50 protein-coding genes and 2 pseudogenes (1 of these 52 running past the window's edge) are annotated in these 57410 nt (G+C 58.1%); 18 read left to right on the top strand and 34 right to left on the bottom strand.

What is annotated here, in order from left to right:
* Window positions 1-233 carry the 3' end of an SDR family oxidoreductase gene (locus NW805_RS02310; protein WP_011433499.1) on the top strand. The gene continues 496 nt to the left of window position 1, outside the view, so only the last 233 of its 729 coding nucleotides appear in the window; its start codon lies beyond the left edge, outside the window; the stop codon is at window positions 231-233.
* A gap of 97 nt (window positions 234-330) precedes the next feature.
* Here NW805_RS02310 and NW805_RS02305 read toward each other — a convergent pair whose 3' ends face one another.
* From NW805_RS02305 to NW805_RS02295, 3 genes are read right to left on the bottom strand one after another with little or no spacing between them, the layout of a single operon-like run.
* On the bottom strand, window positions 331-615 hold the full coding sequence (locus NW805_RS02305; protein ID WP_414421520.1) for a hypothetical protein: 285 nt from the start codon (window positions 613-615) through the stop codon (window positions 331-333).
* A 24-nt stretch (window positions 616-639) separates the two neighbouring features.
* Window positions 640-930 carry a hypothetical protein gene (locus tag NW805_RS02300; RefSeq protein WP_148202743.1) on the bottom strand — a complete coding sequence of 97 codons (291 nt, stop codon included), beginning with the start codon at window positions 928-930 and terminating at the stop codon, window positions 640-642.
* Entirely contained in the window at window positions 884-1375 is a 492-nt protein-coding gene (locus tag NW805_RS02295) for a hypothetical protein (RefSeq protein ID WP_414352129.1), read from the bottom strand. Before NW805_RS02295 ends, NW805_RS02300 begins: the two co-directional genes overlap by 47 nt.
* Window positions 1376-1696: 321 nt before the next feature.
* On the opposite strand from NW805_RS02295, the gene NW805_RS02290 reads away from it, so the two are divergent.
* The 4 genes from NW805_RS02290 to NW805_RS02275 all read left to right on the top strand — a co-directional run bounded on the left by NW805_RS02290 (window position 1697) and on the right by NW805_RS02275 (window position 4775).
* Window positions 1697-2833, top strand: a complete 1137-nt coding sequence (locus NW805_RS02290) for a citrate synthase (RefSeq protein WP_414330694.1) — start codon at window positions 1697-1699, stop codon at window positions 2831-2833.
* A gap of 67 nt (window positions 2834-2900) precedes the next feature.
* Window positions 2901-3737, top strand: a complete 837-nt coding sequence (locus tag NW805_RS02285) for a permease (RefSeq protein ID WP_414421519.1) — start codon at window positions 2901-2903, stop codon at window positions 3735-3737.
* Complete coding sequence (locus tag NW805_RS02280) at window positions 3722-3985, top strand: permease (protein ID WP_414421518.1); 264 nt, start codon at window positions 3722-3724, stop codon at window positions 3983-3985. The genes NW805_RS02285 and NW805_RS02280 overlap by 16 nt, the downstream gene beginning before the upstream one ends.
* 355 nt (window positions 3986-4340) lie before the next feature.
* Window positions 4341-4775, top strand: a complete 435-nt coding sequence (locus NW805_RS02275) for a DUF29 domain-containing protein (RefSeq protein WP_011433505.1) — start codon at window positions 4341-4343, stop codon at window positions 4773-4775.
* A gap of 158 nt (window positions 4776-4933) precedes the next feature.
* Here NW805_RS02275 and NW805_RS02270 read toward each other — a convergent pair whose 3' ends face one another.
* The 7 genes from NW805_RS02270 to purB form a co-directional block, all read right to left on the bottom strand.
* Window positions 4934-6301: an FAD-binding oxidoreductase gene (locus tag NW805_RS02270; protein WP_414355895.1), complete on the bottom strand. Its 1368-nt coding sequence runs from the start codon at window positions 6299-6301 to the stop codon at window positions 4934-4936.
* 112 nt (window positions 6302-6413) lie between these two features.
* On the bottom strand, window positions 6414-7211 hold the full coding sequence (gene pstB, locus NW805_RS02265) for a phosphate ABC transporter ATP-binding protein PstB (RefSeq protein WP_414381779.1): 798 nt from the start codon (window positions 7209-7211) through the stop codon (window positions 6414-6416).
* A 70-nt stretch (window positions 7212-7281) separates the two neighbouring features.
* The gene (pstA, locus tag NW805_RS02260) at window positions 7282-8175 is read right to left on the bottom strand and encodes a phosphate ABC transporter permease PstA (RefSeq protein WP_414421517.1); all 894 of its coding nucleotides are present in this window, start codon (window positions 8173-8175) and stop codon (window positions 7282-7284) included.
* Between the two features lie 38 nt (window positions 8176-8213).
* The gene (gene pstC, locus NW805_RS02255; RefSeq protein WP_414421516.1) at window positions 8214-9197 is read right to left on the bottom strand and encodes a phosphate ABC transporter permease subunit PstC; all 984 of its coding nucleotides are present in this window, start codon (window positions 9195-9197) and stop codon (window positions 8214-8216) included.
* A gap of 149 nt (window positions 9198-9346) precedes the next feature.
* On the bottom strand, window positions 9347-10414 hold the full coding sequence (gene pstS, locus NW805_RS02250) for a phosphate ABC transporter substrate-binding protein PstS (RefSeq protein WP_414421515.1): 1068 nt from the start codon (window positions 10412-10414) through the stop codon (window positions 9347-9349).
* Window positions 10415-10938: 524 nt separating this feature from the next.
* Window positions 10939-11919: an aspartate carbamoyltransferase catalytic subunit gene (locus tag NW805_RS02245; protein ID WP_414421697.1), complete on the bottom strand. Its 981-nt coding sequence runs from the start codon at window positions 11917-11919 to the stop codon at window positions 10939-10941.
* A gap of 10 nt (window positions 11920-11929) precedes the next feature.
* Window positions 11930-13225 (bottom strand): adenylosuccinate lyase, encoded by a 1296-nt coding sequence (purB, locus tag NW805_RS02240; protein WP_414421514.1) that lies wholly within the window; start codon window positions 13223-13225, stop codon window positions 11930-11932.
* A gap of 133 nt (window positions 13226-13358) precedes the next feature.
* Between purB and NW805_RS02235 the strand changes: the two genes are divergently transcribed.
* Window positions 13359-13940: a Uma2 family endonuclease gene (locus NW805_RS02235; protein WP_011430559.1), complete on the top strand. Its 582-nt coding sequence runs from the start codon at window positions 13359-13361 to the stop codon at window positions 13938-13940.
* Window positions 13941-14231: 291 nt separating this feature from the next.
* Window positions 14232-14681: a tetratricopeptide repeat protein gene (locus NW805_RS02230; RefSeq protein ID WP_414421513.1), complete on the top strand. Its 450-nt coding sequence runs from the start codon at window positions 14232-14234 to the stop codon at window positions 14679-14681.
* On the opposite strand, the gene lipB is transcribed toward NW805_RS02230, so the two are convergent.
* Together lipB and trxA are read right to left on the bottom strand one after the other, a co-directional pair.
* On the bottom strand, window positions 14678-15439 hold the full coding sequence (gene lipB, locus NW805_RS02225) for a lipoyl(octanoyl) transferase LipB (RefSeq protein ID WP_414421696.1): 762 nt from the start codon (window positions 15437-15439) through the stop codon (window positions 14678-14680). The genes NW805_RS02230 and lipB overlap by 4 nt on opposite strands.
* Window positions 15440-15515: 76 nt before the next feature.
* Window positions 15516-15848, bottom strand: a complete 333-nt coding sequence (gene trxA, locus NW805_RS02220) for a thioredoxin (RefSeq protein ID WP_414403038.1) — start codon at window positions 15846-15848, stop codon at window positions 15516-15518.
* Between the two features lie 253 nt (window positions 15849-16101).
* On the opposite strand from trxA, the gene NW805_RS02215 reads away from it, so the two are divergent.
* Entirely contained in the window at window positions 16102-17343 is a 1242-nt protein-coding gene (locus NW805_RS02215; protein WP_414421512.1) for a hypothetical protein, read from the top strand.
* Here the strand turns inward: NW805_RS02215 and NW805_RS02210 are convergent.
* The 3 genes and pseudogenes from NW805_RS02210 to NW805_RS02200 all read right to left on the bottom strand — a co-directional run bounded on the left by NW805_RS02210 (window position 17321) and on the right by NW805_RS02200 (window position 20396).
* Window positions 17321-19135 carry a SulP family inorganic anion transporter gene (locus NW805_RS02210; RefSeq protein ID WP_414421511.1) on the bottom strand — a complete coding sequence of 605 codons (1815 nt, stop codon included), beginning with the start codon at window positions 19133-19135 and terminating at the stop codon, window positions 17321-17323. The two genes, NW805_RS02215 and NW805_RS02210, sit on opposite strands and share 23 nt — an antisense overlap.
* Window positions 19132-19676 (bottom strand): annotated as a pseudogene (locus NW805_RS02205) (rhodanese-like domain-containing protein). The gene NW805_RS02210 and the pseudogene NW805_RS02205 overlap by 4 nt, the downstream one beginning before the upstream one ends.
* Window positions 19654-20396, bottom strand: a protein-coding gene (locus NW805_RS02200; RefSeq protein ID WP_414421273.1) for an IS5-like element ISSoc13 family transposase whose coding sequence is annotated in 2 segments (ribosomal slippage) — window positions 19654-20078 and window positions 20078-20396 — 744 coding nt in all. Because the reading frame shifts where the segments join, the coding sequence is not laid out codon by codon here. Before NW805_RS02200 ends, NW805_RS02205 begins: the two are co-directional and overlap by 23 nt.
* A gap of 269 nt (window positions 20397-20665) precedes the next feature.
* Between NW805_RS02200 and NW805_RS02195 the strand changes: the two genes are divergently transcribed.
* Entirely contained in the window at window positions 20666-21874 is a 1209-nt protein-coding gene (locus NW805_RS02195) for an RNA-guided endonuclease InsQ/TnpB family protein (protein ID WP_414421510.1), read from the top strand.
* A gap of 114 nt (window positions 21875-21988) precedes the next feature.
* Here the strand turns inward: NW805_RS02195 and NW805_RS02190 are convergent, their stop codons facing one another.
* Complete coding sequence (locus NW805_RS02190) at window positions 21989-22456, bottom strand: DUF29 domain-containing protein (RefSeq protein ID WP_414421509.1); 468 nt, start codon at window positions 22454-22456, stop codon at window positions 21989-21991.
* Window positions 22457-22587: 131 nt separating this feature from the next.
* A complete protein-coding gene (locus NW805_RS02185; protein WP_011433521.1) occupies window positions 22588-23304 on the bottom strand; it encodes an MBL fold metallo-hydrolase in 717 nt (238 codons plus the stop codon).
* Between NW805_RS02185 and NW805_RS02180 the strand changes: the two genes are divergently transcribed.
* The gene (locus tag NW805_RS02180) at window positions 23267-23626 is read left to right on the top strand and encodes an ArsR/SmtB family transcription factor (protein ID WP_414421508.1); all 360 of its coding nucleotides are present in this window, start codon (window positions 23267-23269) and stop codon (window positions 23624-23626) included. The genes NW805_RS02185 and NW805_RS02180 overlap by 38 nt on opposite strands.
* Before the next feature lie 48 nt (window positions 23627-23674).
* Here NW805_RS02180 and NW805_RS02175 read toward each other — a convergent pair whose 3' ends face one another.
* Entirely contained in the window at window positions 23675-24622 is a 948-nt protein-coding gene (locus NW805_RS02175) for a UDP-glucuronic acid decarboxylase family protein (protein WP_414421507.1), read from the bottom strand.
* 24 nt (window positions 24623-24646) lie between these two features.
* Window positions 24647-26053, bottom strand: a complete 1407-nt coding sequence (locus tag NW805_RS02170; RefSeq protein ID WP_414421506.1) for a UDP-glucose dehydrogenase family protein — start codon at window positions 26051-26053, stop codon at window positions 24647-24649.
* 135 nt (window positions 26054-26188) lie between these two features.
* On the opposite strand from NW805_RS02170, the gene NW805_RS02165 reads away from it, so the two are divergent.
* Window positions 26189-27094, top strand: a complete 906-nt coding sequence (locus tag NW805_RS02165) for a cation diffusion facilitator family transporter (protein WP_414421505.1) — start codon at window positions 26189-26191, stop codon at window positions 27092-27094.
* A 253-nt stretch (window positions 27095-27347) separates the two neighbouring features.
* Here NW805_RS02165 and NW805_RS02160 read toward each other — a convergent pair whose 3' ends face one another.
* Entirely contained in the window at window positions 27348-28601 is a 1254-nt protein-coding gene (locus NW805_RS02160) for a metallophosphoesterase family protein (protein WP_414421504.1), read from the bottom strand.
* 114 nt (window positions 28602-28715) lie between these two features.
* Here NW805_RS02160 and upp point away from each other — a divergent pair, with 114 nt between their 5' ends.
* Window positions 28716-29351: a uracil phosphoribosyltransferase gene (gene upp / locus NW805_RS02155; protein WP_414329961.1), complete on the top strand. Its 636-nt coding sequence runs from the start codon at window positions 28716-28718 to the stop codon at window positions 29349-29351.
* 41 nt (window positions 29352-29392) lie between these two features.
* Here the strand turns inward: upp and NW805_RS02150 are convergent, their stop codons facing one another.
* From NW805_RS02150 to NW805_RS02125, 6 genes are all read right to left on the bottom strand, one after another.
* Complete coding sequence (locus NW805_RS02150; protein WP_414421503.1) at window positions 29393-34864, bottom strand: response regulator; 5472 nt, start codon at window positions 34862-34864, stop codon at window positions 29393-29395.
* Between the two features lie 192 nt (window positions 34865-35056).
* A complete protein-coding gene (locus tag NW805_RS02145) occupies window positions 35057-37552 on the bottom strand; it encodes a methyl-accepting chemotaxis protein (protein ID WP_414421502.1) in 2496 nt (831 codons plus the stop codon).
* Between the two features lie 291 nt (window positions 37553-37843).
* A complete protein-coding gene (locus NW805_RS02140; RefSeq protein ID WP_414421695.1) occupies window positions 37844-38362 on the bottom strand; it encodes a CheW domain-containing protein in 519 nt (172 codons plus the stop codon).
* A gap of 115 nt (window positions 38363-38477) precedes the next feature.
* Window positions 38478-38843, bottom strand: a complete 366-nt coding sequence (locus NW805_RS02135; RefSeq protein ID WP_414421501.1) for a response regulator transcription factor — start codon at window positions 38841-38843, stop codon at window positions 38478-38480.
* Window positions 38840-39217 (bottom strand): response regulator, encoded by a 378-nt coding sequence (locus NW805_RS02130; RefSeq protein WP_414328794.1) that lies wholly within the window; start codon window positions 39215-39217, stop codon window positions 38840-38842. The genes NW805_RS02135 and NW805_RS02130 overlap by 4 nt, the downstream gene beginning before the upstream one ends.
* Window positions 39218-39405: 188 nt before the next feature.
* The gene (locus tag NW805_RS02125; protein ID WP_414421500.1) at window positions 39406-40548 is read right to left on the bottom strand and encodes a response regulator; all 1143 of its coding nucleotides are present in this window, start codon (window positions 40546-40548) and stop codon (window positions 39406-39408) included.
* 233 nt (window positions 40549-40781) lie between these two features.
* On the opposite strand from NW805_RS02125, the gene NW805_RS02120 reads away from it, so the two are divergent.
* Entirely contained in the window at window positions 40782-41066 is a 285-nt protein-coding gene (locus tag NW805_RS02120) for a YggT family protein (protein ID WP_011433534.1), read from the top strand.
* Window positions 41067-41088: 22 nt separating this feature from the next.
* Here the strand turns inward: NW805_RS02120 and NW805_RS02115 are convergent, their stop codons facing one another.
* The 3 genes from NW805_RS02115 to NW805_RS02105 all read right to left on the bottom strand — a co-directional run bounded on the left by NW805_RS02115 (window position 41089) and on the right by NW805_RS02105 (window position 44785).
* A complete protein-coding gene (locus NW805_RS02115; RefSeq protein WP_414342633.1) occupies window positions 41089-42207 on the bottom strand; it encodes an electron transfer flavoprotein subunit alpha/FixB family protein in 1119 nt (372 codons plus the stop codon).
* Window positions 42208-42398: 191 nt separating this feature from the next.
* Window positions 42399-43223 (bottom strand): electron transfer flavoprotein subunit beta/FixA family protein, encoded by an 825-nt coding sequence (locus NW805_RS02110; RefSeq protein WP_011433536.1) that lies wholly within the window; start codon window positions 43221-43223, stop codon window positions 42399-42401.
* Between the two features lie 479 nt (window positions 43224-43702).
* Complete coding sequence (locus NW805_RS02105; RefSeq protein WP_414421499.1) at window positions 43703-44785, bottom strand: ABC transporter substrate-binding protein; 1083 nt, start codon at window positions 44783-44785, stop codon at window positions 43703-43705.
* A 320-nt stretch (window positions 44786-45105) separates the two neighbouring features.
* Between NW805_RS02105 and argS the strand changes: the two genes are divergently transcribed.
* Window positions 45106-46902 carry an arginine--tRNA ligase gene (gene argS / locus NW805_RS02100; RefSeq protein WP_011433538.1) on the top strand — a complete coding sequence of 599 codons (1797 nt, stop codon included), beginning with the start codon at window positions 45106-45108 and terminating at the stop codon, window positions 46900-46902.
* A gap of 283 nt (window positions 46903-47185) precedes the next feature.
* Here argS and NW805_RS02095 read toward each other — a convergent pair whose 3' ends face one another.
* Together NW805_RS02095 and NW805_RS02090 are read right to left on the bottom strand one after the other, a co-directional pair.
* Entirely contained in the window at window positions 47186-47551 is a 366-nt protein-coding gene (locus NW805_RS02095; protein WP_011433539.1) for a hypothetical protein, read from the bottom strand.
* Between the two features lie 37 nt (window positions 47552-47588).
* The gene (locus NW805_RS02090; protein ID WP_414381722.1) at window positions 47589-49265 is read right to left on the bottom strand and encodes a hypothetical protein; all 1677 of its coding nucleotides are present in this window, start codon (window positions 49263-49265) and stop codon (window positions 47589-47591) included.
* 306 nt (window positions 49266-49571) lie between these two features.
* Here NW805_RS02090 and NW805_RS02085 point away from each other — a divergent pair, with 306 nt between their 5' ends.
* Window positions 49572-50588, top strand: coding sequence for a LysR substrate-binding domain-containing protein (locus NW805_RS02085; protein WP_414421694.1), 1017 nt, complete (start codon window positions 49572-49574; stop codon window positions 50586-50588).
* Here the strand turns inward: NW805_RS02085 and NW805_RS02080 are convergent.
* Window positions 50482-52866 (bottom strand): hypothetical protein, encoded by a 2385-nt coding sequence (locus NW805_RS02080; RefSeq protein WP_414421498.1) that lies wholly within the window; start codon window positions 52864-52866, stop codon window positions 50482-50484. The two genes, NW805_RS02085 and NW805_RS02080, sit on opposite strands and share 107 nt — an antisense overlap.
* Before the next feature lie 129 nt (window positions 52867-52995).
* Between NW805_RS02080 and NW805_RS02075 the strand changes: the two genes are divergently transcribed.
* The 3 genes from NW805_RS02075 to NW805_RS02065 all read left to right on the top strand — a co-directional run bounded on the left by NW805_RS02075 (window position 52996) and on the right by NW805_RS02065 (window position 56263).
* Window positions 52996-54573, top strand: a complete 1578-nt coding sequence (locus NW805_RS02075; RefSeq protein WP_414421497.1) for a cryptochrome/photolyase family protein — start codon at window positions 52996-52998, stop codon at window positions 54571-54573.
* 75 nt (window positions 54574-54648) lie between these two features.
* Window positions 54649-55191, top strand: a complete 543-nt coding sequence (gene nrdR / locus NW805_RS02070) for a transcriptional regulator NrdR (protein WP_414421496.1) — start codon at window positions 54649-54651, stop codon at window positions 55189-55191.
* Window positions 55192-55444: 253 nt separating this feature from the next.
* A complete protein-coding gene (locus NW805_RS02065) occupies window positions 55445-56263 on the top strand; it encodes a hypothetical protein (RefSeq protein ID WP_414421495.1) in 819 nt (272 codons plus the stop codon).
* A 210-nt stretch (window positions 56264-56473) separates the two neighbouring features.
* Here NW805_RS02065 and NW805_RS02060 read toward each other — a convergent pair whose 3' ends face one another.
* A complete protein-coding gene (locus NW805_RS02060) occupies window positions 56474-56695 on the bottom strand; it encodes an amidohydrolase family protein (protein WP_041436618.1) in 222 nt (73 codons plus the stop codon).
* Window positions 56696-56716: 21 nt separating this feature from the next.
* Window positions 56717-57222: pseudogene (locus NW805_RS02055) on the bottom strand (amidohydrolase family protein); the annotation flags it as partial.
* Window positions 57223-57410 lie beyond the last annotated feature (188 nt).

Genomic DNA, 57410 nt, shown 5'->3' with positions numbered 1-57410 from the left:
GGTTTAGCAAGTGCATGGCCGATGAGCTGAAGCGCTTTGGGGTCAGATTTACGCTGTTTTACTTCGGGGGCATCGACTCACCCTTCTGGGATCCCATCAGCCTGAAGGTGCAACGAGACAAGATGCTCAGCCCTGCCACGGCTGCGGAAGCCATCTGCTTTGCCCTTACAGCGCCCGCTGGTGCTGTACCGAGCGAGATAGTGTTGCAGCCGGAAAGCCACCAATTCCTTTGACCAAGTGTTTTGCCGTCCTTTTGCTGGGGTTGAGGCGGCAGCAGCTTGTCTTTTGGTGAAACAAGCGCTCGAGTTTCTCTCTTGGGCTCCCCCCGTCTCAATCTTGCTCTCTGCAGCCCAAAGCGCCAGCAGGGATCCTCATTTCTTGGCGGCAACGTTGGATCAGATCTCCCGACACCCCCACCAACCGTCCTAGCCATTCGTCCGGCACAGAAGCAAGCAACGCCGGCCCAAACTGCTGATGAAGATGCTGCCAGAGAAGGGTAGCCCGCCGCCGGCTGGGGTAAGCCTCTGTCAACTTTTGCAGGATCTCGGTGCTGCGAGCGCGACGACGATAGCCCCACTGACGCTCCAAAAAAGTGGCAGGGGCCTGCAGATACACTTGGCCAAAAGGACTCCGTCCCGCTTACGCGATCGGCAAAACTGCTCGGCAATCGCGATCGATGGCCAGGCCAACGGCTGCACCAAACTCCAGCAGCTCGACAATATGAGCTTTCTCCAGCAACAGCCCATGGGATCCCATTCCCTTAACCAGCCAAACCTGACCGCTGCGTACCTGCTCCAGAAGGGTAGAGGGATCCCGAAGCCTAGCCCAGAGTGGCGGTTCAACCTGCTTTCCAGGGCACGTCTGACCCGTACAGCCCAGTGAGTCAGAGCCGTTGATGGGTGTGGGGGTGCTGTTTGATGTTGTCGGCATCCTTCACCTCCACAACCGCGTTGAGGATCCGTCGGGGCTCAACGCTGTGATTGAGCCTGAACACCCCCCGCTCTGGAGTGCAGGTTTGGTGCAGGGGGATATGGCGAAACTGGGGCTTGCTGCGATAGGTGCGGGCCGCTGCCTGCACCCGTTCCACGAAGTCTTCTCCCAACAACACCCCTGGCGGGAAAACATCGGCAGGCAAAGTTGGGATCCCGTTGTTCACGATCTCGGCGTAGGTTGTGGCGTAGAGGAGAACATAGGAAGTGCTGCGGCGTTCTTGGGCTAGGCAGTCCAAATCGGCAGCAGGCACCGGCTCGGCCACCAAAACCTCTACCAGGCGACCTTCCTGATCCTGCTGGAAACAAGTGGCCACTCCCAGTACCACGTACTCCAGTCCTTGCACTGGGCTAGAGCCAAGGTGGGTTTGAGCAGTATCCGACATCGGTGCCGATCTCCAAGCGGGGGAGCAAATTTTTGAGGCTCCGGCAAGCGCCAAGATCCCTCAAGCCGGGCGCAGTTCTCACCATAGCAACAATTTTTGCGTCGGGCAGCGGGAGCTGTTGCAAGATAGAAGGCAGATCCCAGCCCAGCTCTCTGTAAAGGATGGCAAGGGCGGCACTTGGCTGCAGGGATCCAAAATTTGCTTTACTGTAGCGAAGCGGGGTCAGTGCTGCCCAAGAGGAACAAGGGGTTGGGTTCCAGGCACCTTTGGCAACCCTTGATTCATCATTATCTAGGAAATACTTGCTCTAAGGATCCGACCATGGCGGATGGCGAATACAGACCAGGCTTGGAAGGCGTTCCGGCCACACGCTCCAACATTAGTTTTGTGGATGGCCAGGCGGGGATCCTGGAATATCGGGGCATCCCCATCGAGGAATTAACCGCCCACAGTACCTTTCTGGAGACAGCCTACTTGCTGATCTTTGGCAAGCTGCCGACCCAATCGGAGCTGGACAACTTTGATCAGGCAATCCGCAGTCATCGACGGGTGAAATACCGCATCCGCGACATGATCAAGTCGTTTCCGGAGTCGGGCCACCCGATGGATGCTCTGCAAACCTGTGTGGCGGGCTTGGGGCTGTTTTACCCGCTGCGGGAGATGGATCCCGACTATGTATTCGGCACCGTCACCCGCTTGCTCTCCAAGCTGCCGACCATGGTGGCCATGTTCCACCAGATGCGACAGGGCAACGATCCCATTCCCCCGGACGATAGTCTGGATCACGCTTCCAACTTTCTGTACATGCTCTCGGGCAAGAAGCCGGATCCCTGGTTGGCCCGCATTTTTGACATCTGCCTGATCCTGCACGCCGAGCACACAGTCAATGCCTCCACGTTTGCCCTTCTGGTGAGCGCTTCCACGCTGGCTAACCCTTACAGCAGCCTGGCCACGGCGGTGGGTACCCTTTCGGGGCTGTTGCACGGGGGGGCCAACCAACAGGTGATGATGCTGCTGCGGCAAATTGGCTCGGTGGAAAATGTGCGCTCGTTTATCGAGGAGAAACTGGCCAAAAAACAGCGCATCATGGGCATGGGGCACCGAGTCTACAAGGTGAAGGATCCGCGGGCCACTATCCTGCAGCGGCTGGCCGAAGAGCTATTTGAGCGCTACGGCCACGACAAGTACTACGACATTGCCCTGGAGGTGGAGCGGGTGTGTGAGGAGTTGCTAGGGCCGAAGGGGATCTACCCGAATGTGGACTTCTACTCAGGGTTGGTCTACGCCAAGCTGGGGATCCCAGAAGATTTGTTTACACCGGTGTTTGCCATTGCCCGAGCGGCGGGTTGGCTGGCCCATTGGCGGGAGCAGTTGTCCGATAATCGGCTTTTCCGACCCACCCAGGTGTACACAGGTGAACGCCAGCAACGCTACATCCCTATAGAAGAGCGGGGTTGAGAGCCGTTTGACAGGGCGCTGGGCCGGGATCCAAACTCAGTAAGGCCCAAATTGTGCGTGAGGCGGTGTGTTGAGCCTTTTAGACTCTCCCCTTTGGCGAGACGGGTTCACCCTGTTTCTGAGCCTTGTGGTGCAGGCCATGCCATTTCTGCTGCTGGGGGTGTTTCTATCGGGGCTGCTGGCGGTGTTTGTCGAGGGATCCCAGTTGGCCCGTTTCCTGCCCAAAGGCAAAATCGGCAGCGCGGTGGCCGGTGGCGCTTTAGGATTCTTTTTCCCGGTGTGCGAGTGCGGCAACCTGCCGGTGGCCCGTCAACTGGTGATCAAAGGGATCCCACCCCACGTGGCGGTGGCCTTTCTGTTGGCGGCGCCGGTGTTTAACCCGGTGGTGATCTTTTCCACTTGGATTGCCTTTCGCTCCATGCCGGAGCTGGTGATCTACCGAGTTCTCTTTTCCTTTGGCATTGCGGTGGTCATCGGCTTGATCTTCAGCCTGCAAAAGGATTTCCAGCCTCTGTTGCAGCCGTCAGTCTGGCGGGAGCTGCAGCGCAATTGCTCCCAAGAAGCTGATCCGAAGAACATCTCCCGCTCGCCGTTGTTGCAGGGGGGCACCTTCTGGATTGGATCCCAGAGCCCTGCTCAAGGGGCCTCTGGCGGATCCCTGGCCACTTTACAAACGGCTGAAGATGTGTATCGCTCTGCTCTGGCCGCTGCGCCTTCTCCCTCCAGGGGACAAAAAGGAGTTCTCCTGCTGCAGACCTGGGCCAGGGAGATCTGCGAATTGGGATCCGTGCTCATCTTGGGCTCGGCGATGGCCGCCCTGATTCAAACGGTGATCCCGCGTTCGTTTGTGCTGGATTATGGCCAAGATGCATTGCTCTCAATGATGCATTGCTCTCAATCCTGATCATGATGGCCCTGGCCGGGATCATCTCCATCTGCTCGACGGTGGATGCCTTTTTCGCCCTCTCCTTTGCCGCCACCTTCACGCCGGGATCCCTGTTGGCTTTTATGGTGTTTGGGCCGATAGTAGACTTGAAAGCCATAGGCTTGATGCTCACTCTGTTCAAGCCCCGCGCCATTTTCTACTTCGTGATCTTGGTCTTTCAGCTTACTCTGGTGGGAGCTTTAGCCATCAACTACTATGGCAGTTAAAGCGTTTGTTTGAACCTTTCTCCACAGGGACACCCTCTCCATCCACTCTCCGTCAAATATTCGTCAAATATAGTTGCTTCAGTTTAGGGTAAGACGCCTGGGCTCCTGATCGCGCCAGCGGGACGGGGTCCTTGAAAAGCCTTCCGGCTCGGTGCACTTTAAGTGTGGGTGCAGTGTCCTGCTTTAAATCGAAATGACTATAGAAAGAGTTGCCTGGATAAGGTTTGTCACCAGAGGACTCTGCTCCCAGACGGTTGAGAACTCAGGTGTTACAGGTTTTATTGTAGTAAACTCAAGAAGGACGTAGTCTGGATTTCATAATTATCGCGACCCTATTTTTCAGCAGGACAAAGCTATGAGCAATCTATACTCGACAGACTTTAACTTGTGGATTGACCGAACAACCCGGCTATTGCGGGAAAGGCGCTGGCATGAAATTGACCTAACACACTTAATTGAAGAGGTTGAGAATTTGGGTAAGAGCGAACGACGAGGGATTACCAGTCAATTAACTCGCCTTCTGCTGCATCTACTCAAGTGGCAATATCAACCTCAGCGCCGTTCAGATAGCTGGCTAGATTCCATCACAGATGCGCGAACCCAAATCGGATTGGCCATAGAAGATAGCCCTAGCCTAAAAGGTTATCTGGTAGAGCAACTTGAAGAGAGTTATCAACGGGCGCGCCGCCAAGCAGCCAGGCAAACGGGGATAGAAATCTCGACATTTCCAGATGTCTGTCCCTACTCTCCAGAGTTGGTGCTTGCAGAGGACTGGCTGCCGGAAGTTTGACAGTCCACACCACAAAGCATTTAACGGTGGACAGCATTCCCACAGTACTGACTGTAGAGCTTTGGACTGGTGTTGTCCTGCCCAGACAATCCATCAGGGATTAAACATGGGCAATACAGATAGACCAAGGCCAATTGCTGTGCTACTGTTGCTATTCCTCAAGCAGAGGCGCGCTCCTGCCAGGTGCGCATCTTGCCCGGATTGAGCAGGCCATAGGGATCCACTTCTTCTTTAAAACGAATCTGGCGCGGATCCATCACTTTGCGCCCGCCGTCTTCGATGATGAAAGTGTGGGGGTTGGCAATAAATACTCCCTGCTCTTCGTGGTAGCGCATGATCTCGTTTAGACGCTCTTCGGTGGTAAAGCGGACAATTTGCAGGCCGACAGGGGTAGCTTGCCCGTTGATGCGAATCCACTCCAGGTGCATCAGCACTTCGTCGCCAAAATACTCGTACATGTGCTGCACCAGCTTCAGCTCCCGATCGGCGGGAAAAGCCGATTGTAAATAAGTCAGGCTGGGATCCACGCTGCGGCAGTGCAAGGTGGTGTGATTCCAAGAAAATTCCCCCAGCGAGATCCCCTTGCTGGCCTCCTGGGCCGTTTTGTTGTAAACCACTTGGCCCCCATGTTCCCGGACAAGCTCCAACAGCGGCTCCAGGCTGCATTCGGCCACCATCAACAGGGCCACAGCGGATCCTTCTGGCAAATGACCCCGCAGCGGTGCAAAGTAGCTGGGGATCGGCCAAGCGTGCAGGCTGACCAATTTCTTGAGGATCCCATCGGCATCTCCCAGGGCTTGGCCAAAATGGGCACAGGGCATAAAGCCCACTTCAGGGGGAAAGGCCACCACCAGCTCCGCCCAAGGATAAGCAGGCGCCAGCGGGATCTCCACCTCGGTGATGATCCCATTGAGGCCCCAGGCATGGCTTACTTTGAATACCTCATCTCCCCGCAGCTCCAGCACCCGGGGCTCTTCCTCCAGGGTGACCACCCGCAGCCCCAAGATGTTGCCCCGATCCCGCAGTTGGCCGTAAGTCACAGAACCAATGCCACCACTGCCGCCAGCAATGAACCCCCCGATGGTGGCCGTGCGATAGGTGGAAGGAGCCATGCGGATCTCCCAGCCCATCTCCCGGGTGTGTTTGTCGATGGCCATCAACTTGGCCCCCGCCTGCACCCGCGCCAAGCCCGGCTTTGCCCAAAGCACCTGGTTGAGCTTGCCCATGTCCAGGATCACACCCCCGGCCAGCGGGATACATTGGCCGTAATTACCGGTACCGGCACCGCGCACCGTAACCGGGATCCGCAGCCTGGCACAGGCCGCTGCCACCCGCATCACCTCGGCCTCATCGGCGGGGCGCACCACCAAATCTCCCCGCTTGTCGCTCAGTTGTCGGCTCAGCACGGGGCTGTAGTGGTAAAAATCCAACGACAACTTGGCCACCTGAGCCGGATCAGTGATGATCTCAATACCCTCTAAGTCAGAACGCAAAGCCTGCAGCTTGTCAGGAGCGGCAACGATCATAGGTATCCGTATTTGGGTGCAACGGTTCTTCAGACTCCATCATCGGCAGAAATTGCCTGCAAAAGGGTTTGCCGAGAACAGTATGGGAAGGATCCCTGTCCGGCCAGGTCGATTAGCCGAAGCGGCCCTCCACATAATCTCTTGTGGCTTGCTTGGTGGGGCTGTTGAAGATGACTTCAGTTCTGTCAAATTCCATCAGCTCGCCCACACGGTTGGATCCCACCAGCTCCACGCTGAAGAAAGCCGTCATATCCGAGACGCGGCCGGCCTGCTGCATGTTGTGGGTGACAATGATGATGGTGTAGTCCTGTACCAGCTCCTTCATCAGCTCCTCAATGCGGCGGGTGGAAATGGGATCCAGTGCCGAACAGGGCTCATCCATCAAAATCACATCCGGCTGTACCGCCAGAGCGCGGGCAATACACAAGCGCTGCTGCTGCCCTCCCGACAGCGACTGACCATTTTCTTTCAACTTGTCTTTGACTTCATCCCAGAGGGCAGCCCGCCTCAGCGAGGTTTCCACCACCTCGTCCAAGTCCACCTTCATCCCCAGCACCCGCGGGCCGTAGGCCACGTTGTCGTAAATGCTTTTGGGGAAGGGATTGGGCTTTTGGAAGACCATGCCGATACGCCGCCTCACCGCCACCGGATCGACTTCTTTGGCGTAGAGATCCTTGCCGTGGTAGGTGAGCTTGCCCTCTACACGAGCACCGGGGATCAAATCGTTGGTGCGGTTAAAACAGCGCAGAATCGTGCTTTTGCCACAGCCAGAAGGGCCGATAAACGCAGTAATTTGCCGGGCTGGGATGTCCAGAGTAACATTTTTTACCGCCAGATTGGAGCCATAGTAGACATTCAGGTTCTCGGTCCTGAAAACGTAAGAGGTCTGGTTAAGAGATTGAGTTTGCATAGCAGCACTCACAAAAAGAGCTAGAGTTCGACGAAGAGTTCGATTCAAGACTTTGTTGAGAATCCTCAGGCTATTTCCTGGTCTTGTACACCAAAAAGCGAGCGATCAAGCTGGCCGCCAAAACGATGGCTAGCAAAACCAAAGCCCCTGCCCAAGCCAGCTCCTGCTGCACCCTGAAGGGAATAATGGAGAAAAAGTAGACCATCACCGGCAAGGTGGCCACCGGGCCAAAGAGATTACTGGACCAGAAATTGTTGTTGAAGGCGGTAAAGAGCAGAGGTGCAGCCTCGCCTGCCGCTCGGGCCAAAGCCAGGATTAGCCCGGTTACGATGGCCGGTGCCGCTGCCGGCAAAACAACGCGCATTGTGGTCTGAAAGCGAGTTGAGCCCAGGCCAATGGAAGCCAAGCGCATGTCGGGCGAAACCAGCAGCAACGCCTCCTCGGTGGAGCGGATCACAATCGGCAGCATCAGCACGCCCAAAGCCACACCTCCCGAGAAAGCCGAAAAGCCGGATCCCCTCACCACCACAGCATAGGCAAACAAGCCGCAGAGAATGGCCGGCACACCCGTGAGCACATTGCAGGAAAACTTAACCAGATAAGCCAAGCGGGTGCCGCGACCAAATTCGGACAAGTACACTGCCGCCAAGATGCCGAAGGGAAAGCTCAAAGCCGCCCCCGTAGCCAGCACCATTAAACTGCCGACAATTCCGTGACCAAAGCCCCCTTCCGTCAGGCCAGGGGCAGGGTAGCGGGTCTGGGTGAGGACATCCCAATTTATCCGCTGGATGCCTTCCTTGCCCACATCCCACAGCACCCAAGAGAGGGAAGCTACGATTACCGCTACAAAGATGGCGCTCAGCAGGGTTAGGACAATGCCTGTGTAATTGCGGACAGGGGCAATGGCGGCACGGGTAATGTCGATATCAACCTTCTCAGGGGCAAGCTGTGCTGAGTCGGACATGATAACAGTGCTCCTTCATCTTCTTTCTGCTTCCCAAGTTACTGCTCCAGGTTTTGAAACTTGCGGATGATGATCTCGGCAACAATGTTGACCAATAACGTCAGCACCATCAGCACCACGCCGGCATACATGAGAGCCGAAACCTGCAAGCGTCCTGCCTCCCCAAACTGAGAAGCAATCAAGGCGGTAATGGTGGATCCCGGCTGCATTAGAGAGATGTTGATGCGGTTGGCGTTGCCAGAAAGCATGGCCGCCACCATGGTCTCTCCCAAAGCCCGTCCCAGCGCCAGCATGATCGAGCTGACAATGCCCGACAGGCCGGCAGGGATCATCACCGTTAAGATGGTCTCCCAGCGGGTTGCCCCCAGAGCCAAAGCGCCCTCTCTCAGGCTGCGTGGCAGAGATTCAAAGGTACTGCGGGTAATGGAGATGATGATGGGAGAGATCATGATCCCCAGCACCATAGCCACTATCAACAAGCTGGGCCCCCGCGGAGCCGGGCCACTCAAGAAAGGGATCCAGCCCAGCGTCTGGTTGATGGCTCGAAAGATGGGCCGCACTGCTGGAATCAGCACAAAGATCCCCCAGAGCCCCAGCACCACACTGGGAATGGCCACGATCAGCTCAATGGCAAAACCAATCGGCGCCGTTACCCACTTGGGAGCAAAGCCTTCCGTCAGGAAGATGGCTGTGCCAATGCCCAGAGGAATGGCAAAAATCAAAGCCACCAGAGAGGTCACCAGACTGCCATAAATCTGCGGCAGCACCCCGTAGATGTTTTCCACCGGGTTCCAGCGGGCAGTAACCAGGAAGCCCAAGCCAAACTGCTGGATCGCCGGCAGAGCAGCTTCGGTGGTTTGAAGAATCAACCAGATGAGAATAATGCCGGCAAACCCTGCCAAGGCCAGCGTCAGGCGGACAAAACCCACATCAACAGCCCGGGACGGGCTTGCCTTTTTCTCAATGTCAACATCGATATCTGGGTTTGGCGGTGAACCATAGCCCGTAGCCGCTGAAGTCATAGCCCCTCTCCCATGATCATCTTCGGTTCAAAATCTTTCCTAAAAATCCCACCGTGCAAGGTAAGCCCAGCAGCCGACCGAGAAAGCATTTAACTGCCCACTCCGCCGGCCACCGGCTACCCTCTAGTAGAGTTCAGGCTGCAACCCAGTCATCGCACCGCATTGGGGTTAACGGTGATGGCATCCAGCTCGGCAAAGATCCGTTGGATAGCCGCCTCAGGCATGGGGATGTAGTCCAGCTCGCGGGTAATGGCCTGACCTTCCGGCCCCTGGGTCCACTTCAGAGCCTCCACCAGCTTGGTCAGCTTCTGCTGATCGGGATACTCGCGGTACAGCATCACCCAGAACAAGCCCACGATTGGGTAGTCATTTGGCCCTTCAGGGTCGGGCACCAACAGCGCAAAGTCATCAGGAATGGGAGCATCAAGCGCCGAGGTAGCTGCCTCGGTGGAGAACTCAACAATGTTGCCCGCTTTGTTTTCCAGGCGAGCAGTGGCCATATTTTCCAGCTTGGCATAGGACTGGTTCACATAGCCAATTGCCCCTTCTTCTTGCTTGATGGTGGCGGCTACCCCCTCATTCCCTTGGGCTCCAATGCCAACAGGCCACTCGACAGAAGTACCAGCACCGGCTGTCCAATTAGGGCAGACAGTTCTGATGTGGTTGGTGAACACAAAGGTAGTCCCAGAACCATCAGAGCGGTGTACCCAGGTGATGTCCAGGGGTGGCAGCTTGTTTGCTATACCTGGGTTATCGGCCTTGATGCGATTGTCGTCCCAGCGAGTGATCTCGCCGGTCACGATGCCGCAGTAGGTTTCCCGCTTCAGGATGAGCTCTCCGTCTTTAATACCGGGCAGGTTATAGGCAAACTCGATGGCACCCCCTCCCAGAGGCAACTGTAGGGGCTCATAGCGGTATTTAGCTCGGAAGCTTTCCAGGCGAGCACCGGAGAAAGGCGCCTCGGAAACGCCGAAGTCCACAGTGCCATTGATCACCTGCTCTAGGCCAGCACCACTACCGACAGACTGATAGCTGATTTGCACAGTGGGGTCTACGGTGCGGTTGTAGGCGTCGAACCAACGTTGCAGCAAAGGAGCCGGAAAGGTCGCGCCCGCCCCGGAGATTTGCACGGTTTGGGCTTGAGCCGAGGTCGCTGTTAGAAATCCTACTGTTAGAGCGGTGAGGGAGAAAAGAGAAGCAGAAAGCAGGGTTCGCATAGGTAATATCTGTTGCAAATCAACATTTTCAACCCTATAACCTCAAAGTTAACAGAGGAATATCTAAAGGTTAACTTTGGGTTAAGTTAAGAGAAAAAAATCGATATTTTTTGAGTATACTGACTCGTTTCCAAACCTCGATTTTCCATCTGGTGATCTTGGCCAGTTTGGATTTCAGCAAAATCAGGATCCTGGAGCCCAGAATCCGCGAAAAGGCTTATGCTGCTGAACTTCTATCTCGTTTGACAACTCATTTGACAACCAATCCAACAAACATAACTTGAATAAGAGCTGAGCTGGGACGGCTACGAAAAAAACTCGAGTCAGATTCGAGATGTGTAAAATTTAAGACAAATAGATTGCTCCTGTCTTGGCAAGCTTGGACATGATTTCAGCAGGTGGGGAAAAGCCCCGCCCAGAGATTCTTTCGGCTTTTGGCAGAGAGAATTGGTTAGAAGATAGACTCCAACCTTCTAGACGTGAGGCGGCTCTACGTGTTCCCTGAGCAGAAAAAGATCTGGGCTCTAGGCTGGGATCCGCCCGCCCCCCATGAGGTACAGCAGGGCCATACGCACCGCCACGCCGTGGGTGACCTGCTGCTCAATCAGGTTCAAGCCGGGATCCTCCATCACCTCGGAGCTGAGTTCCACACCGCGATTGACCGGGCCGGGGTGCAGAAGCTTGACATCCGGGTGGCACAGGCGCAGTCGTTGCCGCGTGAGGCCGAAGAAATGGTGGTACTCCTGCAAGCTGGGGAGAAGGAACTCGCTCATGCGCTCCTGCTGCAGGCGCAAGGTGATGACAAAACGCGCCCCTTCTAGGGCAGGCTCTAGCTGCCAATGGACAGGGAGCGTATGGCCGGGCACAAACTGGGCAAAATCTTTGGGCAATAGGGTGGGAGGGCCGGCTAAGTGAACCTCAGCTCCGGCGGCCACCAGGGCGTAGATATCGGAGCGGGCCACTCGCGAGTGGAGAATATCGCCGACAATGGCGATTTTGATCCCTTGCAGCAACTCCAGACGGGGACGCCGGGGATCCAGATGGCTGCAGAGGGTAAACAAATCCAGCAAACCTTGGGTGGGATGTTCGTGCAGTCCATCCCCGGCATTGAGAACGCCCACAGGGGATCCGCGGCGGTCGATCTCGGCGGCTAATTGTTGGGGCACTCCTGCCTGGGCATGGCGAACGATTAAGAGATCGGATCCCATGGCCAGAAAGGTGCGGGCCGTATCCAAGAGCGTCTCCCCTTTGCTCAAGGAAGAGGTGCCTGGGGAAAAGTTGAGCACATCGGCCGAAAGGCGCTTGGCCGCCAGCTCAAAACTGGTACGGGTGCGGGTGGAAGGCTCGAAGAACAGCGTCACCACCACCTTCCCCTGCAAGGTGGGCACCTTGGGCAACCGCCGCGTCAACACCTCCTGGAAACTGGCGCTGGTCTGCAAAACCATCTGGTATTCTTCGGGAGTAAAATCCGCCAAGCCTAAGACGTGCTGCCGCTGCCAAACCATAGGGGATCCCTCAAATGCCCAAGCGGGCAAAGATCTCGTCTAGGTGAGTTAGGTGGCGCTGGGGATCAAAGCAGTCCTGCAGTTCTGCCTCGCTCAGGTGAGCCATCACTCGGGGATCCGCCAGCAGATTGGCGCGGAAATCCCCGCCGGGCTGGTTCCAGGCGCGGTGAGCATTTTCCTGCACCAGGCGGTAGGCTTCCTCGCGGCTAAGGCCCTTCTCCACCAAAGCCAGCAGCACCTGCTGGCTGAAGATGACGCCGCCGTAGAGGTTGAGATTGCGCTCCATGTTGCGAGCGTGAACCTGCAGCTGGCCCACCAGCTCCGCCATGTTGACCAACAGATAGTGGCAGAGGATGGAGGCATCCGGCAGGATAACCCGCTCCACCGAGCTGTGGGAGATGTCCCGCTCATGCCAAAGGGGAATGTTTTCTAGGGCCGAGACGGCATACCCGCGCAGGAGACGGGCCAGCCCCGTCAGTTGTTCCGCCTTGATGGGGTTGCGCTTGTGGGGCATAGCAGAGGATCCCTTTTGGCCGGGGGCAAAGTACTCCTCAGCCTCCAGTACCTCTGTTCGCTGCAGGTGGCGGATTTCAGTAGCAAAGCGCTCTAGGGAAGAGCCAATCAAAGCCAAGGTTTGCACGTATTCAGCGTGGCGATCCCGCGAGATTACCTGTGTCGAGGCTGTATCGGGCTTCAGGCCCAGGCGAGCGCAGGCCAACTGCTCCACCTGGGAAGGCACGTTGGCGTAGGTGCCCACGGCGCCAGAGATCTTGCCCACCGCCACCACTTCCCGCAGGCGAGCTAGGCGCTCTTGGTGGCGCAGGCACTCGGCCAGCCACCCTGCCAGCTTAAAGCCAAAGGTAATCGGCTCGGCGTGAACACCGTGGGTGCGGCCGATCATGAGGGTGTAGCGGTGCTGCCGAGCTTGGTCGCGGATAGCAGCGATGAGGTCGGCCAGGCGAGCTTGCAAGATCTCCACCGAGGCCACAAGCTGCACGGCCAGAGCGGTATCCAACACGTCCGAGCTGGTCAGGCCCAGGTGGATGTAGCGCCCTGCCTCGCCCACGCGCTCGTTGAGGTTGGTTAAGAAGGCAATAACATCGTGCTTCACTTCCGCCTCAATTTCCAAAACCCGCGCCGGGTCAAAGGCGGCTTTGGCTCTGATCTCCTGCAGGGCTTCTTGCGGGATCCGCCCCAGCTCCGCTTGCGCTTCACAGACAGCCAGCTCCACCTGCAGCCAGGTCTGGAGCTTGTGGGCAGTGGACCAAATCTGGCCCATTTCGGGCAGAGTGTAGCGCTCGATCAAGGTGCCTTTTCCGTCGGTACAGTAGGATGAGCTAGGCTATTTTAGCCTTTGGCGTCCCCCCTCGAGGAAAAGCCGCTGGGGGATCCCTGCGGGCTTGGCTTGCGGTGTCGAAGGAGCAGCAAGGAGTTTGCAGATGACCGTCGGAGCTGTGCCAACTCAGGGAAAAAGAGCTTGGACAGCCGAAGAATTCATGGCGTTGTCCAGGGAGGGACATCGCTACGAGATTGTTGATGGGAAGCCAATTGATATGGGAAGCGCGGGGGCACTCCATGGTTATGTCTGCAGCCTCCTATTGGCAGCTTTGACCCCCTACGTTTTGTCCAACAAGCTGGGGATCGTTTTAGATTCCAGCACTGCTTTTAAGATGAAGAGTGGAAATTGGCGCTCCCCTGACATCTCTTTTTTTGCTAAAGAACGCTTGCAGGGCATGGCTGAACTGCCCACAGGATTTTTGGAAGGCGCTCCAGATCTGGCTGTTGAAGTGCTTTCCCCCCGCAATACGGTTGAAGAAATTCATGACAAGCTGGTGGAGTACTTTGAAAATGGCAGCCGCCTGGTTTGGCTGGTTCACCCCAGCGAGCACTACGTCCTGGTGTATCGCAGCTCTCAAGAGCCTGACCGCCTCCTGAAATCGGTTGATCTTCTAGAAGGTGAAGAGGTTATTCCAGGATTTGCCCTGCCGGTGGCTCATCTATTCCAGAAGCTTTCCTTGTAACATCCCCCCGCCCTCACTCTAGCCAATAGAGCTTGGGCCTCCCAACCTTGCCATTGGGCATTCCTGCCCCGCGTCACAGAACGACTTGGCAGAGGAGTCGGTATCTCGACCCTGACTTTCCCGCCAGAGCGCGGAACTTGTAGCTCCCCGCACCCCTTGCAAGTTAAGTGCAGGGGGTTGCCCCTCTCGCCGACGGTCTATATTGAACTAGTTCGGGATCCGAAGAGGACGTCATTAGCGGTGCGGAGCACAATCAAGTGTCGATGGGGAAGGATAGCTCTGATAGGTTTCTTGGCAGCATTCCTCGCTCCTGCCCCTGCCATCTCTTTGCCTGCCTTCCCACCTCCTCCTGAGAAGACCTCGGCCCCAAACACCGCTTCCGAGTTCAACTGGCAGGGATCCCTCAAGTTGCTGCGGGGGGATCCCGTGGCTGCCCTGTCGGATCTGGATCGGGCGGTGCAGTTGGATCCCAGCTATGCTCCGGCCTATGTGAACCGCAGCTACGTCTACAACCAGTTGCGCCAGCCGGAAGAAGCTCTGGCCGATGCGGAGCGGGCCATTCAGTTGGATCCGCGAATTCCAGAAGCCTACTTCAGCCGCGGCGTGGCCCACCTGCAACTGGGGGATCGAGAAGCGGCGATGGCCGACTTTCGCCAGGCCTTGGCTCTCTTTTCCAAGAGCGGCAACTTTGCCGACCGAACCATCCTGCAGCAACTGCTGCGCCAGTTGGGGGTGGATTAGCCTTGAGTCTTTAGAGACTTGCGTTCTCCCAACCACTCTGATAAGGAAACTTCCTGAGCTTGCAGCCCAAAGACCTGACAAAAGGACTTCACCACCACCGGGGCCACTGCCGCCATCGTTACTCGGGGACAAAACTGAACCAGGGATCCCACCGGGCGATCAGGGATCCCACAGGGCACGATGGCCTCGAAGGCAGCTAGATCCGGGCAGACGTTGAGGGCAAAGCCGTGGTAGGTCACCCAGCGGGAGACCTTGATGCCGATGGCCGCCACTTTGCGCCCCTGCACCCAAACTCCTGTCAAGCCAGGGATCCGCTCCCCCTGTAGGCCGAAGTGGGCCAAGGTCTGGATGACCACCTCTTCTAGCTGGCGTAGGTACTCGTGGAGATCTGGGCGGTGGCGCTTTAGGTTCAGCATCGCATAGCCCACCCACTGCCCCGGCCCATGGTAGGTCACTTCGCCGCCGCGCTCCACCCGCAGGATTTCCGGCTCTTGTTCAGAAGGAGATTCCGGGTGGATAGCCGGGGATCCTATCGGCTGAGAAAGGCTCTTGAGAAACTTGGGATCGGCTCCTGCCCCCAAGGTGTAAACCGCAGGATGGGTGAGCAGCAGTAATCCGTCCGGCAACTGGGGATCCCGGATCATATGGGCCAGTCTTGCCTGCTGCCAAGCCCAGGCAGTGCGGTAGGGCACTTCACCCGGCAGGTGAACCTCCAGAGGCGGAGATCCCAAAGAGCGCTCAAACACCTGCGAGGACATCTCAAAGACGGTTTTGCTGGAGAGCTCGCTGTGCCACCAGAAGATGACCAAAAGACCCCATCCCAGCAACGTCCACCTAGCCTACCGGCAGGTTAACCTGCGCCCGCAACCGCTCCAACAGGGCCCGCGGCTGCAACAGCCCCTCAATGCGGTCAATCGGCTTCCCATCTTTGAAGAGGATCAGCGTTGGCACCGCTTGAATGCCCCAGCGAGCAGCGATGGTTGGGTACTTTTCGGTGTCAACCTTCACAAAAGTAACCGCATCCCCCACCTGAGGTTTTACCTGCTCCAACACTTGCGCCATAACCTGACAAGGGCCGCACCAGGAAGCATAAAAATCCACCAGGATCGGGGTTTTGGATCCCTGAATCATGTCGGCAAAACTTTTGAATTGCTGTTTGTGCGCCATAGGAAACTCCCAGAGTGTTCTGAAAAGCCTGAAATGAAATCTATTTGTAAGCTAACTGTTTGAGACTAAAAATTAGGTAGGGATCCCGCTACGGCCTGCTTCGGTTTCCCGGTAGGATGGCTAGGGTTCAGGAGAAGAGCTAGAGCGTACCTGTAGTCTAGGGTGTTGTGGTGGACAAAGGGGCAGACTTTAGCAGGGCTTAAGCACTTGTCTTTTTTTGAGGAGTGGGATCCCAATGGCAACAAGTAGCAGCATGGTGAATCGTGGCGTGTTGGCCACAGTGCTGGCCGGGGTAGGACTCAGCCTATGGGGGGCTTGGCGTTGGCTGTGGGATCCCTGGGGCTGGGCTCAGGTAGTGGCCGGGTTGCTGCTGAGTTTGGGCAGCTTGCTCTACTGGCTCAAGACCCGCCCCGCCGATCACCTGGTGGTGGAGCCCCAAGGCTGGCGCATCAGCCGCTACACCCCCGAGCACTGGGTCATTCAAGCGGAGTTTGTGGCTCGCAACCTCAACCCCCTTTTGGAAGTCACCTTGGCCCAGGTGCAGCTGCGACTGCATTTGCTCAGCGCCGGATCCCTAGAAGGCATTCACACCCGCCTACGCCTGCGCTCTCGCCATCCGGATCTTCCCCCCCGGCAAGACAACTACTGGCAGGCTTATATCCTCACCCCCCAGAGCCAGACCGGCCTAGAGGTCGAGATTGAATTGAAGGGGGAAGGGTTGGCCCATTTGCGCTCTGCCTGGCTGGAGTTGGACTACATCCAGTACGGGCGGCAGCGGCGCACCCTCAAGACCAGCCACCTCATTCTGCCGTTGCAAGAGGTGGATCCCTTGCCGGAGCTGAACTGGCAGCAGCAAGGATCCCTCCTTTGGGCCGCCGTTCCCACCCATCTGCTGACCCCCAGCGATGACTTGGCCGAGGTGCTACGGCGGTATGTAGGCCCTCACATCCAGCCCGGCGATATGGTGGCCATCTCGGAAAGCGCCGTGGCTATTGTCCAGGGCAACTTCCGCCATCCCCTGCAGGTGCAGCCCGGCTGGCTGGCCCGCACCCTGTGCTACTTCTTCCCCTCCAAGACCAGTCTTTCAAGCTGCTACGGGATGCAGACTTTGATCGACTGCTCCGGGGCCTGGCGGGTGGTGTGGGCTTTTGTGGTGGGATCCCTGGCCAAACTGCTGGGGATCCCGGGGGTCTTTTATGCCCTGGCGGGGGAGCAGGCCGATCTCATCGACGACGTTACTGGCACCCTGCCTCCCTATGACCAGTTCATCGTGCTGGGGCCGCGGGATCCGGCCAAGTTGGTGGGGGATCTGCATCGGCAGACGGGCTACGAAGTGGCCATCGTGGATGCCAACGATCTGGGAGAGGTGAAGCTCCTGGCCGCCACCTCCGGGGTGCAGGGATCCCTGGTGAAGCAGGCGCTGCGCAAAAACCCCGCCGGCAATGCCGCTGAACAAACCCCCCTTGTGCTGATCAGGAAGATGACACCTGACTGAGGCTCTGCTGGGATCCGAGGGCTTGCATCGCCTGGTGAGTGGAGAGGAAGAAGCGCTCAGCGCCCACTTTCTCCACAAACCCAGCCTTTTGGAGGCGATCCATTACCGGCCCCTTCACCTCGGCCATGGCAAAGCCCACCCCTGCCTGCTGCAAACGTTCCACCAACTGGGTCAGCACTTCCAAAGCGCTGCCGTCGATGAAGTTGATGGCGCTGGCAACGAGCAGCACCTGCTCCACTGTGGGTCGCGCCGCCACCTCTCGCAGCAGATACTCCTGCAAGTAGGCTGCGTTGGCAAAAAACAGGCTCTCGTCCACCCGCACTGCCAAGATACGGGGATCGGTAATCACCTCATGGCGCTGCACGTTGCGGTAGTGCTCCGTACCGGGCACCTGACCCACGATGGCAATGTGAGGACGGCTAGCCCGCCAAAGAAAGAGCAGGATGGAGACTAACACCCCTATTCCGATCCCCTGCTCCACTCCGATCCCCAGCACACTGGCAAAGGTTACTAACCAAACCAGGGCATCGCCACGGTCGTAGCGCCAGCTTTGCAGCAGGGGGTGAAAATCCACCAGGGCCAGCACCGCCACCAGAACAATGGCCGCCAGGGTGGTCTGGGGCAAGAAGGTGAACAGGGGCATCAGCCAGATGACCGTCAAAGCCACCAACAGGCCGGTGATTAGGGAGGCCAGGCCACTGTTGGCGCCTGCTTGAAAGTTCACCACCGACCGGCTGATGCCTCCCGTTACCGGATAGCCGCCACTGCAGGCTGCTGCCAAGTTGGCTGCCCCCAAAGCCACCAGATCTTGGTTGGGATCCACCTTCTGCCGCCGCTGGCTGGCCAAGGACTGCCCCACGGCATAGCTCTCCGTGAAGCCCACCAAGCTAATGGCCAAGGCGGTGGGCAGAAGCGCTGTCCACTGTCCCCAGCTCAACGAGGGAAAGCCCAAGGGGGGCAACCCGGAAGGAATGGAGCCAACAACGGATACCCCTGCCCTCTCCGAGAGGTTTAGGCCCCAGACCAACAGGCTGGTCACGAGCACAGCCGCTAGCGGTGCCCCCTTGGTCAAAATCAAGGCCCAACCTGGAGGCACACCCCAACGCCGCAGTTGGTGGGGCAACTTTCGCTGAGCGTACACCAGCAGGGATACGGCCAGCAGCCCTAGGCCAAAGGTTGCCCAGTTCACCTTGTCCAGGCTTTGCCACAGCCGCTGCACCAACAGCAAGAAGGACTCCGTATTGGCGATCTTGACCCCCAAGAGGTGCCGGAGCTGGCTGAAGCCGATGATCAAGGCCGCCGCGCTGCCAAAGGCAGTCACCACCGTGTGGCTTAAGAAATTGGCCAAAAACCCCAGCCGCAACAACCCCATGGCCCCCTGGACCAGACCCACCTCCAAGGCCAGCCCCAAAGCCAACTGTTCATACTCCGGGCTGCCCGGCAAGGACTCCGTCCCGCTGACGCGACCGGCCAGCGGCTCTAACCCTGCCGCCACCAAGAGGGAGATGATGGCCACTGGCCCTACCGCCAAGGCGCGGCTGGATCCCAGTAGTCCATAGACGATCACCGGCAAAATACTGGCGTACAGGCCCACTTGGGGGGGCAACCCGGCCAACAGGGCATAGGCCATGCTCTGGGGCACCAACAGAATGGCCACCACAAGGCCGGCGATCGGATCTCCCGGCAAATCTGATCGTTGATAGTGGAAGACCCAAAGGGACTCCTTAGCAAAGGGCAGGTACCGCGCCAGGATCCCTTGCCCCGAAGAGGAAGCAGAGGGGATCCCGTTCATAGAGACTGACCTCGGTTCCAGGGCATGCGAGCCAGCAACAGAGCCATGCCACAGGTGTTGGTGATCCCGGCAAACACCAGCCCAGCGCCCACAAAGCCACTCAGCAGCAGCCACCAGGAGTTGACAAAGGCCCCCAGAAGGGTTCCGGTGAGCACCAGGGATCCCGCCGCAATCTGCACCTGCCGCATGATGGAGATGGGCGCATTTTGGGTGCGGGTAACGGGCAGCTTGGCCGCTTTCCAAGCCTCGATCCCTCCCTTAAGGCTAATCACCTCCGGCCAACCGCGGTCTAGCAACTGGCCCGAATGGAGCGGCTGCCCATGCGGCACTGCAACACCACCGGCTTTTCTGGCGTAGAGGCGGGCACTTTGGCCGGGTCAAAGGTAGATAGGGGCAGGTTGATAGCCCCCGGGATCCGCTCATCGGCATATTCTCCCGGCTCCCGCACATCAATGAGCTGGACTCGCCCCTGATCCAGCCACTGTTTTAAGGTCAGCTTACTAGGTTGTGTTGATCTTTCATTTGAGCCAAAAGAGAGCACTGACGAGATAGAGAAAACTCAAGAAGTTCCTGGCCAATTTGTCAAAACGAGAACATAGATGCCGGTACTGCTTTAACTTATGAAAAAAGCATTCGATTAAATGCCTCTCTTTATACAGATGCTTGTCATAATGCCGCTGCGTCTTTCTATTCCTTTTAGGCGGAATAACCGCTTGAGCTTCCCCTATCTTCTTAATCAACTTATCCGCATCATATCCTTTATCCCCAATTACTTTGGTATCCTTTCTCTGCCAGCCCTCTATCAATTCTTCCCCTTGAGTAATATCGCTCTTTTCTCCGCCAGTTATTCTCAATTCCAGCGGATTTCCCAACCCATCTACACTCACATGAATCTTGGTGCTGTATCCGCCTCGGCTTCTCCCCAAAGCTTGCTCCCCTTTTTTCCGGCAGCACAGGAGTGCGCTCGAACCGTGGTTGAATCAATAATGAGATGCTCTAAATCAGGGTCGTCAATAAAATACTTGAACATCCGTTCCCACACTCCAAAACGACTCCACCGGTGAAATCTTTGATAGATGGTGTACCATTTGCCATATCCTTCTGGGAGGTAGCGCCAAGGAGCACCGGAACGGGCTATCCAAAGAACTGCTTCAATAAACTGTTTGCAGTTTGCTTCTTTCCCAATGTTAACTCTCTCTTCTGTCTGTAAAAAAGCCAATATCTTCTGCCATTTGTTTTCATCTAAAAAAACCAACTTCATCCTCTTTCCTCTATAAATTACTCTCTCTATCCTAACATAAGATCAACACGACCTAGTTGATGGGTTAGAGGATCTAATTTGGGTGGGAGCGGTCGTTCCCCCTTGTCCAGATCCTGGAGAGCCAACCCTAAAGCTAAGCTAGTAGAGCTTCTGGGGAACTTGAGAGAAGGGTTTGTTGGCCGCTTGTCAGTTCAGCTAGAAATCGCAGAAGCCCCGCACTGTACCCGTAGGGTCAGTGTCGGGAGGAATGCGGAAGTTATGATAGAACCATGACCCAAGTCCTGACCGTCTCCTGCAAGCTCAAGGTGTCCCAGTCGCAAGCCGCCAAATTGGACGCGACAATGGATGCCTTTGTGCAGGCGTTGAACTGGGTCAACCAAAACACACCAGAAAAAGTAGTCAACGCAGTCAAACTCCAATCCCTTTGCTATTACCAGATTCGCGCTCGGTTTGGCTTGTCCAGTAATCTGGCCCAGCAGGTCTGCAGACGGGTGGCAGGCGCTCGCAAAGTGGCGAGACAGCGCAACCGTCCAGTTAAAGAGTTCAAGCGTAGGTTCGTTACCTACGATGCACGTATCTTCTCGTTTCGCGAGAAAGACTGGACAGTGTCGCTTGCCACGGTTGATGGAAGAGAACGCTTTGAGCTAGCCATTGGCAACTACCAGAGGGGAATGCTGGCTGGCTCTAACCCCAAATCGGCCACCCTAGTCCAGCGGAAGGACGGCTCCTACTCCATCCAGATTTGTGTCGAGGCAGAGCCCCCCAAGCAACAGAACACCGACAAGGTGATTGGTGTTGACCTGGGACGGCGAGACATTGCACATACCTCCGAAGGAGACAACTGGAATGGACAGCAGCTGAACAAAGTCCGAGATCACTACTGTCGGTTAAGAGCGTCTCTTCAGCGCAAGGCCAGTAAGGGCACCCGCAGTTCGCGGCGCAGATGCAGAGAACTGTTGCAACGGCTGTCTGGCAAGGAGAGACGCTTTCAAACGTGGGTCAATCATCGCATCTCCAAAGCTATTGTCTCTAGGGCAAAGACCACAAACAGCGCTATTGCCCTGGAAGACCTGACAGGGATCCGGGAAAGGGTCAATCAACAGCCACGCAGCAAAACCGAAAGGCGCAGGGCCAACAGTTGGGCGTTCTACCAACTACGTCAGTTTCTGGAGTACAAGGCGAGGGTTGCAGGGGTTTCTCTGATTCTTGTGCCGCCCGCCTACACGTCGCAGACCTGCCACAAGTGTTTGCATATCCATCCCGACCCTGCGCAATCCTACCGCAGTGGCAAGTCGTTCAAGTGTGGGCACTGTGGATGGGAAGGGGATGCGGATTTGAATGGTGCGAATGTGATTGCGCTCTTGGGGGCTGCTGTAAACCAGCCTCGTGGTTGGCTTGCCAACTGCAGGGCTACCGAAAGCCCGCCCTGTACTGCGAAGCAGTCAGGGTCGGGTAGTTTACGGCATCGATCTCCTTGAGACGGGGATCCCGTTCTTGCGAAGCGGAAGGGATAGGGTTTTGTTGGGTTACGCTCATGGTTGTCTCCTTGCTTCTAGCGTTGTCTAAAATGCAAAATGCAGCGATTTTTGGGATTAATCCCCCTCCTCAAGCAAATGACTGGGCTCACCGGGGTAAAACTGGCTATCCAGGATTTGCTCTGAGGAATAAGGGCAGGTTTTGGGGAAAATCTTTCTGGGCAGCTTGGTCTCCTCCAGGGCCAGCTTCAGCGCTCCCAAGTAAGACTTGGAGATGGCCTCTGGCAAATAGGGCTTGAGACTTGGGCTTTCTTCAAGAAGCTCCAGAACTTCCTGCCGCTGCAGCTGGAGGGTGAGGAGCCAGCTTGCGGATCTCCCCTCTGGCTGGTACTCCCACTTGAGGAGATGCCCAACCAAAACTGCAAGTCGGTTTCGCAGTTCCTGCCGCTGTTGCCTGCCCAACGATTCAATCTCCTCGACTAAATTGGGCAGATCCAGCTTCTCCCAGGCCCGATCCCGCAGAAATTGAGCTTGTTGCTGGATCCAAGCGTAGAAATCGCTCTCATAGAGACTTTCTCGATCCACGCTCAAACTCTCCATTTCTGGCAAGCCAATTGAGAGAAGGTTACCCAGAGCAGCGGGCTCTCACCATCGGAGTTTCACGTGAGCTCCCCAGCCGGCGGGGGCTTGCCCTGCACCTCGCTGCCCAGAAGGAATTAAACCGCTGCTGCCACTTGGCCGCACTGCTCGTTGGCCGGCACCGCTTCCTGGATCTTCTTCGGCTGGGGCAGGTTGAGGCTGTTCATCAGGGCAATGAAGCTCTCACGGGAACGCAGGTTGCCCGTTTCCGGATCCACAAAGCGCGGGTTCCAGCGCTTCTCCTCGCCAATGGTGGAGACGGTGTGCCCGCGATAGTCGTGGCCAGGATAGACCAGCGTCTCATCGGGCAGCGTAAACAAGTGCTGGGTAACATGGTCGTACATCAGGCCGGGATCCCCGCTTTGGAAATCCGTGCGCCCACAGCCGCGGATCAGCAGGGCATCTCCGGTAAGGACGCGATCCCCATTCACGCGGTAGGTCATGTGGCTGTCGGTGTGGCCCAGGGTAGCGATGGCTTCAATGACGACGGATCCCACTTGCAGCGTTTCCCCATGACCGATGAAACGATCTGCACATTGAGCCTTGGCCTGTACTGGCACCACCCCTTGGCAACCGGTCAGTTCCCGCAGCTTCCCGGTTCCCGTGATGTGATCCGCGTGAACGTGGGTTTCCAGGCAGTACTTCAAGGTTAGACCCAATTCCCGAATCAGCTTCAAATCCCGCTCCACCTGCTCCAGCACTGGATCCACCAGGGCGGCCTCGCGAGTTGCCGGATCCGCGATTAAATAGGTGTAGGTGCTTGTTTCTGCGTCGAACAGTTGGCGAAATAGCATAGTGCCCTCCTGTCTGGTATCGAAAGCCCGACGTGAACTTGGACTTTTCCTGTGTCAGTTGCGCTCGGGGCCCAAGAACGTCACCCAAATCTTGGAAGCTACGGGTATGGGCCAGGCCAATGTTTCCAAGCACCTCAAGATCCTGACCCAGGCAGGGATCGTCAGCCGTCAGCCCAAGGGGGTGAGTGTTTATTACCAAATTGCGGATCCCATGTGCTTTGAGCTGTGTGAAATGGTATGTCGGCAGTTGGTGAGTCGGCTACAACAGCAAGCCCGCCAACTGGAGCCGCTGGCAGCCATTCACCCAGGTCAACCGAGCTGAGGCGGAAAGGGTTCTCAAGTAGGTTGGGATTTCGCGAGCACCCGAAGGTTATTCCAGCCCCAGCCGCCGACGAAAGTAAGGGATGGTCTGTTGCAGCCCAACTTGCAGCGGGATCCGAGGCTCCCAACCCAAGAGGGCGCGGGCTTTGCCAATATCCGGCTGCCGTTGTTTGGGATCGTCCGTCGGCAGAGGCCGGTAAACGATGGGAGAAGGGCTGCCGGTGAGCGCAAGGATCTGCCGGGCCAGCTCCAGGATGGTGAACTCCTCTGGGTTGCCCAAGTTAAAGGGTCCGGGGTAGGGGCTGTTCATCAGCCGGATCAAGCCTTCCACCAGGTCGGAGATGTAGCAAAAGCTGCGGGTCTGGGATCCATCCCCATAGACCGTCAGGGGATCCCCGCGCAGGGCCTGGACGATAAAGTTGCTCACCACGCGGCCATCGTCCTCCCGCATGGCGGGGCCGTAGGTGTTGAAGATGCGGGCCACCCGGATCTCCGTCTGGTATTGCCGCTGCCAGTCGAAGGTGAGGGTTTCCGCCAAGCGCTTGGATTCGTCGTAGCAGGCCCGCGGGCCGATGGGGTTGACGTGGCCCCAGTAGTCTTCCGGTTGGGGATGCACTTGGGGATCCCCGTACACTTCTGAAGTCGAGGCCAGCAGGAACCTCGCTCCCGTTTTCTGGGCCAGTTGCAGCAGGTGGTAGGTGCCCCAGAGGCTGGTGCGGATGGTGCGGATGGGATCCGCTTGGTAGTGGGGGGGAGAAGCGGGGCAGGCCAGGTGGTAGATCTGCTGGATCCCAGCCTCTGCCAAAGCGGGCGGCAGGGGCTCGGCAACGTCGTGCCAAATGAACTGAAAGGCTGAGTTGTCTAGATGAGCTTGGACATTCAGCTGCCGGCCCGTGTAGCCGTTATCCAGACAAATGACCCAGTGGCCTTCTTGCAGAAGGCGGGTTACCAAGTGGGATCCGATAAATCCCAGGCCACCCGTAACCAGGATCTTCATGATTTCCCCTGATTTCCCCAGCACCTACCAGCCCACTCCAATGAGGGTTATGCCCGCCTGCCGCACCGCCTCCCGATCCAGACAGTTACGGCCATCGATGAGCAAGGGCCGCCGCATCAGCTCTGCAATCCGTCGGTAATCCAGCGACAAAAACTCCGGCCACTCCGTCACCAACACCAGGGCATCGCAGTCCTGGGCCAGCCGGAACACATCCGTTTCCACCACCACATGGGCTAGCCCCTCCCGCATCCCCGAGGCGGATACAATCGGATCATATGCCTTGACCTTGGCCCCCAGACGGTGGAGTTGTTCGATCAAAGTCAGGGAAGGGGCATCCCGCAGGTCGTCGGTGTGGGGTTTAAACGTGAGGCCCAAAAGACCAACGGTTTTACCTTTGAGCACCTTGAGGGCCTGCTGCAGCTTTTCCACCAGGCGCTGCCGCTGTTCTCGGTTAACCTCCACCGTGGCCTGCAACAGCTTGGCCTCATAGCCATAGTCAGCAGCGGTTTGGATAAGAGCCGCCAGATCTTTGGGGAAGCAGCTTCCGCCCCACCCTATGCCAGCGTTGAGAAAGGCGCGGCCAATGCGCCTATCTAGGCCGATCCCTTCCGCCACCTGGGTGATGTCGGCGCCGGTGCGCTCGCAGATGTTGGCCATTTCGTTGATGAAGCTAATCTTGGTGGCCAGGAAGGCGTTGGCGGCATACTTGATCATTTCGGCAGAAGCCAGGTCGGTCACCAGCAAAGGCACGGGATCCCCTTGCAGGCCCTGCTGGCGGTTGAGGATGGGTTCATACAGCTGCCGCATGATTTCAATGGCGCGGGGGCTGTTGGAGCCAATCACAATGCGATCCGGGTAGAAGGTATCTTGGATGGCACTGCCCTCCCGTAGGAACTCGGGGTTGCTCACCACGTCAAACTGCGGCGTCCAAGGCGAGAGCTCCAAGGTCAGGGATCTGGCCTCTGGATCTCTCCCCACTTCTCGGCTGCTCAGCCGCTGCTTGGCGGCTTCGGCGGCCCCGTCCAAAATGAGCATGCGCACCCAGTCCCCAGAGCCAATGGGCACAGTGGATTTGTTGACAATGACCCGATAGTGCTCGTCCAGATGCTGGCCAATTTCCCGCGCCACTGCTTCCACGTAGCGCAGATCGGGATCCCCGCTGGGCAGGGCCGGGGTGCCCACGGCAATAAACACCACCTCGCTGGCCTGGATCCCAGAGCCCAGATCGGTGCTAAAGTGCAGCCGACCCGCCGCAGTTCCCTCCCGCACCAGCTCTTCCAGGCCGGGCTCGTAGATGGGCAGGCGACCCCGCTGCAGCCCTTCAATCTTGGCGGGGTTGTTGTCCACACAGATAACGCTATTTCCTAGGTGAGCCAGGCAAGCCCCTGTTACCAGGCCCACATAGCCAGCGCCTACCACAGCAACGTGCATACTCAGAGTTCGCTCCCCAATCGGCGGCCACTTGACTAAGCCTTAGCAGCTTGCTTTTAGGGTACCCTCCCTTACCCCTATTGAGGTCGGTGACAGAATAAAGCAGGATATCTGTGGATCCCCGCCCGAGCTGCAGTGAGCTTTCTGGATTCTGCTGCCATAGCCAGCCGCCGTCAGCGCCAAGTGCAGAGGGTGCTGTACGTCACGCTAGGGCTAAATGTCCTGGTGTTTCTGATCAAGTTAATCCTGGGGCTGACGACGGGATCCCTAAGCCTAATTGCCGATGCCCTGCACAGCTCCACCGACAGCGCCAGCAACATTTTGGGCTTGGTGGCCGTGCGCTTTTCTTCGCCAGAGCCCGATGACGACCATCCCTACGGCCATCGCAAGTTTGAAGCCATTGGAGCGCTGGGGATCGCTGCCTTTTTGGGGATGGCCAGCCTGGAAATCTTGCGCACAGCCGTGGAGCGGTTTTGGGAGCCCCAGCCCCACCTGCAGATTGACGAGCTAACCTTGGGGGTGATGGTGGGGGTGTTGGGCATTAACGTCTTTGTTACCCTCTACGAGCACCGCTGGGGCAAAGCTCTGTCCAGCTCGCTGCTGTTGGCCGATGCTCGCCATACCCTCAGCGACGTTGGGGTAACGCTGACGGTGTTGCTGGGGTTGGCCGGCGTGCATTACTGGGGGATCCCTTGGCTGGATCAAGCCCTGGCTTTGCCGGTGGCGCTGCTGGCGCTCCGAAGCGGCTGGGAAGTGCTGCAGGAGAATCTTCCCTACCTCACCGACCGGGTGGCGATCCCCTCTGAGGCCCTGCGGGATCTGATCCTGAGCGTGCCAGGCGTGCTCGACTGCCATGACATCACTTCCCGCGGGATCCCCGGGGAGATAGTCTTTATCGAGATGCACCTGGTGGTGGAGCCACAGGATATCGAGTCCGCCCACCGCCTCACTGAGGAAGTCGAACACCTCCTGCAAGGGCGCTACGGGCCAGCGCGGATCCTCATCCACCTGGAGCCCCGCTCCCATATCGAGCAACCCTAGCAGGAGCTCGCCACCTGCCAACAGATAGCCTAGCCAAGGCTCAGGGATCCCGATGTTTCCAGAAGAACACTAAAACGGTTCCCTGCATCTCAAGAAATGCCCATTCTTTTGTAGAATCCGTTCCGCAACGCATAGTCATTTATCTCACCGTCAAGGTGAAACAAAGGACCGGTTGCTTCCTGCTAAGGCCTCCGGCCCGCTAGTGCGAGCAGTTGAAATAGATGGTAATAAAAACCACGACTGCTATCAGCCCTCAACGCCTTGTGCACAAGAAGCTTTTAGGCTCTAAAACCGCCTCCTCTCCCTTTGGACTTTTTTGCGATCCCTGGCAAATGGATCTTGCATTCCTTGCCCTGCTTGGGTTTGCCAGGGGTGGCGTTCCCCCTTCGGGGGGATCCTTAGAAACTGGAAAAGAGAAAATCGAAATCAAACGAAACTGGGCCTGGTTATCAGGCGGGCAGCGAAAACAACGGCTGAAACGCTCCAGAAATCGGCCTGCTGGCTGGGGAAAGTCGGGGAAAGTGAGGTCTGGATCCCCGGCAGCCACCGCTGCCCAAAAGTAGCGCAATTGTGGGGCCAAGGCTTGTGCCTGTTCCAAAGGCAAATTCAGCGGTGCGGAGGTTAAAAACTTAACCACCGCTGGTTCGCTGCGCTGGGCCATCCACTCCCGGGAGAACGCTTGCAAATCGGGCCAATCGGGCAGGGATCCCACCCGGTAGCTCTGGATATGGACTTGGATTCCGGTCTCTCGATCCGACCGGATCTCGACAAGGCGGTAGGGGTGGGGAAAGCTGACCAAAGAGCCGGTGGTAATGTCGTAAACCCCCCCTCGTCGGGCGATGTGCTGGATGTGCAGATGTCCGGTGAACACCAGTTGCACCCCATAAGCTTGCAGCAGCCGCCGCAACTGAGAGGCATTCTCCAGCATGTAGCGACGCCCCCAGGGATGGAGAGACTGGCCGCGCAGATGCTCGACCACATTATGGTGCACCATCAGCAGCACCAGCTCTTCCTCGGCTGCCGCCAATTCTTTCTCCAGCCAGGTCAGTTGTTCTGGGGTTAGACACCCCACCAATTGACCCTGAGCATCAAAATGGTTGGAATTGAGGCCGATCAAACGGATCCCTGGCCGCAGAACCCGGCTGTAATCCAAAGACTGCCCATCCTCGTAGCCAAAAGCTCGGTAGTAGCGGGGAAAATCCGCCAAACCAATAGAGCGCCCGCTGGCCTCGGGCTGGGGCACATCGTGGTTGCCGGGCACCACAAAAGCCGGAAAGGGCAGTCGAGCCAGCCGCTCTGCCAGCCATGCATGGTTTTCCGGCTCCCCATGCTGGGTCAGATCCCCCGGCAACAGCAGAAAATCCAGAGGCAACTGCACCAGATGCTGCAAAACCTGTTCCAGAGCCGGGATGCTCACCTCTACCAGGTGAAATCGGCTGGGGTGATCCCAAAGGGTGGAAGGGAGGGTGACGTGGGGATCGCTCACCACAGCAAAGCGGATCTGCACGGATTACTCCCCTTGACAACAGCAAGCAGATAGAGCCTTCGGCCCACCGGGGGGACAAGCGCTTCTGCTATTCTGGCATCCATCACGGGATCCCGATTATCTCAGGAGCACAGCATGGTGGCCCAGGTGATTACCATCGATCACCCTCTGGTGCAGCACAAGCTCAGCCTCATGCGCCGTGTTGAAACTACAACCGCCGACTTCCGAGCGCTGATGCGGGAGATCAGCCTCTTGATGGCCTACGAGGTGACCCGCGATCTGCCCCTCAAGCTACAGCCCATTCAAACCCCGATGGCCCCAATGTTGGCGCCGATGTTGGCGGCAGAGAAAAAGTTGGTGCTTGTCTCCATCCTGCGGGCCGGCCAAGGGCTCCTTGACGGCATGCTGGAGCTGATCCCATCAGCACGGGTGGGGCATATCGGCCTATATCGGGATCCCCATACCCTGATCCCCATCGAGTACTACTTCAAGGTGCCCACCGATATCGAAGATCGTGAGGTGCTGGTGGTGGATCCAATGTTGGCCACCGGCCATTCGGCAGCAGCGGCTGTAGCGCGCCTACGCCAAACCCGACCCCAGTCGATCCGCTTCATCTGCCTGGTGGCCGCCCCAGAAGGGATCCGGTATTTCCACGAACAGAACCCAGATGTGCCAATCTATACCGCTGCTGTAGACGATGGCCTAGACGAGCACGGCTACATCCTCCCCGGCCTAGGAGATGCAGGGGATCGCCTGTTCGGCACCCGCTGATACAAGAGTGCTATGCCTACAGCACCCCGTCCAGAACTGCACTACTGTTGTGATTGGGAAGTTGGGTTAGGCGCCAACAACTGTTCTCCTCGCAGCATGCGGGCAGCAGCGCTGAGCAGCTCTTCTTCCAGATAGGGCTTGGTGAAGTAGGCAGTTGCTCCCAGTTCCCGTGCTGTTTGCCGGTGCCGTTCTGCCCCCCGCGAGGTGAGCATGGCAACCGGAAGATGCTTGAAGTTGCTGTCTTCTCGCAGGCGGGTGAGCAGCTCTAGGCCGTCCATGCGCGGCATCTCGATGTCGCAGAAGATAAGGTCGCAGGGCAGGCCGCCGCGCAGCTTTTCCCAGGCATCCTGGCCATCCCGCGCCTGTTCCACCCGGTAGCCCACCTTCTGGAAAGACATTGAGAGCAGCTCCCGAACGGTAATCGAGTCGTCCACGATCAGCACCGTGGTCTGACGCACCTCTTCCGGGGTCGGCTCCTCATCCCGGTGATCCAGCCAGAAGCGGTTGAGATCCCGACGGCGACCGTGGGCTATGTCCACCAGCTCGATGATGTCGGCAATCGGCAGGACCCGCCCGTTCCCCAACACCGTTGCCCCAGAAATGCCCAGTGGCTTGGGCACAGGCCCGCGCAGTTGCTTGATCACGATTTCCTGCTCTTCCACGAAGCTGTCCACCTGCAGGGCAACATACTGGCCGGCACTTTGCAGGATGACAATGGGAATAATGCCCTCATCCTGGGTGATGCTGTACACCTCGGAACGGCTGCGGCTGTGGCTGCGGCTGTAGGCCAGCAGATTTGAGAGGGGCTGGAAGTGAAGACGCTGATCCCGCCAGAGAATCGAGGGCCGCCCCTGCTCATCCGGCTGAACTTCGTCGGCAGGAACATCCAGCATCTCCTCCACGCCATCCAGGGGGAAGGCGATCAGGGCTTTGTCGCTGACACACACCATGGCCTTGGAGATGCTCAGGGTGAGGGGGAGACGGATGGTGAAGGTGGTTCCTTTGCCCCGCGCAGAATCCACTTGAATGCTGCCGCGCAGATCGGTGATGTTGCGGCGCACCACATCCAAGCCAACCCCCCGCCCGGCCAGATCGTCCACCTCGCTGGCCTCGCGAACGCTGAAGCCAGGGTGGAAGAGAACGTTGAACACTTCGTCTTCGTCGGCTTGCTCCGACAGCAGCCCCAGCCTTTGAGCTTTGGCCTTGACCTTCTCCACCGGGATCCCGGCGCCATCGTCCGAGACGATGATGATGGTTTGGTTGCCCTGATAGAAGGCCTTGACGGTGATCTTGCCCTCAGGGGGCTTGCCCGCCCGCCGCCGCTCCTCAGGGGTCTCGATCCCGTGTACCAGGGCGTTGTTCACCAGGTGGGTCATGGGGTCATAGAGCTCCTCCAGGATGGCCTTGTCGATGAGCGTGTCACGGCCTTCCACCACCAGGCTGGCCTGCTTGCCCGTTTTGATGGAGAGATCCCGAATGGCGCGGGGCAAGCGGTCGGCAACTTGCGAGAAGGGCACCATGCGCGCCCGGTTCAGGCCCTCTTGCAGTTGGGTGGTCACCTGCCGGAATTGGCGGGTGATCTGCTCTGCCTCATCCACGGCAAACTCGATGTCGGAGGAGGACTCGCGCACCCGCACGATGAGCTCAATGATCTCCTGGGCCAGAGCGTGGAAGGCCGTAAACTGGTCCATCTCCAGCTTGTCGAACTCTTGGCCGGAGGAATGGCCGCGCCTGCCTCGGGTGGATCCCTCGCCATTTCGACCGAAGCCCACCGTTACCGTGCCGCCATAGGCTGAGCCGCTGCGGCTGGAGAACAAAGCCGATTCCAGCAAGGAGCGGTCATACTGATCCCGCATGCGCTGGCCCAGATCCCCTAGCTGTTGCACACGGCCCAACAGGCCATCCAGAAACTGGCGCAGACGGGTTTGGTTTTGCTCCATGCTGTTGCGGATGACTACCAACTCTCCCACCAGGTTGTTGATGGAGTCGAGGTGGCGCACCTCCACCCGCATCACAGGGTTGCTGAGGGCAGCAGTTCGCCGTGAAGTCGGCCCAGTTGCCGCCGGGGCAGCTGCTGCTGGGGTGGGGGTTGCTGGAGCAGCAGCGGCAATTGGCGGCGAAGGTGCTGGCGCCGCAGCAGGTGCTTGGGCAGGAACCTCGAGATCGCCCAGGAGCGATTCCAGCTGGGCTGCAAAGTCGTCAGCAGCCTCGCCGCTCGCGGCTGCAGGGGATCCCACAAGGGGGGCGATAGCCTTTTCTAGCTCAGGGGTTACCGCCGGCTCGGCAGCGTCGAAGAGGGCGGCCAAATCGTCCAAACGGGGAGCCGGAGCAGCTTCCAGCGCCTCTTCCTCTGGGGTCTCGGCCTCGCCAACAGGAACGGCTAAGGATTCATCCTCTGCAAACAGGCTGGCCAACTGGCTTTCCAGATCGTCCTCCGCAGGCTGGAGGGCATTTTCTTCCTCCAGTGCGGCAACCGGCGGCTCTGGCTCAGACACGGGCACTTCCGCCAGGCTGCTCGCTTGCAAAGCTTCTGTGTCCTCCAGGAAGGTGGCAAGATCCAAGGGGGGTTCTTCTTGGGGCGCTTCCCCTTCTGCAAAGAACTGGCTCAACTCATCCAGATCCACCTGGCTGTCGCTATCCATGGCCGAGAGGGATCCCCTGGCCCCCAGGCTCAGTCCTTCTGCGTCGGATTCCTGGGTGAATAGGGCATCGAGACGGTCGAAGGAGAGCTCGGGGGAAGGGGCGACTGCCTCCTCAGCCGTGGGTTGCAGGTCTGCGAAAGACTCCTCCTGGACCGGGAACAGGTCCTCCAGAAGCGCCCACTCCTGGGCTTCTGCTGTGTCCCCAGCTGCTGATTGGGTCAGGGGGATGGAGTCCCCATCGGACGCCTCCTCGAGGGTCTCACCGGCAAAGAGATCCCCTAGGCTCAGCTCGGCTCCGAAGTCTGGAATTGGCGATTCCCTCGGCTCATTGGCCATGTCGGGCGACGTGGGGAAGGGTTCGCCGATAAAGAGATCCCCCAGTTGCTCAGCTTCGGCAGCATCAGCCTCAGCGATGTCCAGGGATGGGCCAAAAGAGGGATCCAAAAATACGGAAGGTTCATTTGCTTCCGGCATCGACCAAGCCGGATCGGCTTCTGCCGCAGGGGTGGAAAAAAAGCTCTCCAGGCTGTCTTCGGCAGTATCGAAGGCAGCAGAGTCAGCGAACTCTGAGGATCCCACCTCGTCGGATCCCGACTCTGCCAGATAATCTGCTGGGATGGAAAAATCCTCTAGCTGGATATCCGCGGAAAATTCAGCCCAGAGATCTGCTGCGATTTCCCTGTCCTCAAGGGCTTCCTGAAGGGGTGGGGACGGTTCAGCCGCCCAAGGATCGGCCTCCAGCTCACTAGCGGGAACGGCCTCCAAGTCCGGAAGCTGAGACCCTTCCTGCCGGAAAGCACTCTCTACGGGAAGTTCCTCAATCTCGAATAGCGCCTCTACCCCAGCACTTGCAGCTGCGTCTGGGACAAAGCCGGATCCCTCGCCCATTTCCGCAGCAACGCTCTGGGCAGTCGGCTCCTGTTCAGCATCCCAGGCAGGCTCAGCAGAGACAAACCCCTCTGCCCCTTCACCCACCACTTCGGCAAACAGCTCCGCCAGATCGGCCTCAGCTCTCTCCTCATCCAACCTTGGGCTCAGATCCTCAAAGGTCTGCAAGAGGGGCTCAGGAGAGGAGGGGATCAGCTCCGTTGGGAATTCTTCAATATCGGATAGCGCTTCTGCGTTGGCAAACAGCTCGTCAAAGGCTGAGGTGGCTTCTTCCTCCAGATCCAAGGGAGTGGCATAGAGCTCCGCTCCGCTAACGCGACCGAAGTCGTCCGCAACAGAGGCCAAGTCAGCTCCCTGCCCGTCCTCTTCTGGGCTTTCTGCCGGCACGGCAGCTGTCCTCCAGTCTTCCTCCCAAGCCGCTTCGGCTCGGATCCCTGGCCAACTCAGATCCAGATCCCCCTCTTCCGCGGGAGCAGATCGGTGCTCTGAATCTGTTCCCGCCAGCGGGACGGAGTCCTCAGCAGTGCCCACTTCCCAAAGGGATGAGGGCTGTTCCGCCGCCAGATCTCCGCTTGCCTCTGCGCTCTCCTGCTCCGGCGACAGGGCAGCTCCGGGCTCATCCTCTTGAAAGGATGTCTCGGCGAGGGTTACCGCTTCCCAGCTCAGATCGGGGGTAGCGCCTTCCTCCGCAGGGATCCCAGCAGCCACAGCCCAATCCTCCGAGGCACCCTCCTCGGGTTGGGGGAACAGCGGCTCTGCCTCAGACTCCCAAGCCAGACCAAGCTCGAAGGGCTCGCAGACTTCTGGCTCTTCAGGGGCTGCCGGAACAGGGCGGAAAGCCAGCAGCTCAGCCGAGGGCTGAATGGTGTTTGCCGCTCCATTGGCCAGAGCCTGGTGGGCTTGCTTCAGATCTCGCAGCACCGGCAGGGCCAACTGCCGCAAATCCTGGCCGGGATCCGCCAAAATCTCGCCCACCAAGCGGGTCAAGTCTGTCCAGCCTCCCAGTTCCAGAGCCGAAGATTGCCCCAAATCCTGCAAAGATTGCGCCAACGCTTGCAGAGCCGGTCGAGTGGCCGGGTCGTCAGGACGTTTGAACAGCTCCAGCATCTGGCGCAACAGGGCCGGGATCTGCTGATGCACCACCACCTCAAGAGGATCCGGTGGGGCAGGGGGGGCAGCAGGGCGAGCCAATTGTTGCAATTCTGAAGAAGGGGCAACCTGTTCGGCCTTGCCGGCTAGGATGAGCTGCTGTCCCTGCTTCAAATCCCGCAGGGCGACCAAAGCCAGAGCACGCAGGTCGGCATCGGGGTTGCCCAGAGCTTGCTCGAAAGTTTCCGTCAACTGTTGCCAGCCCGCCAGATGATGAACTTGTCCGATCTCCTTGAGAACGGCATTCGCCGCTGCCAAGCGCTCTCGGACATCTGGCTGATCCCGTTGTTTAAACAGCTCCAGCATCTGGCGCAACTGCTGCGGCACCACCTCCGCCATGTCCTGCTGTAGGGTGCGAACCGCCGGCGACGAGACGGGAGTTGGAGCAAGGCTGGGAACAGTGCCCTCGCCAAGAAGATTTTGAATGTGCCTTTCGGTCTCTTGAAAAACCGGCTCCAGTTCCGCCAGGGTGGTGTTGCTGACTTCTTGGGTGAGGCCGCGGGGGCTCTGCAGCTCCTCCAACAACATCGAAAGCCCATCAAAAGCCCGCAGCAGCAGGGTTTCCAGGTGCTGATCGACGGGCACTCCGCCTGGGCGAGAGCGAAAGACATTAAAAAAATCTTCCATGCGGTGGGCCGTCCGTTGGATACTGGTGAGACCCAGCATGGCAGCTCCCCCCTTGATGGAGTGAGCAGCTCGGAACAGCTCGTTGATCAGCTCGGGATCGCTCATACTGTCCCGCAGGCTGAGGAGCACTTGTTCGATTGTTGCCAAGTGGTCGCGGGCTTCTTCGATGAAATAACTGAGGATCCGCTTCTGTGCTTCTTCATTCATGGCAGGAGGCCCTTCCTACAGCCCACAAGTCTTCATTCAGTGATAACAGACCGGACAGGGTGAGGCTCGCCTGAGCGAAGAGTCCGGCCAAAAGTCGGAACAGGGGGATCCCGGTGGCATTTGCTAAGGATCGATAACGTCTCCTGCATGGGGATCCTTGTCCCTAGAATGCCCTCAAAACAGCAGATTTGCTCATTCATCCCCAACCCGGAAGCGACCGACAGAAGTTTGCAACTCGCGGGCGATGCTCACCAACTGTTGGAGCGAAGCTGCCACCTTCTGCGCCTCCTTAGAGGTCTCGTTGGCGGTCAACTCCACCGATTGCATCACCTGCGCCACAGAGCGAGAGGTTTCCGTTTGTTGCACGGTGGCCTGAGAGATCGCCCGCACCAACTCGTCGATCCGGCGACTGACCTCGATAATCTCGTCCAGGCTGTTCTTGGCCTGCTCGGCCCGCCGCGTCCCCTCGATCACCAGTTGGGTGCCTTCTTCCATAGCCGTCATCACGTTGCCGGTTTCCGATTGAATCTGCAACACGATCTGCTCGATCTCCTTCGAGGCTTTGGCAGCTCGGTCGGCCAGTTGTCGCACCTCATCGGCCACGATGGCAAAGCCCCGTCCCGATTCCCCGGCTCGTGCCGCCTCGATGCTGGCGTTGAGGGCAAGCAGGTTGGTGCGCGAGGCAATTTGAGAGATCAAAGCCACAATTTTGGAAATTTCCTGCGAGGATTCCGCCAATCGCTTCACTTTGCGGGTGGTTTCTGCCACGGTTTCGCGAATTTCCAGGATGCCACTTACCGTGCGATCCACAGCTTCTCCACCCCGAGCGGCTGCTTCTGTGGCTTGGGCAGTCACGTTGGCCGCTTCGCGGGCGTTGCTGGCCACCTCTTGAATGGAGTCCGTCATCTCCTGAATGGAGTTGAGGGAGTTGGAAATCTCCTCCGCCTGGCGCAAGGCGTCGGCAGAGAGGCTGCGGGCAAAGTCCTCGTTCTGCAAGGCGGCATCGTTCACGGCGGCGGCGGCCCGCTTCACCTGGCTGACAATGTCTCGCAGACTGCGAATGGTCAGGTTAAAGGAGTCGGCCACAGCCCCCAGCACGTCGGCAGTCACCTCTGCCCGCACCGTCAGGTCTCCACGGGCAGCCCCTTCCACGTCGTCCAGCAGGCGAATCACCTGGCGCTGTAGGTCTTCCTTAGCTTGCCCTTGCTCGGCAGCCCGCTGGCTCAGTTCGGCGAAGTTGGCTTCAAGGGCAGCCGCCATCTGGTTAAAGCTGTCGGCCAAGCGCCCCAGCTCATCGTGGGTGTTGGCTGTGGCTCGTACTGAATAATTCCCCTGGGCCAAGGCGGCAAAGTGGCCGGCCAGCTCTTGGGCGGTGGAGCGAATTTGTTTGGCACTGCTGGCCCCGAGGATAACCCCTGCTCCTGTGCCGATCAGCCCGCCTCCAATCACCCCGGCAATCAAGCGAGCTCCCCCATTGGCCGGGATCCCAAGGCCAATCGCCAAGCCGGCAGCCAAACTCACAGCTCCTTGGATAAGCGCTATGGCCAATTGCCGATCCCCAATCGGTCGGTTGGCGATCCCAGCAGAGGTTCTTGCCCCTTGTTCACCTACACTGGGAATAGGGAGGGAGGCCGTGGGCAGCAGAACTTGGGCCGCTCCGCTGCCGGTCTCCGCCATTGGGCTCATCCCCCCAATCGCCCCCTCATCTGGGCGGAAGGCACCCACCGGCTCACCGCCATCCATGCCGGCAAGTTCGCGATCCAGGCTGTCTAGCTCGTCAAGCTCGAAGAGGGCAGAGCCGGGACTGGCAGTATCTTCATCGGGGGCAGGGATCGGCTCACTCATGGGGGCAGCCAATTCGGTCGGCAGGCCTTCTTCCAGGGATCCCCCTTCCTCTTCCTCAAGACCGGGCAGGGAGAAGCCCATCTCATCGGGAAAATCGGCATCGCCGGCCAACTGCGTAATGGAGTCGGAGTCGCCTTCTAGGGCTTCCAGATGCTCTCGATCGAACTCGTTGAGGAAGGCAAAGTCATCTTCGACCACCGGATTGGTTTGAGGCCCGCCCTCTTCCGAGCCTACCCGTCGCGAGGTGGCCGGTGGCCGAGAATGGGTTGGCATCTGGTAAGATGAACCCAATGGATCAGCTCCCGGCATTTGCAGCCCGGTCTCCAAGGGATCCCTAAATCTCTCTTCTCCCATGAAGACTTCGCCATCGCCGCTAAGGCTGTCCGCCTCCAGCGGAAACGGATCTTGAGCAAAGGGATCCGCCTCCTCTTCCCCCATCTCCTCGAACTGCAAGAAGGGATCGGGAGCAGAGAAAGCCTCTTCCGAAAAGGCATCCGACCCACGGGCAAACTCATCTGGAGAGCGAAACTCGTCCGCTTCTGGGGAATCGGGAAGATCCGCCAGCTCCGGTGCCATTTGCAACAGCTCTTCTAGACCCTTCCGGGCCGACTCCAGCTCATCGGGATCACTGGCTGTTTGTAAAATGGTGTTGTAGGTTTGGCGAGCTTCCAACAACTGCCCAGCTTGTTTTTGTGCTGAAGCCAGCAGCAGCTTGACAGCAGTATCTTGCGGTTCAGCAGCGGCCACTTGGTTGAACAACCGCACCGCCCGGACGTAGTCTCCCTGCCAAAAGGCGGCCATCGCATCGGTGTAGTCTCTCTGACTGTTCGCGTTCGGAACCATGGATCCTCCCTTCACTGCTTGCCTACCTCTGTTCACGCGTCAACACAGATGCAAACGGAACGCCCCCAACACCTCAAAACCCCATGGATGCAGGCTATCCCCCCTTTTCCACATTCAGTCAAGCAAGAGTGGGCCTTTCTGCCGCCGTCTCAGGGCTTACCCTCAACAGCCTCGACACGCATCGGTAGGGGATAGATTTGGTCCAACTTTCCCCATTGTGGCTGGAGTTAGCTTGGATCTTTGATAGGAACTATACACTTTCCTCCCGCTGAGCTCCCAGGGGGCCGTCTGTCAACCCCAACGATTGGATCGCAGGATGGCCGACTGATCCAGCAATGGCAAGCGCGATCCCGTTCCGGGCACCACCCATTCCCCTCGCAAAAAAGGAGCCATGGACTCAGGAGCCGTGAGGGCAGGCCGCACCAATTCAGTCTTCAGCCACTCCATGCCTACAATTAAATCCACAGCCAAGCCCATGATCAAATCCTGTTGATCCATCACGGCCACCACAGGAATCTCGGCTCGGTCGATGTTCAGGGGCGGGCTGATCCCCAAAAATTGCCCCAGGTCTGCAACCCAGATGATCTCGCCCCGCAAATTCAGCGTGCCCAGCAAAACTGGGGCCACATTGGGCATGGGGGTGATTTTCTCTGGGCCAATGCTCACCACCTCCACAACCGATACCGCTGGCAGCGCAAATTCCTCCCCGGTGGCAATCTTGAACTTTAGGAATAGCTCACCTTCGGGAGCCTCCATCTCCCGCAACTCTTGGGTCTCATCCCCCATCAATAAATCCAGATCCCCCAGCATGATGCTCCCCCGCATGGATAGTCTTGTGGACTGTTGATCCCGCCCCCCTCCCTGCTTAAAACGCAGAGTCGTTCTCAGGACCTACCGAAAGGCGTGGAAGCAGAAGGGGCAGCTCTCAGCCTCTCAGTAATTGCTTGATCGTACCCACCAGTTCCTGGGGCTGGAAAGGCTTGGCAATGTAGGCATCCGCTCCCTGGCGGATCCCCCAGTAGCGGTCAAATTCTTCGCCCTTGGAGGAACACATGACGATCGGGGTTTTCTGGGTGAGGGGATCGGCTTTCAGAAGGCGGCACACCTCATACCCATTCATGCGCGGCATGACGATGTCCAGCACGATCAGGTCGGGTTTGTTTTGCTTCACGGCTTCGATGGCTTCCACGCCATCCCCCACCACCGTCACCTCCAAGCCGTTCTCCTGCAGCAGCTTGCTGATCATCTCCCGCTGGGATTGGCTATCTTCCACCACCAAAACGCGACTCATTTCCGATTCATCTCCCGCAATTGATGTTTGATGGTCGCCAGGAGCTCTTGGGGCTTAAAGGGCTTGGTTACATAGGCATCCGCCTGGTTGCGCCTGGCCCACTCGATATCAAAGGTCTGGTCTTTGGTGGAACACATGACGATGCGAATGTGTTTGGTACTTTCATCCCCCTTCACTTCCCGGCATACCTCGTAGCCGTTCATGCGCGGCATGACAATATCCAGCACCACCACATCAGGCTTCTGCTGGCGAATGCACTCCATTGCCTCTACGCCGTCTGTTGCTGTGGAGACTTCCAAACCGTTCTCGGAAAGCAAGCTGGAAATGGTCTCCAGGTAGGTACGGTTGTCATCCACCACCAGCACTTTGCTCATCGCCGTCTTACTCCTTTTGCACTCCCGCGCAACCGTCGGGCTGCTTTGACTGAGGTTTGCTCTTGTAACCTCACCTGGCTCCCTGGCTCCGGGCCGGCCATGCTACCCCTATTGTTTCGGTGAGGCCACTCTTCTGTCCAGTACTTCGCCTATAGTCTTCTGTGCCAACATTTTGGCTACCCCAACGCCTATTCGCCACCGCCCCGTTTGGGGGGAGGGCCCACGTAGGATTCGACAATGGTCAACAACTCCTTTTCCGCAAAGGGTTTGCTCAAAAATTCGTTCGCTCCGGCCATGCGGGCCTTAATCCGGTCGGTAAAACCATCCTTGCCGGTCAGCATAATCATGGGGGTTTCGCGGAACTGGCTGGATTTGCGCAACATGGCGCACAGCTCATACCCATCCAACTTGGGCATGGCCACATCGCAGAGAATCATGTCGGGGTTGAGAAGAAACACCTGTCCCAGCGCTTTGAGAGGATTGCCGATGGTGGTAACCTGGTAGCCCTCGTTTTGCAGGATGAACTCTACGGTTTTTTGGATGGCCATGGAGTCGTCGATGCAAAGGATGTGGCTGGGCTTATCGCTGGGTTTGAGGGGACGGCTGGGCTTGGGCTCCGCGATCAAGACGGGCTCGGACAGTTGAATGGCCCCTTGGCGGACGTAGGGATAGATGGCCTTGGCCACTGTGAGGGTATCTCGGCCCAAGTAGCGGCTCATCTGGCGAATGCTGGTTTTGCCATCCGACCATTCGCTTAGGGCCTTGAAGACGGGGGCCGGCAAGTGTTGCTGCAGAGGAATGGGGTTGAGAATGGTGGGAGCTTGGTTGGGAGCTTGGATGTAGGGGTGCAGTTTTTTCCACTCCTGCACTTGGGCTACGATCTCGGTGAGCAGGGGGGTGACGGGGAAGGTGGTCAACTGGGGGGCCAGGGGGGATCCAGCCTCGAAAATGAAGGAGCCGTGGTGGAGGCTAAGCAGGTCGAAGAGGACTTCCCGCACCATGCCCAGCAGGATTTGCTTGCCCTGGTTGGGGTTGAGCTTGTGGCTTTCCAGCAAAGACCAGAGGCGGTTGTATTCGGGGGCGTTGACCGCGGCTTTGTGGGGAATTTGAATTTCCTCCAGGGCGGCTTCCAGCTTGAAGCGGTGCAGATAGTCTCTGAGGCGGGCAATGTTCCCTTCCGTTTCAGAGGCGTAGATAATCCGCCCATTCAGGAAGAAGACAAACCAGTAGACAGAGGGGCTGGCCTCTACAAAAAGCTCACCGGTGCGCTGGCCCAGCTCGATGAGCTGAAGGATGCTGCGGATATCGATCTCTTGTAGTTTTCCTTGCATGGGATCCCTGCCTGCAGTCCAGCAAGATACGTCCATTATGACGCTAGTCTTTAACTGTTGCTGCCCCGCCGGTAAGGCCATTTTCGGGAAGAGGGTTAAAGTTTAAAAAAGTTGGGGTTTGACTTGGGCCGAGCGCCTGCATTCCCCGAGGTATCTCTGGACTCCAGCAGACCCTCCCAATTAGAGCAGAATGGAGAGAACTGCCACCAGTAAACCTGTTCTTTGAGTAACCTATGCTGCCAATTCTCACCTCTTGGGTGCTTGGCCCACTGTTGGCGCTCTACACCCTCCTGTTTGTGCTGCGCATCTTTCTGTCGTGGTATCCGCAACTGGATACTTCTCGGTTGCCCTACTCGTTGGTGGTCGGCCTGACGGAGTTTCTGTTGCGCCCGACCCGTCGCCTGATCCCGCCTCTGGGAGGTGTGGACATGGCCCCTGTGGTTTGGGTGGGCCTGGTTACCCTGTTGCGGGAGGTGTTGCTGGGGCAGCAGGGGCTGCTGACAATGGCCCTGCACTGAGAGCGTTTTTGCCAACCATCTCTCATCGACTCTGCAAAATTGGGATCCGCTCGCCAAGGCTCTGGAAAGGCTGGCCCTCGGCGCCTTCTCGGAGCTCCTCCTGTCTCTGTCGCAGTTGCCGGATCAGCTCCGGCACCACCTGGTAGAGATCCCCGACAATGCCGTAGTGGGCAAATTTGAAGATAGGAGCGGCGCTGTCTTTGTTGATGGCAATGATCGTCTGGGATTTGTCCATGCCCACGCGATGTTGAATGGCCCCAGAAATGCCGCAGGCGATGTAGAGCTGGGGGCGGACGGTCTTGCCGGTTTGGCCCACCTGGTGGGCATAGGGGATCCACCCAGAATCCACGGCCTTGCGGGAGGAGCCGACAGCGCTGTTGGGAAAACAAGCGGCCAACTCCCTCAACAGCTCAAATCCCTCTGGGGATCCCAGCCCGTAGCCGCCGGAAACGATCACCTTGGCGCGGGTGAGATCTACCGCCTGGGACAGGTTGCGCACCGTTTCCACAATCTGCAGGCGCAGATCGCCGGGATCCAAGTTGACCGGCACTGGGATCACTTCCCCCTGGCGGGATCTGTCCCAGGGCAGGGGCACCATCACCCCTGGTCGTACTGTGGCCATTTGCGGGTTTTTCCAGGGGCCAAGGATGCGAGCCTTGAGAGATTCGCCGAAGCTGGGCCGGATGGCATAAAGGCAGTCGGGGAAGAGGCCGGACTTGCTGGGATCTTTGCTGTTGGTGTACTCGAAGGGGCCAATGTCCAGCTCGGTGCAGTCAGCGGTCAGGCCGGTCTCCAGGTGGGCGGCCAAGCGGGGGGCCAGATCTCGCCCGGTGGTGGTGGATCCCAGCAGGATGGTGTGGGGTGGTTGGGGCCAGCTTTTGATCAAGTCTGTGATCACCCGGCGGTAGGGCAGGGTGCGGTATTCGGCCAACTCGGGGTGATCGGCGATGAAGACTTGATCTGCCCCGTGGCCGATCAGAATTGGGGGCAAGTGGGCAATGTTGTATCCAAGCACAAGAGCGCTCAAGGTGGCTCCCAGCTTATCGGCCAGCCGCCGCCCGGCCCCCAACAACTCTAAGCCAATGGGCTGCAGTTCCCCGTTCACCTGCTCGGCGAAGACCACTATCCGCTTGCGATCCATAAAACTGTGACTCCTAGGTTGAGATCGGGATTGAATCGGGTCGAGGGCAATCTTGGGTGTTGCAATTGCGACGAGGTCAGCAGAGTCCTTCTGGGTCAACTTTTCACCGCAGCCAGCTGGCCTGGGGTCGATGATCAGACAGTGATGATTGAGGGGCGATGGGGGGCCGGTGGGACGCAAGATGTAAAGATCTAGGAGGTTGCGGCGTAGCGGGAGAGGTCAACGGCCTGGGTCAGTTGGTTGACCAGTTGGGGGACGGATTGTCCCTGAAAGACCTGACAGTTGCCGCCAATTTCCCCCACTTTTTCGGTGGCAGCCACGATGGTTGGGGATCCCTTGAGACCGCAGCGCTCCGGGTCTGCCCCCACATCGTCCAAGTTGAGGATCTGGATTGCCTCGGCCCGTGCCATTTCATCCCGCATTAGCCGCTGCACCCGCTGCACACCCCGTAGAGTGGGGTAGGCCAAACGCCGAGCGGAATTGGCCACCGTAATCAAAACCGGCAGGGGCACCATTACGATTTGGGATCCCCCTTCGATGGCCCGCCGCGCCACCAGGATCCCATCCCGAATCTCGAAGGCTTCGCAATAGGTGACCTGAGGGATCCCCAACCGCTCCGCCAACTGCGGCCCCACCTGGGCCGTATCGCCGTCGGTGGTCTGGAGCCCGCAGAAGATCACATCGGGCCGGCCAGCATAGCGAACCGTCTGGGCCAGAGTATAGGCAGTGGCTAGGGTATCGGAAGCGGCCAAGCGGCGGTCGGTCATCAAAATACCCCGATCCACCCCGTGGGCAATGGCCTCGTAGAGCACCTCAATGGCCGGGGGTGGCCCCATTGTAATTGCCGTTACTCTCGCCCCGTGTTGCCGTTTGGTTTGCAGAGCTGCTTCCAGTGCATAGCGATCAAAAGGGTTTAACATCCGCTTGGCCTTGGCGCGATCGATCGTGCCGTCACTGTTGATGCCGGCCTTGGCGTTTTGATCGGGAACTTGCTTAATCAGAACAAAAGTTTCCAAGGGCCTAAACTCCCTAGTGATCCCCTCCAGGTTAAAAGGGATCCCTGAGCACCACAAACTTATTCAGCTTTTTTTCGGGATCGGAAAAGCTATCTCGACTTCAAGCACCCCTAAGCTACTCTTCCCAATACATCTGTTTCTCAGGTTTGATTTCATTGACATGCTCCCCATGCCCAAAGGCAGGGGCCTTACGGCGTTCTTGGGTAACCCTAAACAAAGTTCGAGACACTCCCCTACTGCTCCATGCCGCTTCCGGTCTCCCATCCACCAACGCGAACAGGTCTCCCGTCGGCCTCTTTCAGGAGCAGGCTGGGATCCCTGCCACGAAAAGCTTTGGGGATACTTCGCGGATGAGGGATCCAATAAGGACGCAGACCGCACCTGCAGCCAGAAATAGCCTCCCAGCAAGCAGGATAAGTTGGCCTGCACCGGCAAGCCAATAGACAGAGGCTTCAAAATCGTTGCTGGCCTAACCCAGATTATCCAATCATCCGCTCAGACTTGGGTGGGAGCAGACTTCCATCAAACACTTGCTCTAGAGAGGGCTTAGTGGGCAAGCCAAAGCCATCCACCACCTGAGCAATCGAGGTTTCCATACGAGCAGGCACTACATCCCCCAAACCAATTTGTCGCACCTCATCGGTAACAAACAGGCGCGGCATTGCCAGGGTAAGGCGCAATTTCTCAATTGCCGTATCCAGCACTTGTCCGTCGGCCTTGGCTTTGTCCAGAAGGGCCAACATATTGCCATCGGTATCACGAATAGTGTCTTGCCAACCCTTGACATAGGCCCGCAAGAAAGCTTTGAATTGCTCAGGCTTCTCACGCAGCAATTGCACACGGGTGATGACGGCATTGCCATACAGCTCAAGGCCGTGGTCGTTGTAAAGGAAGGGAACAATATCTTCCAGCTTGACCCCGCCCCGCACCAAATTGGGCATGGCCGAGGTCATAAAGCCGCTGATTGCATCCACCCGACCTTGGATGAGGAAAGGTTCGCGCAACTGTGGCTCCATGGTCAGCCACTCCACCGACCCCGGATCGATGCCGACTTGCTTGGCAAAGACCGGCCAGAGCCGACGCGGCGCATCCCCTGCTGGCGCTCCCAGCTTCTTGCCCGCCAGTTGGGCAGGCTTCGTGATGCCCTTGCCTTTCAGGGTGTAGATGCCGAAGGGAGAGCGGTTGTAGAGGATATAGATTGCCACCAAGGGCACATCTGGGTTTTTGGCATTGAACTCAATCATGGAGTAGGGATCCCCTTCCCCCAGGTCGTACTGGCCAGCGGCAATCTTGGTGATGGAATCGGCGGAGCCATAGCCGCGCTCGTAGGTGACCTCCAGCCCCTCTTCGGCGAAGTAGCCCTTCAAGATCGCCGTTACAAGGGGGGTATCCATCGAAGAGAGCAACCAAGAGAGGGTAAACTTCAGGGGCGTCAGTCCCTGGGAAACCAGAAGCGGCCCGCGGCTCTGAGCCCTCGCCTTTAGCCCTCCAACGGCAACCCAAGAGGCAGCCGCAGCAGCAGATTGAAGGAATTGACGACGCGACGATTTCGGGATGGACATACTAGTAAACTCCACAGCAGCTGTCTCAGCAGAAATCCGCAAGCGGGAAGGCGAGCATTACCGCCAAACAACTTAGCAAAGCAGAGTTAAACTTTTGTATTCGGTGATACTTTGTACCCAAAAGCTTGGCCTAAAGCTCTGTCCCGTCAATTTGTCAGAGCCATCTTCGCAAAGCAGGCGAGCAAAAGCAAAGTTTGGCTGGAGGAGCATCTATTCTTTTGTCAGATTTTGTCAGAGCCGGTTGGCTGTCGATATGATGATGCTTTTACTGCCCCAGGCATCCCTGGAACCTCTCTCGACGTCTGCCGACACGAACAGCCATGGCCACTCAACCCGTATCCACCTCGCTGATTCGGTTTCTCACCGCCGCCGTAGCCGAGAGCATTCGACGGGCCTCAGAGGCGGGGCAACTGGGATCCCTGGCTCCCCAGCAAGCCACAGCGATTGCCCCCGTGATCCAGATCCCCAGCGACCCTCGCTACGGCGATTACGCCTGTCCCACCCCCCTGGGCATGGCCAAGCTCTGCCGCCTAGCACCGGCCCAGATCGCCCAAACCCTGCAAAAACACTTGGATCTGCCGGACATCGAAACTCAGGTGGCGGGAGGAGGGTATCTCAACTTCCGGCTGGGGGATCCCTTTTTGGCCAAGCGCTTGCAAGAGCTGCTGCATCTGGGAGAAAACTTCGGCAAAACAGCCATTCCCCATCCTGAGCGCATTCTGCTGGAGTTTGTCTCCGCCAACCCGACGGGGCCTTTGCACGTCGGCCATGGGCGCTGGGCTGCCGTTGGCTCTACGTTGGCCAACTTGCTGCACTGGACGGGCCACCAGGTGGAGCGGGAGTTTTACATCAACGATGCCGGCAACCAGATGCGGCTCTTAGGCCAGTCTCTGGAGGTGCGGGTGCGGCAACTGCAGGGGGAAGAGGTGGCTCTGCCCGAAGATGCCTACCATGGCAGTTACTTGGTCGATATTGCCCGGCGGCTGTTGGGTCAGGTCAAGGCCGGGATCCGCCCTCTGCCCACCACCCTAGAGGAGTACACCGATTTTGCCTATGGGGAAATGCTGGCCTGGCAAAAGCAGACCCTGCAACAACTACGCACCGAGTTTGATCACTGGTTTAGCGAGCGCCGCCTGCACACCCCCGATCCCCAGACAGGCCTGAGCGCCATCCAGCAAGCTTTGCAGGAGCTGCAAGAGCGCGGCTTTCTCTACAAAGCCAAAGCGCCGCGGGGTGAGGATCCCAAGCCAGGGGCCGAAGAGGCCGTCTATTTCAAAACCCAAGAATTTGGCGACGACAAGGATCGGGTGGTGCAAAAGGCCGATGGTTCGTTCACTTATCTAGCCGCCGATATTGCCTACCACCGGGATAAAGTGCAGCGGGGATATCACCGGCTGATCAACATTCTTGGCTCGGATCACCATGGCTATATCGGCCGCTTAAAGGCGGCGGTGGGTGCCTTCAGCCCAGATGTCAAGCTGGAAATCTTGATTGGACAATTTGTCAAATTGTTCAAAACCGACCCGCAAACCGGTGAGAAAACCGAAGTGCGCATGTCCAAGCGCACCGGCAACTTTGTCTCACTCAATGACCTGATCGAAGATCCAGAAATTGGCGTGGGGGTCGATGCAGCCCGCTGGTTTTTGCTTAGCAGCAGCATGGACAGCCCCATCAACTTCGATTTGGATTTGGCCGTCAAGCAAACTTTCGATAACCCGGTCGTGTATGTTCACTACAGCCATGCCCGCTGTTGCACTCTGCTGCGGCGGCTACAGGAAGAAGAAAAGGTTGAACTGACCAACAAAGTCCCTTTGACGGAGCAACAAAAACTGCCCTACAAAGAGCCAGAAGAGCGGGCCCTGCTGCTGCGCTTGTTGGCCTTGCCGGATGAGCTGATCGCCGCTGCCGAAGAGCGCGCTCCCCACAAGATCATCCGCTATGCAGAAGCCATCGCCGCCGATTTCAACAAGTTTTACGACAACTGCCGTATTTTGCCGCTCTTGAAAGAGGATCCCCTTTTGGCCCAAGCCCGCATCCAATTGGTGCAGGCCACGCAGCAGGTTTTGTTTAACGTCCTCACCGGCATTCTCGGCCTGAGCGCGCCGGAGTCTATGTGATTTACGAAGGAGTGCCGTAAGGCCCCCAGCTCACGCTCTGGGCGGAAGCCAGCTATAGCGGTCGCGAGTAGGTCAATTGCAATAAACCGTTCCACAACGCATAGTCATTTATCTCACCGTCAAGGTGAAACAAACGACCGGTTGCTTCCTGCTAAGGCCTCTGGCCCGCTAGCGCGATCAGTTGAAATAGATGGTAATAAAAACCACGACTGCTATCAGCCCCTTTGATTCCGGTAACGCCGATCCCCGTCTCGATGAGGGAGAGGAGATAGGGCTCAAGCGCCTAAGTTTCGACTCTGTGGGCGCGCAAGAGCAAGTTGGTTCCCAAGTCCTCTTGGGCTGCCCAAAAGGCGCAAATCCACCACGAAACCTCGTCTTGGCGATAAATGCCACAGGTGAAAGGATAAGGTTGCAAAATATTCGCCATCTGCGCTAAGGCCGGAACTTCCGCCATGTAGTCGGCCCACACTTGGGGATCCAAGGCTTCGTAGGTGAAATCGGAAGGAAAGAATGTGCAACTGGATTCCAGGCTGGGCCGGTTGGTCAGCAACAATTGAGCAGGATCTGAGGATTCACAGCCCAAGCGATCCCCGATCTGAAAGGTCAGTTGAAACAGGCGGTTAATCAGATCAAATTGCTCAGGGCTCATAAGTTCAGAATTCCTAACTTTCAGATTGGGATGGGCGTTAGAGTTGACAGGTGCGACGGCTGCGCTCCAGCTCCGGCTCGATCCAGGAGAGGGCGAAGTGACTCACACAGGGCAACTGCGGGAAGCGGCGGGCCAGCTCTGCTGTTTGGGTTTCCAGGCTGGGGCGTTGCCGCTGGGCTTGTCCCCATAGACCGGCAATGGCCGGGCAGACAAAGGTTTGGGGAGAGGCCACAGCCAGGACCTGCTCCACCTGCTGCGCCACACAGGAGCTATCCTCGCACTTGGCATAGGCCATTGGGTGCCATTCCATACCCGGATCAAAGCGGTCCCAGGGTTGCAGACGAGCGTCAAACCCTTCTCCTACTGCTTGGTTGCCTTCTGGGAAGAAGACAGCCCCCACCGGGATCCCCAGCCTCTGGGCGGGTTGGGCGGCCTGCTGTAGATAATCGAGAACGCCGTAGCGGGCAAACTCGACGCTCAGCTGCCAAAGCTGCTGCTGCCAACGTTCTTGGCGAACGGCGGCGCTGGGGGTGGGGGAAGGGGCAGGAGTTGGTGCTGCTGCCTCAGAACTGGAATCCGCCGGTTTCTCCAGACTCTCTGGTAAATCTTTTGCAGAGGAAAGCTGATCCCCCTGCCAATTCCTGCTGGCCATGTCTTGGGCAGCCCAGTCCAGTAACTCTGGGGAAAGCGCCCATTTCTCGGTCGGGCTGGGCCAGGGATCCCCTGGCTGCCGCCACCTGGGCTCTTCGGCATAGGTGGCATCCAGATGGAGAACATCTGCCACTGCAATGTAGCCCTGGCTTAGGTAGCGCTCCAGCAATGCCCGACCCGCCGGGTTTTCTGCCAAATTGAGGTAGGCTTTCCGGGCGGCCTCTCCATGAATCCACAAGTCTCGGACGGTGGCTGCCACGCTGGATCCCCCTGAGCCACGCGGATAGCGAATGTAGTCGAAAAGGATCCCATCTGGCTGTCGCTGTAGAATGCGGCGGACCAACTCGGCAAAATCCCGCCGTGCCAGGGGATGAAAGGGATCCACAAACACCTCATCCGGGCTGCCCAAATCTTCCCCAAGGGCTGTTGCCGGATCCAGAACAGTGGTTATGCCACGACCGTTGCGGGCCAGGGCCACCTGTCGATCGGGCCGTTGTCCGTAGCTGTAGCCGAAATTGAGGGAAAACACCCAAGCATAAGCAGACAAACCGCGGCGTCGCGCCGCCTTCAGAGCCAGATCCAACAAGTCGGCGTTGGGCTGTAAGCTGGGCCAGATCCCCCCTGCGCCATCCGGCAAAATGGAGCGACCATCGTAAAAGGTCTCGATAAAAACGCGGTTGTAGCCCAGGTTCACTACTTGGTCGAATACCTGATCCAACACGCCCGGATTGGCATCACAAGGGTGCAGACGTACCCAAATGGCCTGGATCTGGGGCCAGCGTTGGCTGCGGCAGGCGATCAAGGCAGCGCCATGTTCGGCCAAAACTTGGGTGTACTCGGCCCAAGCAGCATTCGACTGGGCAGCCTGCTGGCGCAGTTGAGCCTTGCGCGCTACCTCCTCGGGCGGCTGTCGGCAGTAGGCGTCGAGCCGAGCAGCCAAGTGGGATCCCCTCTGTTCCGCACTGTCTACGGAACCAGAGCTGGGGAAAAGGGAATGGCCGGGCCACAAGAACTGAGCCTGGGCCGTGATTCCGGATCCCAGCAACATCAGCGCGCCCAGCACACCCGCAAGCCAGCGGCTCCCTTTGTTTTTTGGCAGTCTTAGCACTCTCAACCTCCACGAGAATGTCTGCGATCGTACTCTTCTCCTGCCCAGAGAGCGGCTATTGAAAAAAAACAGCCGCCCGTGCCCACACCGGCGCAATCCCTTGGTCGATCTCTACCTTAAGTCCGAGTGGTAGGGGGTTGCTCTTCGGTTTTGCCCCTTTCGCCACTGTGACCGTTAGCCAGGTTCTCCTAGGGATCTCGCCAAAAGGCATAGATTAGCGCTTATGATTTAGTAGTAAACCTTTAGCTTTTCTTGATGTCCATGAAGGCCATTACCTTGCATCAACTGCAAATCTTCGAGGTTGCCGCCCGCCACCTGAGCTTTACCCGCGCTGCAGAAGAGCTCTACCTGACCCAACCCACGATTTCCATGCAGATCAAGCAATTGAGCAAAGCCGTGGGGTTACCGTTGTTTGAACAGGTGGGCAAGCGGCTGTATCTCACCGAAGCGGGGCAAGCTTTACACCAAACCTGCGAGAAGATTTTTGAACAATTGAATCAATTCGAGATGACCCTTGCCGACCTGAAGGGGTTAAAGCAGGGACGGCTGAGCATTGGAGTAGTCACCACTGCCAAATACTTTATTCCCCGTCTTCTGGGGCCATTTTGTCAGCAGTATCCCGGCATTGACGTAGCTCTTAAGGTGCTCAACCGCCAGCAGGTTTTGGAGCGGATGAGCAACAACATGGACGATCTCTACGTGATGGGGATGCCGCCAGAAGATCTGGACGTGGTGGCACAACCTTTTCTGGAAAATCCTTTGGTGGTGATGGCCTCTATTCATCATCCCCTGGTGGGCCAAAAGGGGATCCCTCTGGCGCGCATTGCCCAAGAACCTTTTTTGGCCCGTGAGTCTGGCTCTGGCACCCGCATGGCTGTAGAGCGGCTTTTTGAGAAGCATAACCTAAAGCTCAACATTCGCATGGAGATAGGCAGCAGCGAAGCTATCCGCCAAGGCATTTTGGGTGGATTGGGCATTTCGGTTTTGTCTCAGCATGTGTTGGCCTTGGGGGGGTGGCAGCATCATCTGGCTATTTTGGATGTGGAAGAGTTTCCCATTCGGGGGTTCTGGTATTTGGTCTATTTGCGCTCTAAACGTCTTTCGGTGGTGGCCAAAGCTTTTGCCGACTTTCTTCTTTCCCAGGTTTCGCAAATGGAGCTGGACTTTGTGGCTAAAGAGCAGCACAAATCCAATTCAAATCCCAATCCAAATCCGCTTTCCGGCAAAGAGGCCGAACTGCAGCCGAAAGCTCCTGTCGCAGCCCTTGGACACCCCTAAACTCATGGGTGAAAAATACTCGCAAAAACCCTAGGTAAGCCCGCGCCCACGCGTCCTCTGGATCCAGCTCGACGATCTGTTGAAAATGCAACTGAGCTGCTTCTGGTTGTAACAGCACCGCCAACAGCAAGCCCAGTTGGTAGTGGCTCTGGATTTGCTGGCTCAGTTGGCCTTGGGCAGCAGCCTGTTGCCATTCCCTCTCCAGCAATTGCCGTACCAGGATGCGATCTGGATCCGTCAAAAAAGTCGGGTATTGCAGGGTTGTCCAGGCATTGAGATAAAGGGAGAGGGCCTGCAGATCCCCAGCGGCAGCAGCTCTGGCCGCCTCGCGGAGAGGAAACAAGGGATCCGTTACAAGGAAGGGGCCTTCCTTCGGGAAGCTCGACAGGGATCCTCTCCAGGATTGGTGTAGGGAATGGCGGATCCCTTTGGGCGACTGCCATTCCAGGTGGAGAAGGCCACCTCTTGGGAAGTCGGTTGTGGGCAGCGTCAAGATCTCTTCCACCAGCCAGCCGCCTGTTGAGTTGAGCTGCAGGCGATTCTGCCCCAGCACCCAGGCCCGCTTCTCCAAAACCCGTCCTTGCCCGTCTTCCAGCCGCGCCCAGACCAGCGTTTGGGCCAAGTTCTGAGCTGGGCCTTGCCAGCGTAACTTCCAGGCGGGGATCCCCAGCTCCAACAGCGCCTCAACCTCCACCAGCTCCACCTCCTCAGCTTCAAGAGGCCACTTCTGTACCGTCACCTTTGAAAAGCGAGGGAAGTAAGTGTGCGGCCGACCCACCGTAGGCAACTCCACCGCCGGCTCTTGTCGCCAGTCTGGGCTGCTGCGCAGGTGCTGCCGGATCTGCTCCTTAGTCGGGCCATAAGGGCCAATAATTCCCTGTTCCCCTTCGGCATCCACAAACCCATCCAGCAAGGATAGCTCCAGCTCCGGCCAGGGGGTTTGCCCGGCAGCGCGGAACGTGACCGGCCAGCGCTGGAGAGCTGCTAAGTAGGTGAGGGTTTCGGAAGAGATCAGCTCTGTATTGGGGAGAACTCCCAGCGTGGTGGTCAAACCTGGCTGGATCAAGGATTGGATCCACTGGGTCAGCTCCTGCGTGGGGTGCTGCCCCTGCCAGCGCATCTGGATCCCCGTCCACAGAGGGGCCACCCCTGGGGTGAGGGGCCGACCCAAATTGGCCAAGGCCAAGCAGCCCAGAACTAGCCCTGCACAGACTCCCCTTTGCAAAGCCCACGCACCCCAGCGTTCCTCCAACCACCGGCAAGCCTTTTGGATCCCGCCTGCTGATAACACCGCCAAGAGGGGCAGCAAAGGTAGGGTAAAGCGCACATCTTTGATATCCACCAGGGTGTAGAGAAGGTAGCCGGAACCGTAGGTGGCCCACAAAACTGCCTCTCGCCTGTCCAGGGATCCCCACCCGCTCAGCAGCGGCAGCCCACACAAAAAAGGGCTCATCTGCAGGGGCAGAAAGCGCAAGTAGGTGGTCCACCAGCACAGGGATCCCGCTGGGCAAGTGATGTAGTAGTGGGCAGTCTCGGCGTAAGCCCAGCCATTGCTGAGCACAAACAGCCAATTGGCCCCATACCAGGGCCAGCACAAAAGCAGCATCACACCCATCCCCAAGGCCAAGTGGGCCAGCCGCGCCGGCCAAGGGATCCTCTTGCCTGGCAACAGCGGGATCCCCAGCAAAGGCAGCAGCAAAAACAGCACCCCTGTCCACTTGGTGAGCAGCACCGCCGCCACCCCCGCCCCCACCCCCACCGCCCCCCACCAGGAAGGCTTCTCCCCATAGGCCCACAGCGCCCAAAACGCCAGCGTCACCGCCACCACCAGCGGCAACTCCAACATGTACACGTGGGCCAAAGCCGTGATCCCCGGATAGAGGAGCAGCAGCGCCGCCGCCAGCCAGCCCACTTCCCAGGAGCGATAGACCCGCTGTCCCAGCCGCTGGGTTGCCAGAACCAGAACCCCCAGCAACACCAAGTTGAGCAACTGCCCGTCCGCCCGGCTGAAGGGATGCAGAGCCGCCAAGGGGATCCCCAGCCAATAGGCCAAAGGGGGGTAGCGCTGGTTCAAATGCAAAAACTGCTGCCCCCACAGCCCATCCCAGCGAAACCGTCCCAGGTGAAGCCCAAAAGCCTGCGCCTGCAGCAGATGCTGCGCCTCATCCCACGCCGGCGGCAAGGGATCCGTCCAATTCCAGATCACCAGCAGCAGCAGGGCCACCATCCCCAGCCCGGCCCACCACCGCAGGCAAGGGATCCCTGTCTGCCGCATCATCCTCTCTCCTCAGCTGTCCCGCCGAGATTCAGCAAACATTTGGGTGCCACCTGGCCTTGCCCCCCAGAGCTAAACTCAACCTGTGTCATTCTCAGCGCTCCTCCCATAGACCGAGAGCTTCAGCATCCCATGATCGCTCCATCCGCCGGCCCAGAAGGGGTTTGGATCCTTGCGGATCAACTCCACCCACAGCAATCCGCCCTCGCTTCCCTCTCGACCCTATCCCCAGACCGAGTTCCCGTCATTCTCATCGAATCTCACCGGTGGGCCAGCTCCCGCAACCACCACCAGCAGAAATTGGTGCTGGTCTGGTCGGCCATGCGCCACTTTGCCCAAGAACTGCAACAGCGGGGCTACCCAGTCACCTACGTGGAAGCCGACAGCTATGCCGAGCCCCTGCAAACCTGGGCCAAGCAACATCAACTGCAGCAGATCCGCCTCATGCAGCCCGCCGATATTCCCATCCGGGAGGAGGTGGAAAATCTGAGATCCACCCTCCCCTGCCCCCTCTTGGTTGTGGAAAACAACCACTTCCTCTGGAGTACTCGTCAATTTATCGACTGGGCCTCAGGTCGCAAGCGCCTGCTCCTGGAAGACTTTTACCGCGAAGGGCGCAAACGCTTTCGCATTCTCATGGACGGCCCCAAGCCCCTGGGGGGGCGCTGGAACTACGACCGGGAGAATCGCCATCCTCCCAAACCCGGAATGCGCTACCCCCAGCCCCTCACCTTCCCCCCCGACGCCATCACCCAGGCCGTGATCACAAAAGTTAAGCAACACTACGGCCATCACTTCGGATCCTTAGAAGGATTTGGCTGGGCCGTCACCCGCGCCCAAGCCCTGCAAGTGCTTGATCATTTCATTCACGAGCGCCTGCCCCACTTCGGCCCCTGGCAAGACGCCATGCAAACTGGGGAAGACTTCCTTTTCCACTCGCTGCTTTCTCCCTACCTCAACTTGGGCCTGCTCACCCCCCACGAAGTCATTGCCGCCGCCGAACGGGCTTACTATCAGGGTGGGATCCCCCTGCCCTCCGCCGAAGGCTTCATCCGCCAGATCCTGGGCTGGCGGGAGTACATGCGCGGCTTCTACGAATACCAAATGCCCAACGGCTATGCCCAGAACAACTTTTTTGGCCACCAGCGACCCCTGCCAGAGTTTTTTTGGACGGGCAAAACCGACATGGCCTGTCTGCAGCACACCCTGGATCAAATTCGCCGTCATGGTTATGCCCACCACATCCAGCGGCTAATGGTGCTCAGCAATTTCGCCCTCATCAGTGGCATTCAGCCCCAGGCAGTAGAAGCGTGGTTTCAGGATGTGTTTATCGACAGCTACGACTGGGTGATGCAGCCCAACGTCATCGGCATGGGCCTTTTTGCCGATGGGGGCATGCTCTCCACCAAACCCTATGCCGCCTCTGCTCAGTACATCCGCAAAATGAGTGACTACTGCCGCCATTGCCGCTACAATCCCAGCGAAAAGGTTGGCAAACAAGCCTGCCCCATCAATACGTTGTATTGGGACTTCCTGTTGCGTCAGCGATCCCTCTTAGCCCCCTTGGGCAGAATGAAATGGGTATTGATCCATTTGGATCGCATGGAACCGGAGCTGAAGGCCCAGATCCAGGCGCAAGCCGCTGCTTGGTGGGATCCCTTGCAATCTGCACTCGACGAACAGAGTCCATCTCATTTGCAATCTGTCTAAGCACCAGAAGATTAAGCATCCGGTAAAATTGAGGCACCCTCCTACCCACCTGTCGCTTTGTAAGGACTGCAAGCCATGAAATGTCCCCGCTGCAGCAAACAAGAAATCCGAGTTTTGGAATCTCGTTCGGCAGAAGGTGGCCAGAGTGTGCGGCGGCGGCGAGAATGCATGTCCTGTGGCTACCGCTTCACCACCTATGAGCGCATCGAGTTCATGCCCATCATGGTCATTAAACGGGATGGATCCCGCGAAAGTTTCAACCGCAACAAGATCCTGCAAGGGGTGATGCGTGCCTGCCAAAAAACCCCCGTCACCGTCAGACAGATGGAAGAGCTGGTCAATGAGATCGAAGAAAAACTGCAATTGGAAGATGCCCAAGAGGTAACCAGCCTGCGCATCGGCGAGATGGTGCTGGAGCGCCTGCAACACCTAAGTGAGGTGGCCTACGTGCGCTTTGCCTCCGTTTATCGCCAGTTTCAGGGTATAAAAGACTTTGTCAATGAGCTGGAACAGTTGGAACCACCTCTGCGACGGGATCTGGAGCGGCTGCTGCAGGACTCCTCTGCCCCAAATTCCGAATCTCCTGGTTCTCCAGACTTGGTGGGAGAGTATTCGTGACGTGGGAACGACAGCGCAACCTGGGAGCAGCGGAGAAGTGGCGCTTGTGGGCCGGAAAAATTACTGTGAAGGGAGCGCCCATTCCAAAGGCTTAGCGGTATGCTTGGGGTAGTAATTGCGGCTTACACTAACGCTAGAGCTGCACGCCTTTAGATTGCCGGTGTTCAGCACTATCCTTGGAGATCCCTGATATCTTGGATCCCTCTGTGTCAAGCTGTCCCAGCCCCCTGTCCTTCCGAGTCGATCCCAATTTATGCAATACGATTTTCGGGGTTCTAACCCCTCTGGCGCTCGCAACAGCAACGGTAACCCCGGTGGTTTGCCCCGCAGTGGCTTTCGCTCCCCTGCCGCAATGGAGACCGGGCCAGGGGTGGTGCCGATTCAGGTGTATCAACAAGTGGCCGAAGAGTTGGAGTCTGCCCGTCAGCAGGTAAGCCTGCTTTCCTCGGAAAACCAGCACCTGCGCGCTCTGCATCAGCAGTTGTCTGGAGAGCTCGCTGCCATCACCCGAGAGTTCCAGGGGCAATTGGGCCACACCCTGAAGCGCCTGCAGCAAATCAGCCTACGGCTTGCTGACGCAAATGGCCAGGCTGCCCAAGTTGCTGCAGCTTCTGAAGCCTCTTTCCAACAGAACAGCCCGACTGCCAATCCCGGCCAACCGGAAGCCCCTCCCAGCTACGATTTTTTGAATCGCCTCAAGCGCCGACAGGCCCGCAACGAGACCCCCTCCTTCTCATCCAACGGCTTTGCCCCGTCCTCCTTTGATTCCCTTCGCCACCCTTCCACCCACACCTCTGCCGAGCCCTACCCCCGCACTGGCTACCAGGTTCCTTCCCTGGACGAGTTGATGCAGGATAGGGGCGGCCCGGATCCCTATCTCGGCGAGGCAGACTCCTCAGCCTATTCCACCGGCATTTATCAGCGGGTACGGGAGCAACATCACGGATCCCAGGGCTCTGCCGTACTTTGGATGGCCGCTGCAGTCGTCTTAGTCATTGGATCGTTTGGGTTGGGATTTGTAGCCGTACAGCCGTTTTTGCGCAACAACCCACCGCCCGTGCAAGCACCCTGAGAGCTATTCACAGGATGCTCCAAAAGCCCGCTGGCGGGGTTAGGATGCCCCCAATGCGCTCCGCACCACTGACGAATGACCAGGGGTTATATCTGTGATCCAGGCTGTCGCTGCTCCTCTGACGCCTAACACATTCTTCGAGCATATGCCCGACGAGGGCCGCTTTGAGCTGTGCAATAGAGTCACGGTCAAAATGCAGCCCACAGGTTCTCACAAGCAGGTGGCAAGCTTTTTGGCATAGCGGTTAGCGGTGCCCACGCGCAAATCCAGCAAGATCAAATCCGCTTTTTTGCCCACCTCCAAGCTGCCGATTTCCCCTTCCAGACCCAGACAGGCGGCACTGCCTTGTGTAGCCATCCACAAAGCCTGTTGCGCCGGCAGAGCAGCTCCATCCCCCGATCCCAACCGCTGCAGAAACACCGCCAACCGCATCTCCTCGATTCGATTTCTTCAGCCCCCACATGCACACAGTGGGCGGCCAAGGTCTGAGCACTCAGGGATCCCCAGCGTTTCAAACACTGCACCGGGGTCAATCCATAGCGAGCCTGTAGAGTTTCCACTCCCCGGCGAGTTTCCGCCAAGTGGGTGTGCAGCCCCACTCCATACCTTTGGGCTAGAGCGGATCCCTGGACAAAACTCTCAGGATGGCCAGAATAAGGAGCATGGAACCTGACCCAGATGTAAATTTGCCCCTCCCCGCGTCCATGCCAAACCTGGATCAAAGCCTCCGTGTCCGCCAGGGATTCTCCCACTCCCCTCGGTTCGTCGATCACCTGTGGGCTGAGGATCCCTCGTAACCCCGACTGCAAGCTCACTGCTGCTGCTAGATGTCGATAGATGCCAAGAGTAACTACGGATAGGGATCGTGAAGTTGGATTACATCCCCCCCTCTCCCATGCCGTACACGAAGACCGCTCTGGCAGAACGAGCCAACTGGTGTAGAGCAGGTAACATGGCAAGCTAATGGTCGACAAAACTGTTACCTCACTAGCTTGCCTTCACCCAATGGTGTCAGCTTTCAGGTAGAGAGGCTTGACGGAAGCCAACCCCCCTATTGATTGGGTTCCTCTTGATTGGGATAGGGTGGTGGGCCTGGCACCGAGCTAGGTTGCCAGCAGGTCGCCCTGCCAGTAGGTTCGCCGCTGAT

This window comes from Synechococcus sp. W60.1 (assembly GCF_047461575.1).
In the GTDB taxonomy this organism is placed as follows: domain Bacteria; phylum Cyanobacteriota; class Cyanobacteriia; order Thermostichales; family Thermostichaceae; genus Thermostichus.
This window is presented reverse-complemented; position numbering and strand designations above follow the sequence as displayed.

Bases quoted from the DNA above. Each gene is read 5' to 3' on its own strand.
- NW805_RS02300 (WP_148202743.1), bottom strand. From the start codon at position 930: ATGCCGACAACATCAAACAGCACCCCCACACCCATCAACGGCTCTGAC.
- NW805_RS02295 (WP_414352129.1), bottom strand. From the start codon at position 1,375: ATGTCGGATACTGCTCAAACCCACCTTGGCTCTAGCCCAGTGCAAGGA.
- NW805_RS02290 (WP_414330694.1), top strand. From the start codon at position 1,697: ATGGCGGATGGCGAATACAGACCAGGCTTGGAAGGCGTTCCGGCCACA.
- NW805_RS02275 (WP_011433505.1), top strand. From the start codon at position 4,341: ATGAGCAATCTATACTCGACAGACTTTAACTTGTGGATTGACCGAACA.
- NW805_RS02270 (WP_414355895.1), bottom strand. From the start codon at position 6,301: ATGATCGTTGCCGCTCCTGACAAGCTGCAGGCTTTGCGTTCTGACTTA.
- pstB (WP_414381779.1), bottom strand. From the start codon at position 7,211: ATGCAAACTCAATCTCTTAACCAGACCTCTTACGTTTTCAGGACCGAG.
- pstA (WP_414421517.1), bottom strand. From the start codon at position 8,175: ATGTCCGACTCAGCACAGCTTGCCCCTGAGAAGGTTGATATCGACATT.
- pstC (WP_414421516.1), bottom strand. From the start codon at position 9,197: ATGACTTCAGCGGCTACGGGCTATGGTTCACCGCCAAACCCAGATATC.
- pstS (WP_414421515.1), bottom strand. From the start codon at position 10,414: ATGCGAACCCTGCTTTCTGCTTCTCTTTTCTCCCTCACCGCTCTAACA.
- NW805_RS02245 (WP_414421697.1), bottom strand. From the start codon at position 11,919: ATGGTTTGGCAGCGGCAGCACGTCTTAGGCTTGGCGGATTTTACTCCC.
- NW805_RS02235 (WP_011430559.1), top strand. From the start codon at position 13,359: ATGACCGTCGGAGCTGTGCCAACTCAGGGAAAAAGAGCTTGGACAGCC.
- lipB (WP_414421696.1), bottom strand. From the start codon at position 15,439: ATGTCCTCGCAGGTGTTTGAGCGCTCTTTGGGATCTCCGCCTCTGGAG.
- trxA (WP_414403038.1), bottom strand. From the start codon at position 15,848: ATGGCGCACAAACAGCAATTCAAAAGTTTTGCCGACATGATTCAGGGA.
- NW805_RS02215 (WP_414421512.1), top strand. From the start codon at position 16,102: ATGGTGAATCGTGGCGTGTTGGCCACAGTGCTGGCCGGGGTAGGACTC.
- NW805_RS02210 (WP_414421511.1), bottom strand. From the start codon at position 19,135: ATGAACGGGATCCCCTCTGCTTCCTCTTCGGGGCAAGGGATCCTGGCG.
- NW805_RS02195 (WP_414421510.1), top strand. From the start codon at position 20,666: ATGACCCAAGTCCTGACCGTCTCCTGCAAGCTCAAGGTGTCCCAGTCG.
- NW805_RS02185 (WP_011433521.1), bottom strand. From the start codon at position 23,304: ATGCTATTTCGCCAACTGTTCGACGCAGAAACAAGCACCTACACCTAT.
- NW805_RS02175 (WP_414421507.1), bottom strand. From the start codon at position 24,622: ATGAAGATCCTGGTTACGGGTGGCCTGGGATTTATCGGATCCCACTTG.
- NW805_RS02170 (WP_414421506.1), bottom strand. From the start codon at position 26,053: ATGCACGTTGCTGTGGTAGGCGCTGGCTATGTGGGCCTGGTAACAGGG.
- upp (WP_414329961.1), top strand. From the start codon at position 28,716: ATGGTGGCCCAGGTGATTACCATCGATCACCCTCTGGTGCAGCACAAG.
- NW805_RS02150 (WP_414421503.1), bottom strand. From the start codon at position 34,864: ATGAATGAAGAAGCACAGAAGCGGATCCTCAGTTATTTCATCGAAGAA.
- NW805_RS02145 (WP_414421502.1), bottom strand. From the start codon at position 37,552: ATGGTTCCGAACGCGAACAGTCAGAGAGACTACACCGATGCGATGGCC.
- NW805_RS02140 (WP_414421695.1), bottom strand. From the start codon at position 38,362: ATGCTGGGGGATCTGGATTTATTGATGGGGGATGAGACCCAAGAGTTG.
- NW805_RS02135 (WP_414421501.1), bottom strand. From the start codon at position 38,843: ATGAGTCGCGTTTTGGTGGTGGAAGATAGCCAATCCCAGCGGGAGATG.
- NW805_RS02130 (WP_414328794.1), bottom strand. From the start codon at position 39,217: ATGAGCAAAGTGCTGGTGGTGGATGACAACCGTACCTACCTGGAGACC.
- NW805_RS02125 (WP_414421500.1), bottom strand. From the start codon at position 40,548: ATGCAAGGAAAACTACAAGAGATCGATATCCGCAGCATCCTTCAGCTC.
- NW805_RS02120 (WP_011433534.1), top strand. From the start codon at position 40,782: ATGCTGCCAATTCTCACCTCTTGGGTGCTTGGCCCACTGTTGGCGCTC.
- NW805_RS02115 (WP_414342633.1), bottom strand. From the start codon at position 42,207: ATGGATCGCAAGCGGATAGTGGTCTTCGCCGAGCAGGTGAACGGGGAA.
- NW805_RS02105 (WP_414421499.1), bottom strand. From the start codon at position 44,785: ATGTCCATCCCGAAATCGTCGCGTCGTCAATTCCTTCAATCTGCTGCT.
- argS (WP_011433538.1), top strand. From the start codon at position 45,106: ATGGCCACTCAACCCGTATCCACCTCGCTGATTCGGTTTCTCACCGCC.
- NW805_RS02095 (WP_011433539.1), bottom strand. From the start codon at position 47,551: ATGAGCCCTGAGCAATTTGATCTGATTAACCGCCTGTTTCAACTGACC.
- NW805_RS02085 (WP_414421694.1), top strand. From the start codon at position 49,572: ATGAAGGCCATTACCTTGCATCAACTGCAAATCTTCGAGGTTGCCGCC.
- NW805_RS02080 (WP_414421498.1), bottom strand. From the start codon at position 52,866: ATGATGCGGCAGACAGGGATCCCTTGCCTGCGGTGGTGGGCCGGGCTG.
- NW805_RS02075 (WP_414421497.1), top strand. From the start codon at position 52,996: ATGATCGCTCCATCCGCCGGCCCAGAAGGGGTTTGGATCCTTGCGGAT.
- nrdR (WP_414421496.1), top strand. From the start codon at position 54,649: ATGAAATGTCCCCGCTGCAGCAAACAAGAAATCCGAGTTTTGGAATCT.
- NW805_RS02065 (WP_414421495.1), top strand. From the start codon at position 55,445: ATGCAATACGATTTTCGGGGTTCTAACCCCTCTGGCGCTCGCAACAGC.
- NW805_RS02060 (WP_041436618.1), bottom strand. From the start codon at position 56,695: ATGCGGTTGGCGGTGTTTCTGCAGCGGTTGGGATCGGGGGATGGAGCT.